41 protein-coding genes are annotated in these 40,751 nt (G+C 68.3%); all 41 read left to right on the plus strand.

Annotated features, from left to right (window positions below; genetic code table 11):
- Nucleotides 1-138: flagellin (locus tag AC5P8F_RS20045; RefSeq protein ID WP_279923195.1), on the plus strand; the 138-nt coding region annotated here is incomplete at its 5' end.
- A gap of 441 nt (nt 139-579) precedes the next feature.
- A complete protein-coding gene (gene fliD / locus AC5P8F_RS20050) occupies nt 580-1,995 on the plus strand; it encodes a flagellar filament capping protein FliD (RefSeq protein WP_495228882.1) in 1,416 nt (471 codons plus the stop codon).
- Nucleotides 1,996-2,123: 128 nt separating this feature from the next.
- Entirely contained in the window at nt 2,124-2,540 is a 417-nt protein-coding gene (gene fliS, locus AC5P8F_RS20055; protein WP_005416447.1) for a flagellar export chaperone FliS, read from the plus strand.
- Entirely contained in the window at nt 2,537-2,830 is a 294-nt protein-coding gene (locus AC5P8F_RS20060; protein WP_046430460.1) for a hypothetical protein, read from the plus strand. Before fliS ends, AC5P8F_RS20060 begins: the two co-directional genes overlap by 4 nt.
- On the plus strand, nt 2,827-3,405 hold the full coding sequence (locus AC5P8F_RS20065) for a PilZ domain-containing protein (protein ID WP_495228883.1): 579 nt from the start codon (nt 2,827-2,829) through the stop codon (nt 3,403-3,405). Before AC5P8F_RS20060 ends, AC5P8F_RS20065 begins: the two co-directional genes overlap by 4 nt.
- A 92-nt stretch (nt 3,406-3,497) precedes the next feature.
- Complete coding sequence (locus tag AC5P8F_RS20070; RefSeq protein ID WP_032959406.1) at nt 3,498-4,130, plus strand: response regulator; 633 nt, start codon at nt 3,498-3,500, stop codon at nt 4,128-4,130.
- Nucleotides 4,131-4,451: 321 nt separating this feature from the next.
- A complete protein-coding gene (rpoN, locus tag AC5P8F_RS20075) occupies nt 4,452-5,861 on the plus strand; it encodes an RNA polymerase factor sigma-54 (protein WP_346601576.1) in 1,410 nt (469 codons plus the stop codon).
- A gap of 14 nt (nt 5,862-5,875) precedes the next feature.
- A complete protein-coding gene (locus AC5P8F_RS20080) occupies nt 5,876-6,253 on the plus strand; it encodes a response regulator (RefSeq protein ID WP_010485922.1) in 378 nt (125 codons plus the stop codon).
- A complete protein-coding gene (locus AC5P8F_RS20085) occupies nt 6,250-7,755 on the plus strand; it encodes a sigma-54 dependent transcriptional regulator (RefSeq protein WP_014647049.1) in 1,506 nt (501 codons plus the stop codon). The genes AC5P8F_RS20080 and AC5P8F_RS20085 overlap by 4 nt, the downstream gene beginning before the upstream one ends.
- A 174-nt stretch (nt 7,756-7,929) precedes the next feature.
- On the plus strand, nt 7,930-8,346 hold the full coding sequence (locus AC5P8F_RS20090) for a hypothetical protein (protein WP_495228887.1): 417 nt from the start codon (nt 7,930-7,932) through the stop codon (nt 8,344-8,346).
- A gap of 447 nt (nt 8,347-8,793) precedes the next feature.
- Nucleotides 8,794-9,159: a flagellar hook-basal body complex protein FliE gene (gene fliE, locus AC5P8F_RS20095; RefSeq protein WP_014037113.1), complete on the plus strand. Its 366-nt coding sequence runs from the start codon at nt 8,794-8,796 to the stop codon at nt 9,157-9,159.
- 13 nt (nt 9,160-9,172) lie between these two features.
- Nucleotides 9,173-10,819, plus strand: coding sequence for a flagellar basal-body MS-ring/collar protein FliF (gene fliF / locus AC5P8F_RS20100; RefSeq protein WP_495228889.1), 1,647 nt, complete (start codon nt 9,173-9,175; stop codon nt 10,817-10,819).
- A 7-nt stretch (nt 10,820-10,826) separates the two neighbouring features.
- Nucleotides 10,827-11,813 (plus strand): flagellar motor switch protein FliG, encoded by a 987-nt coding sequence (fliG, locus tag AC5P8F_RS20105; protein ID WP_024958226.1) that lies wholly within the window; start codon nt 10,827-10,829, stop codon nt 11,811-11,813.
- The gene (locus AC5P8F_RS20110; RefSeq protein WP_014647045.1) at nt 11,810-12,451 is read left to right on the plus strand and encodes a FliH/SctL family protein; all 642 of its coding nucleotides are present in this window, start codon (nt 11,810-11,812) and stop codon (nt 12,449-12,451) included. Before fliG ends, AC5P8F_RS20110 begins: the two co-directional genes overlap by 4 nt.
- Complete coding sequence (locus AC5P8F_RS20115; protein ID WP_014647044.1) at nt 12,448-13,833, plus strand: FliI/YscN family ATPase; 1,386 nt, start codon at nt 12,448-12,450, stop codon at nt 13,831-13,833. Before AC5P8F_RS20110 ends, AC5P8F_RS20115 begins: the two co-directional genes overlap by 4 nt.
- A 3-nt stretch (nt 13,834-13,836) precedes the next feature.
- Nucleotides 13,837-14,304 (plus strand): flagellar export protein FliJ, encoded by a 468-nt coding sequence (gene fliJ, locus AC5P8F_RS20120; RefSeq protein WP_014647043.1) that lies wholly within the window; start codon nt 13,837-13,839, stop codon nt 14,302-14,304.
- On the plus strand, nt 14,304-15,470 hold the full coding sequence (locus AC5P8F_RS20125; RefSeq protein WP_495228892.1) for a flagellar hook-length control protein FliK: 1,167 nt from the start codon (nt 14,304-14,306) through the stop codon (nt 15,468-15,470). The genes fliJ and AC5P8F_RS20125 overlap by 1 nt, the downstream gene beginning before the upstream one ends.
- Nucleotides 15,471-15,662: 192 nt before the next feature.
- On the plus strand, nt 15,663-16,178 hold the full coding sequence (locus AC5P8F_RS20130; RefSeq protein ID WP_049441913.1) for a flagellar basal body-associated FliL family protein: 516 nt from the start codon (nt 15,663-15,665) through the stop codon (nt 16,176-16,178).
- A 10-nt stretch (nt 16,179-16,188) separates the two neighbouring features.
- Entirely contained in the window at nt 16,189-17,193 is a 1,005-nt protein-coding gene (gene fliM / locus AC5P8F_RS20135) for a flagellar motor switch protein FliM (RefSeq protein WP_014647040.1), read from the plus strand.
- On the plus strand, nt 17,190-17,525 hold the full coding sequence (gene fliN, locus AC5P8F_RS20140; RefSeq protein WP_005409543.1) for a flagellar motor switch protein FliN: 336 nt from the start codon (nt 17,190-17,192) through the stop codon (nt 17,523-17,525). Before fliM ends, fliN begins: the two co-directional genes overlap by 4 nt.
- Nucleotides 17,522-17,941 (plus strand): flagellar biosynthetic protein FliO, encoded by a 420-nt coding sequence (gene fliO, locus AC5P8F_RS20145; RefSeq protein ID WP_014037105.1) that lies wholly within the window; start codon nt 17,522-17,524, stop codon nt 17,939-17,941. The genes fliN and fliO overlap by 4 nt, the downstream gene beginning before the upstream one ends.
- A 1-nt stretch (nt 17,942) precedes the next feature.
- Nucleotides 17,943-18,722: a flagellar type III secretion system pore protein FliP gene (gene fliP, locus AC5P8F_RS20150; RefSeq protein WP_014647039.1), complete on the plus strand. Its 780-nt coding sequence runs from the start codon at nt 17,943-17,945 to the stop codon at nt 18,720-18,722.
- Between the two features lie 66 nt (nt 18,723-18,788).
- On the plus strand, nt 18,789-19,058 hold the full coding sequence (locus tag AC5P8F_RS20155; protein WP_005413254.1) for a flagellar biosynthetic protein FliQ: 270 nt from the start codon (nt 18,789-18,791) through the stop codon (nt 19,056-19,058).
- Between the two features lie 13 nt (nt 19,059-19,071).
- Nucleotides 19,072-19,863: a flagellar biosynthetic protein FliR gene (gene fliR, locus AC5P8F_RS20160; protein ID WP_014037103.1), complete on the plus strand. Its 792-nt coding sequence runs from the start codon at nt 19,072-19,074 to the stop codon at nt 19,861-19,863.
- A gap of 275 nt (nt 19,864-20,138) precedes the next feature.
- Complete coding sequence (locus AC5P8F_RS20165) at nt 20,139-22,271, plus strand: putative bifunctional diguanylate cyclase/phosphodiesterase (protein WP_075076495.1); 2,133 nt, start codon at nt 20,139-20,141, stop codon at nt 22,269-22,271.
- Nucleotides 22,272-22,477: 206 nt separating this feature from the next.
- Nucleotides 22,478-23,608 (plus strand): flagellar biosynthesis protein FlhB, encoded by a 1,131-nt coding sequence (gene flhB, locus AC5P8F_RS20170; protein WP_014037101.1) that lies wholly within the window; start codon nt 22,478-22,480, stop codon nt 23,606-23,608.
- A gap of 44 nt (nt 23,609-23,652) precedes the next feature.
- Nucleotides 23,653-25,713: a flagellar biosynthesis protein FlhA gene (flhA, locus tag AC5P8F_RS20175; RefSeq protein ID WP_153643679.1), complete on the plus strand. Its 2,061-nt coding sequence runs from the start codon at nt 23,653-23,655 to the stop codon at nt 25,711-25,713.
- A 145-nt stretch (nt 25,714-25,858) separates the two neighbouring features.
- Complete coding sequence (gene flhF / locus AC5P8F_RS20180) at nt 25,859-27,475, plus strand: flagellar biosynthesis GTPase FlhF (RefSeq protein WP_495228894.1); 1,617 nt, start codon at nt 25,859-25,861, stop codon at nt 27,473-27,475.
- Nucleotides 27,462-28,349 (plus strand): MinD/ParA family ATP-binding protein, encoded by an 888-nt coding sequence (locus AC5P8F_RS20185; RefSeq protein WP_032959426.1) that lies wholly within the window; start codon nt 27,462-27,464, stop codon nt 28,347-28,349. The genes flhF and AC5P8F_RS20185 overlap by 14 nt, the downstream gene beginning before the upstream one ends.
- Nucleotides 28,346-29,092 carry an RNA polymerase sigma factor FliA gene (locus tag AC5P8F_RS20190; RefSeq protein WP_014647032.1) on the plus strand — a complete coding sequence of 249 codons (747 nt, stop codon included), beginning with the start codon at nt 28,346-28,348 and terminating at the stop codon, nt 29,090-29,092. Before AC5P8F_RS20185 ends, AC5P8F_RS20190 begins: the two co-directional genes overlap by 4 nt.
- A 57-nt stretch (nt 29,093-29,149) precedes the next feature.
- Nucleotides 29,150-29,542, plus strand: coding sequence for a chemotaxis response regulator CheY (cheY, locus tag AC5P8F_RS20195; RefSeq protein ID WP_005413247.1), 393 nt, complete (start codon nt 29,150-29,152; stop codon nt 29,540-29,542).
- Nucleotides 29,542-30,147 carry a protein phosphatase CheZ gene (locus AC5P8F_RS20200; protein ID WP_006442968.1) on the plus strand — a complete coding sequence of 202 codons (606 nt, stop codon included), beginning with the start codon at nt 29,542-29,544 and terminating at the stop codon, nt 30,145-30,147. Before cheY ends, AC5P8F_RS20200 begins: the two co-directional genes overlap by 1 nt.
- A 2-nt stretch (nt 30,148-30,149) precedes the next feature.
- On the plus strand, nt 30,150-31,994 hold the full coding sequence (locus AC5P8F_RS20205) for a chemotaxis protein CheA (RefSeq protein WP_069116912.1): 1,845 nt from the start codon (nt 30,150-30,152) through the stop codon (nt 31,992-31,994).
- Nucleotides 31,995-32,084: 90 nt separating this feature from the next.
- Complete coding sequence (locus AC5P8F_RS20210; RefSeq protein ID WP_169410994.1) at nt 32,085-32,825, plus strand: flagellar motor protein; 741 nt, start codon at nt 32,085-32,087, stop codon at nt 32,823-32,825.
- 1 nt (nt 32,826) lies between these two features.
- Nucleotides 32,827-33,843, plus strand: coding sequence for a flagellar motor protein MotD (motD, locus tag AC5P8F_RS20215; RefSeq protein ID WP_014647029.1), 1,017 nt, complete (start codon nt 32,827-32,829; stop codon nt 33,841-33,843).
- A gap of 4 nt (nt 33,844-33,847) precedes the next feature.
- A complete protein-coding gene (locus tag AC5P8F_RS20220; RefSeq protein ID WP_014647028.1) occupies nt 33,848-34,630 on the plus strand; it encodes a ParA family protein in 783 nt (260 codons plus the stop codon).
- A complete protein-coding gene (locus AC5P8F_RS20225; protein WP_142234676.1) occupies nt 34,627-35,892 on the plus strand; it encodes a chemotaxis protein CheW in 1,266 nt (421 codons plus the stop codon). Before AC5P8F_RS20220 ends, AC5P8F_RS20225 begins: the two co-directional genes overlap by 4 nt.
- Before the next feature lie 285 nt (nt 35,893-36,177).
- Nucleotides 36,178-36,486 carry an STAS domain-containing protein gene (locus AC5P8F_RS20230; RefSeq protein WP_014647026.1) on the plus strand — a complete coding sequence of 103 codons (309 nt, stop codon included), beginning with the start codon at nt 36,178-36,180 and terminating at the stop codon, nt 36,484-36,486.
- Nucleotides 36,483-36,848, plus strand: a complete 366-nt coding sequence (locus AC5P8F_RS20235) for a response regulator (protein WP_005409521.1) — start codon at nt 36,483-36,485, stop codon at nt 36,846-36,848. The genes AC5P8F_RS20230 and AC5P8F_RS20235 overlap by 4 nt, the downstream gene beginning before the upstream one ends.
- Before the next feature lie 45 nt (nt 36,849-36,893).
- Nucleotides 36,894-38,882, plus strand: coding sequence for a chemotaxis protein CheA (locus AC5P8F_RS20240; RefSeq protein WP_495228897.1), 1,989 nt, complete (start codon nt 36,894-36,896; stop codon nt 38,880-38,882).
- A 372-nt stretch (nt 38,883-39,254) separates the two neighbouring features.
- On the plus strand, nt 39,255-40,751 hold a 1,497-nt coding region (locus AC5P8F_RS20245; protein WP_495220570.1), incomplete at its 3' end, for a HAMP domain-containing methyl-accepting chemotaxis protein.

Here is a 40,751-nt window from a genome sequence, read left to right on the forward strand (position 1 = left end):
CGCAGCCGCATCAAGGACACCGACTTCGCCAAGGAAACCGCCGAACTGACCCGCACCCAGATCCTGCAGCAGGCCGGTACGGCCATGCTGGCCCAGGCCAACCAGGTGCCGCAGGGCGTGCTCAGCCTGCTGCGCTGATCCACGGCAAGAAGGCGCCGCTACCGTCGGATCGAACCGACGGTAGCGGCAACCGGGAAGCCACGATGCACGAAGGCGCGGGCCATGCCCGGCCCGGGATCACTCCCGAACCGGCTTGGCATCGCCCGCTCCTGCGGACCTCTCTTTCAGCGCTGTACCTTTGACTGTACGTACCGGGCGGCTTCGTCTCCCCCCGATTGTCAGTAGCCTGATCCCTCCCCTGCATTGGGGGAGGGCTTTTTGCAGACTCCCGGCAGCCCGCGGTGAACCTACCCGCACCCTGCCCCAGCCCTCCTGCAACCCGCGTGCCAGAACCCGCGCCAGGCGATTGGCACGGCACGTGCATCGACGAAGTCCTCAAGACCCAGCGGCGCAGGCCGCTATTTTCGTTGACGACGGGCCACCGCACGACGGCCGGGCCCGGATACCAGGAGAAACGACGTGGCAGACTTTGGATACGGTGGCATTGGCTCGGGACTGGATATTTCCAGCATCGTCAACCAGCTGGTCGCAGCTGACCGCAAGCCCGCCGACAATGCGCTGAACCTGCAGCAGTCCAAGGCCAAGATGCAGTTGTCGTCGATCGGCACCATCACCTCTGCCTTCGACAAGCTGAAGACGGCGCTGACCGCACTGAAGGCCACCACGGCGTTCGACACGCGCACGGTGACCGCCAGCAAGGGCGGCGACAAGGGCACCGACGAGATCCTGACGGCGTCGGTCGCGCTGTATGACGTTGGCACCACCAAGGCTGCGGCCTCCAACGGCACGCACGTGGTCAATGTCACCTCGCTGGCGACCGCGCACAAACTGATCGCCGATACCTCGGTACCCAAGACCGACACGTTTGCTGCCGGAACCTTGACGCTGACCGTTGGCGTGGGCGACAAGGCCAAGACCATGAACGTGGAGGTGGAGGACGGCGACACGCTGACCACCATCCGCAACAAGATCGATGCGGCCGGCCGCAAGGAAGGCGTGCAGGCCACCCTGATCAGCTCCGGCGACAACCAGTACCTGTCGATCGCCCAGGAGAAGACCGGTGCCGCCAACGCGATCAAGCTCGAATACGCCGGCAGCGACGCCAAACTGGGCGGCCTGGTCAACAGCCTCAAGCAGAACACCGCCGCCGCCGACGCCGAGCTGACCATCGATGGTGTGAAGGTCGTCAGCGCCAGCAACACCGTGGCCGATGCGGTTCCGGGCCTGACCCTGAACCTGAAGATGCCGGGCACCAGCACGGTGACCATCAGCACGGACACTGCGGCAGCCACCAAGGTGATGCAGGAGTTCGTCACCGCCTACAACGCTGCACTGGCGGCGATCAACACCGAAACCAAGTACGACGCCAAGACCAAGGAAGCCTCCACGCTGACCGGCGATGCGCAGATGCGCGGCGCCACCAGCCAGCTGCGCTCGGTGATGTCGAGCGTGCTCAAGGACCTGGCCGGTGACAAGCTCGATGCCAAGGCGATCGGCCTGGATACCCGTGGCTATCCCAATGCCGACGGCACGCTGATCCTGGACACCACCAAGTTCGCCGCCGCACTGGCCAGCCAGCCGGAGAAGATGCGCCAGGCGATCACCGGTGATACCGGCGGTGCCGGCAAGCTGTACACGCTGGTCGACGGCTATGTCAGCACCACGGTCGGCAAGGAAGGCGCCTTCGTTGCCCGCACCAAGGGCCTGAACACCACGCTGGACAACATCGACAAGCGCCGCAAGGACCTCGACACGCGCATGAAGAGCGTGGAAGAACGCTACAAGAAGCAGTTCCTGGCGCTGGACAACCTGATGGGCAAGCTGCAGCAGAGCAACACCGCGCTGCAGCAGCAGCTGGCCCAGTTGAACCGCTGACGGAACATGCACGGCACTCAAGTTTGCCGCGCAATGCACCGATAACGGACGCAACAGCAATCATCGCCGCGCCGTCGGCACCGGTCCCCGCGATCACCCGACGGCACCCCGCGCAAGGAGAATCACGAATGTACGGTTCCAGCCGTCAATATGCCGAGCAGTACCGCCAGGTGGGGGTGACCAGTGCGGTCGCCGATGCCGATCCACACAAGCTGGTGGCGATGCTGCTGGCCGGCGCGCTGGAGCGCGTGCGCCGCGCCCTGGCCAGCCTTGAACGCGGTGACCAGGCCGGCAAGGGCAAGGCGATCGGCGAAGTCTGCGCGATCGTCGGCCACCTCAACGGCTCGCTGGACCATGAGGCCGGTGGCGAGATCGCTGGAAATCTGTCTGCGCTGTACGACTACGTGCTGCAGCGCCTGACCGAGGCCAACCTGCACAACGACCGTGCCGCGCTGGATGAATCGCTGCAGCTGCTGGGCGAGATCGACAGCGCCTGGAACGCGATCCCGCACGAACAGCGCCGCCCGGCCGCGGTGGCGCCATGAGCCTGCAGGAACTGCATGCGCAGCTGGATGCCTTCGAGAGAGCCTTGGGCGAAGACTCCCTCGACCAAGCCGACAGCCTGCTCGACGGCCACGACAGCACCCTGCACGCCCTGCTCAGCCAGCCGCTGACCGCTGCGGACCACGCGCCGCTGAGCGCCCTGTTCGAGCGCCATCAGAGTCTGCTCGGCCTGCTGCGCCAGCGCCGTGATGCCGTGGCCGCACTGATGAACGACGGCCAGCGCTCCCTTCGCGCGGCGCATGCCTATCTGCAGGCAGAATCGCTGGCATGACCTCGCTGCCGACCACCTCGCTGCATCACCCGGCCGAAAGCGAGCTGTTCGACGAGACGCTCAGCTGCGAACTGGCCCTGCCGGCCGAGTTCCAGGCGGGCAGCGCGGCCGGCCGCACCAGCAGCGCCGAAGGCCTGCTGCGCAGCCTGGCACTGGTCGAGGACAGCCGCGGCGACGAGCACGACGAACGCAACGAAGCCAGCCTGCAGCTGCAGCGCCTGGAAGCCAAGCTGGACCTGGCGATGGTGCTGCTCGGCCGGCTGGTGCGCCAGCAGGGCCAGGAGCTGACCCTGCGTCCGATGCGCTGGTCGCGCCGTGGCATCCGCCTGCAGCTGGGCCCGCGCAGTGGCGCAAGCCCCGGCCAGGCCGGCGTGGTGCGCCTGCAGCCCAGCGACTGGCTGCCCGACCACATCGACCTGCCGGTGGAGGTCGTCGCAGAAGCCGCCGACGGTAGCGGCGGGCACTTCCTGTGGCTGCGCTTCCAGCGTTTGGGTGATGGCCTGGAGATGGCGATGGAGCGGCACCTGTTCCGCCTGCACCGCCGCCAGGTGGCCGAGGCACGCCGCGCACGCTGAAACCCGCCCCCTTGGCGCTGTACGGCCGACCCTTGGCGCGCCCGTTCAGCTAAGTTAAGGTGGATGCCCCTACACGGATCTGCTGCGTGCCTGTGCGAGTTCTCATCGTCGACGATCACACCCTTGTCCGCGCCGGCCTGGCGCGGCTGCTGCAGGGGTTTGCCGACGTGCAGCTCGTGGCCGAGGCCAGCAACGCCGAACAGGCACTGCAACTGTCCCTGCAGCACGCACCGGATGTGGTGCTGATGGACCTCTCGCTGCCGGGCCGCACCGGCCTGGAAGCGCTCAGCGACATCCGCCTGCGTGCCCCCGGTACCCGGGTGGTGATGATGACCATGCACGACGATGCCGCCCACGTGCGCGATGCACTGGATCGTGGCGCGGTCGGGTTCGTGGTGAAGGACGCCGCACCGCAGGAACTGGAACTGGCACTGCGGGCCGCGCACGCCGGCCAGGTGTTCCTGAGCCCGCAGATCTCGGCCAAGATGCTGGCGCCGATGCTGGGCCGCGAGAAACCCACCGGCATCGCCGCACTCTCACCACGGCAGCGTGAGATCCTGCGCCGCATCGGCAAGGGCGAGAGCAACAAGGAAATCGCCGCCGATCTCGGCATCAGCGTCAAGACGGTGGAGACCCACCGCGCGCGGATGATGGAATCGCTGGGCTGCCGCCGCGCCAATGACCTGCTGCTGCTGGCCGCACGCCATCAGCACGAGCTCGAGTAGGCGCCGGTATCGGGGTCAGATCCCTTTCCCGCGGAAAAGGATCTGACCCCGCGACACCCTGCGTTGGCGACGACATCCCGTCACCCCGACATTCCCTGACAGGAATCCGTGCCCCGACCGCCGCGCGCCCAGCGGCTTCTCCACCACAAATCAATGACTTGGCGGCGCATTTCGTCAATTTCCCGCGTCGGTGTAGGGAATTCCCCTACACCCTGTCGGGAGTTCCACGAAATGCATCAGGAACCCCCCGATTCCGCCCCCGCCGGATCAAAAGCAAGATGCGTTCCACAAGGCGCCGGGGAGCGGTGCCGGGGAACCACGATGAAGGCTGCACTCTCGACCCAGCTGGGCCAGCAACTCCACCTCACCCCGCAACTGCTGCAGTCGATCCGACTGTTGCAGCTCGATGGCCTGCACCTGGAGCAGGAAATCCAGCGCCTGCTGGACTCCAACCCGCTGCTGGAGATCGAGGAGGCCGAAGCGCCCGCTGCCGACGCCACCGAAGCGAGTGCCACCACCCTCGATACCGCCGCCTTTGACGAACTGCCCGAGCCGTCGATGTGGGACGTGGCCGGCGCCAGTTGGCAGGACGGCGACGACGATCGCATGGCGCGCATCGCCGCTGGCGAGTCGACCGACCCGCAGCTGCGCGTGCTGCAGCGCCTGGCGCTGGACATGGACGACCATCAGCTGGCGGTGGCCGCGTTCTGGCTGGACCACTGCGATGAGGCAGGCTACCTGCAGGCGCCGCTGGCCCAGCTGCAGCTGCTGGCCAGTGCCCAGTTCGACATCACCGTCGACGGCGTGGAAGCCATCCGCCAGCAGCTGCTGCATGGCGAGCCCGCCGGCATGGCCGCGCAGGACCTGCGCGAAGGCCTGCAGGCGCAGCTGCGCAGCCTGCATGGCGTGGTGCCGGCCCGCCACCTGGCGGCACGCATTCTCGATGGCGCGCTCGACGCGCTCGCGGCCCACGACTACCCCGCCCTCGCCCGCCAGCACGACGCCGAGATCGACGACGTGCGCGAGGCGGTGCGCCTGATCCTATCGCTGCAGCCGCGCCCCGGCGACAGCCTGCTGCCCGAACGCAACGCCGTGGTGGTGCCGGACGTGGTCGCCTGGCACGCTGATGGGCAGTGGAAGGTCGCACTGAACCCGGCCACCAGCCGCCGCGTGTCGATCAACAGCCAGTACGAACAGGCCCTGGCCGAGATCAGCGACGCCGCCCCGGCACTGCGCGAAATGCTGCAGGAGGCGCGCTGGTTCAGCCGCGGCCTGTCGATGCGCTACGACACCCTGCTGCGCACCGCGCGGGTGATCGTCGAGCGCCAGGCCGCCTTCCTGGTCCGTGGCGAAGAGGCCATGGCGCCGTTGACCCTGAAGGAAGTGGCCGAGGAGATCGGCATGCACGAGTCCACCGTCTCGCGCATCACCACCGGCAAGTTCCTGCAGACCCCGCGCGGCACCTTCGAACTGAAGCACTTCTTCGCCGTGCGCCTGGAAGGCGCCAGCGTCTCCGGCCAGGCGGTGAAGGCGATGGTCCGCCGCCTGATCGACGCCGAACCGGCCGGCCGCCCGCTGGCCGATGAGGCCATTGCCGGCCTGCTGTCACGCCAGGGGGTGAACATTGCCCGCCGAACCGTCGCAAAATACCGAGAACAACTGGATATCGCCCCGGCCCGCGAACGGCGCCGGCTCAGCGCCAGGCAACCCCAGCTGGCCCGGGTGGGCTGAAAAGGATGTTGGACATGAACAAGCTCACGGTCCTGCTGGTCGATGACCACGAGGGCTTCATCAACGCGGCGATGCGCCATTTCCGCAAGATCGACTGGCTGCAGATCGTCGGCAGTGCCGGCAACGGCCTGGAAGCGATCGAGCGCTCGGAAACGCTGCGCCCGCAGGTGGTGCTGATGGACCTGGCGATGCCGGAAATGGGCGGCCTGCAGGCCACCCGCCTGATCAAGTCGCAGGACGATGCACCGTACATCGTGATCGCCAGCCACTTCGACGACGCCGAGCACCGCGAACACGCGCTGCGCGCCGGCGCCGACAACTTTGTCAGCAAGCTGTCCTACATCCAGGAAGTCATGCCGATCCTGGAAGGCCTCAGGGAGGATCGATCGTGAGCGAATCGCGCATCCTGGTGCTGGACAACGACGCCGTGCGCGCAGAGCGCACCGTTGCCCTGCTGGAATTCATGGACTTCAACCCGCGCTGGGTCTCCGACGCAGCCGACTTCGACCTGGGCCGCCAGCGCCAGAACGACTGGATGGCGGTGATCGTCGGCAGCCTGGACGACAGCGCTGCCAGTACCGCGCTGTACCACTGGCTGGGAGGCAGCAGCCTGCCGCCGCCGGTGCTGCTGGCCGACGGTGATGCCGCTGCGTTTGCCCAGCAGCACGGCCTGCACGAAGCCAACATCTGGCCGCTGGAAACGCCGCTGCGCCATGCGCAGATGGAAGCCCTGCTGCGCCGCGCCAGCCTCAAGCGCCTGGATGCCGAGCACCAGGCCGGCGCCGCGCAGGACCAGGGGCCGACCGGCAACGGCCCGGCGGTCACCGCGCTGCGCACCATGATCGAGCAGGTGGCCGCGTTCGACACCACCGTGCTGGTGCTGGGCGAATCCGGCACCGGCAAGGAAGTGGTATCGCGCGCCATCCACCAGCGCTCGCCGCGCCGTGATGGCCCGTTCGTGGCGATCAACTGTGGCGCCATTCCGGCCGACCTGCTGGAAAGCGAACTGTTCGGCCACGAGAAGGGCGCCTTCACCGGCGCACTGACCGCGCGCAAGGGCCGGTTTGAAATGGCCGAGGGCGGCACCCTGCTGCTCGACGAAATCGGCGACATGAGCCTGCCGATGCAGGTGAAGCTGCTGCGCGTGCTGCAGGAACGCAGTTTCGAGCGCGTTGGCGGCAACCAGACCATCCGCTGCAACGTGCGCGTGGTGGCCGCGACCCACCGCGATCTGGAAACGCGCATTGCTGAAGGCAAGTTCCGTGAGGACCTGTTCTACCGCCTCAACGTGTTCCCGATCGACGTGCCCGCGCTGCGCGAGCGTCGCGAAGACCTGCCGGCACTGGTGGAAACCATCGCCGCGCAGCTGGCGCGAACCGGCCGTGGCGAAGTGCGCTTCACCCCGGAAGCCCTGCAGGCCCTGGCCGGCTACGAATGGCCGGGCAACGTGCGCGAGCTGACCAACCTGGTCGAACGACTGGCCGTGCTGCATCCGGGTGGTTCGGTGCGCGTGCAGGACCTGCCGGCCCGCTATCGTGGCGATGCCGCGCTGGCAGCGGTGGCCGCAGCGGTACCTGCAGCGCCGGTTGCCAGCGAAGAACGCCTGGACCTGCGCAGCTTCTCGTTCCACACGCCCGGCAGCGGCAACCAGCCGGCGCTGGAGCACGGCATCGCCGTCAATCGCCCGGCGGCACCGGCGGCACTGCCCGACGATGGCCTGGACCTGCGCAACCACATGGCCAACATCGAACTGGGGCTGATCAACGAAGCACTGGAACGCACCCAGGGCGTGGTCGCCCACGCCGCCCAGCTGCTTGGCCTGCGCCGCACCACCCTGGTGGAAAAGCTGCGCAAGTACGGCATCGAGCGCGAGCAGGCCGAACTGGCCGGCTGAAGCGCGCGACCCGCATGAAGGGGGCACGAACGCCTGGGCTTGCCCGGGCGTTGGTGTTTGTGGTGCCCGGGGTCAGATCCCTTTCCTGCGGAAAGGGATCTGACCCCATTGCATTTGAAGACAGCAGCGCCGAACTGCGGTGCATTGGCAAGGACACCCCAAGGAGGTCCCACCATGCATCACCTGATCCTGCTCGCCGTCCTGCTCTGCCCGGCCCTGGCCACCGCGGCCAACTGCACCCTGCCCGCCACGCTCGACCAACGCCGGTTCACCAACCTCAGCGACCCGTTGTACGCGCCGGACAACCCCAACGCCGGACGCATGGTGCAGCTCAGCTTTGCTGGCAGCCAGTACGTGCTGGACATCCTCGGCACCGACCTCTGCATCGGCAGCAGCTACCGCTACCAGCGCCTGGCCCCGCATATCGCGGAAATCCAGATGACCGAGGCCCATCCGGCCGGCCCCGCCCACCACACCCTGCTGCTGACCTGCCGGAGCGACCGCCAGGGCCGTTTCATCTACACCCAGCATGACGGCCCCATCGCCCCGCGCCAGCGCCAGAATTCCGGCCGATGGACCCTGCAGCCATAGGCCAGAAAACCGACGCCGGTTAAATGGCGCCGCCAATGGGGTCAGGCCCCGTGCCGACCAACGGTCGGCACCCACCATCAACAGCAGGTTCCAACAGATCGCGGCCACCTGTCGAAGGCGGGGTGGGTCCGGTTGCGGGGGCGTGAGCGCCATGGATGGCGCGACCGAGCCTCCATGGACGGATTTATGGCGTCCCCCGTAACCGGACCCACCCCGCCATCCCTCAGTAGACCCGCTTCTGCTGTTGCTCCGGCTCCGGCTCCGGCTTCGGCTTCGGCCGTTGCCGTTGAGGTTGCCGGCCAGCGGCCGGCACTACCGCGGGGCGCGGGGTGCAACCCCGCACGCACACCCAACCTCCTCACTTCACTGAATCGAAAACCGGTTTCGGCACGGCACTTGCACTGGCTCCAGCAGACAACCCCATCCCTGTTTCTGGAACCGTTGCAGATGTCCCACTCCGTCACTTCGATCCTTTCGCAGATCCGCTCCTATCAGACCCAGATGGGACAGCCGGCGCTCAACCCGCTGGGCGAAACGCCGCGCAGCAATGCCCTGCCGGGCACGGTGCTGGATGCGCCGCAGGTGCAGCCGGCCAGCTTCACCGAAACCCTGCGTGGTGCGATTGCCGGCGTCAACGATGCGCAACAGAAATCCGGCGCCCTCGCCAAGGCCTTCGAGATGGGCGACCCCAGCGCCGACCTGGCCAAGGTGATGGTCGCCTCGCAGCAGTCCCAGATCGCCTTCCGCGCCACCGTGGAAGTCCGCAACCGTCTCGTCCAGGCCTACCAGGACGTGATGAACATGCCGCTGTAAGGAACGTTGACGCATGGCACTGACGCTCTCCAAGGACAGCCTGAACGCCGAGAAGGCCGGGCAATGGTTCGACCGCCTGCAGAGTCTGCAGATCACCCGTCGGCTGGGCCTGATGGCGATGATCGCGGTGGCGGTGGCGGCAGGCCTGTCCGTGTTCTTCTGGTCACAGAAGCCGGGCATGGTCCCGCTGTACACCGGCCTGGACCAGAAGGCGACCGCTGAAGCGACCGACCTGCTGCGCACCGCGCAGATTCCGTTCGCGCTCGACCCGGCCACCGGTGGCATCACCGTGCCGGAAAAGAACCTGCATGATGCCCGCCTGAAGCTCGCCGGCTCCGGCCTGACCGACAGCGGCAAGCTGGGCTTCGAGCTGATGGAACGCGACCCGGGCTTTGGTGTCAGCCAGTTCGTGGAAAGCGCGCGCTACCAGCACGCGCTGGAAACCGAGCTGTCGCGCACCATCAACACGCTGCGCCCGGTGCGCGATTCGCGCGTGCACCTGGCCATTCCCAAGCCCAGCGCGTTCACCCGCCAGCGTGACGTGGCCAGCGCCTCGGTCACCCTGGAACTGCGTGGCGGCCAGCAGCTGGAACGCAGCCAGGTCGATGCCATCGTGCACATGGTCGCCGCCAGCATTCCGGACCTCGCGCCGGAACGGGTGACCGTGGTCGACCAGAGCGGGCGCATGCTCAGCATTACCGACCCGAACAGCGAGGCGGCGGTCAACGCGGCCCAGTTCGAGCAGGTGCGCCGCCAGGAAACTTCGTTCAACCAGCGCATCCGCGAACTGCTGGAACCGATGACCGGCCCCGGCCGCGTCAACCCGGAAGTGAGCGTGGACATGGATTTCTCGGTGACCGAGGAAGCCCGCGAGCTCTACAACGGCGAGCCGCAGAAGCTGCGCAGCGAGCAGATGAGCGAGAACACCACCAGCACGCCGGGCCCGCAGGGCGTGCCGGGTGCGACCAGCAACAGCCCGCCGGGCCAGCAGGCCGCACCGGCCACCGCGCAGGCCCCGACCGAAAGCAGCAAGAACGCGACCCGCAACTACGAGCTGGACCGCACCCTGCAGCACACCCGCCAGCCGGCCGGCCGCATCAAGCGCGTCTCGGTGGCGGTGCTGGTGGACAACGTGCCGCGCGCCGGCGCCAACGGCAAGATGAGCCCGCAGCCGCTGTCGGCTGCCGAACTGACCCGCGTCGAAGCGCTGGTCAAGCAGGCCGTCGGCTTCAACGCCGAGCGTGGCGACACCGTGTCGGTGATGAATGCCCCGTTCGTGCGTGACACCACGCCGGTCGAAGGCCCGTCGTGGTGGGAGCTGCCGTGGGTGCACGATGCCGGCCGCATGCTGCTTGGCGCGGTGGTCGTGCTGGCGCTGCTGTTCGGCGTGCTGCGCCCGGCGCTGCGCGCGATCACCGGCCAGAGCAGGAAGAACGACGAACAGGCACTCGAGCCGCATACCGCGGACGTGCAGCTGGTCGATGACGATGGCATGCCGCTGCCGGCGCTGGGCGCTGACCGGGCCAGCCTGGGCGGGCCGGAAGCACTGGCCCTGCCGGTGGATTCATATGAGGAACGATTGCGGATGGCGCGTGAAGCCGTGAAGACCGACTCCAAGCGCGTGGCCCAGGTGGTCAAGGGTTGGGTGGCAAATGACTGAGGCCGCACTGACTGGCGTGCAGCGCGCCGCCGTACTGCTGCTTTCGCTGGGTGAGCTGGACGCGGCCGAAGTGCTGCGCCACATGGAACCCAAGGAGGTGCAGAAAATCGGCATCGCCATGGCCACCATGACCGACATCACCCGCGAGCAGGTTGAGCGGGTGATGGACCAGTTCGGCCAGGAGCTGGGCTCGAAGACCTCACTCGGCGTTGGCTCGGACGACTACATCCGCAACATGCTGGTGCAGGCGCTGGGCAGCGAGAAGGCCGGCAACCTGATCGACCGCATCCTGCTCGGCCGCAACACCACCGGCCTGGACGCGCTGAAGTGGATGGACCCGCGTGCGGTGGCCGACCTGGTGCGCAACGAGCACCCGCAGATCATCGCCATCGTGATGGCGCACCTGGAAACCGACCAGGCCGCCGACGCGCTGAAACTGCTGCCGGACCGTACCCGCGTGGACGTGCTGCTGCGCATCGCTACCCTCGACGGCATTCCGCCGAACGCACTCAATGAACTCAACGAGATCATGGAGCGCCAGTTCGCCGGCAACCAGAACCTGAAGTCGTCCAACATCGGTGGCGTGCAGTGCGCGGCCAACATCCTGAACTTCATGGACAGCGGCCAGGACCAGGCGATCCTGGGCGAGATCGCCCGCATCGATGCGCCGTTGAGCAACCGCATCCAGGACCTGATGTTCGTGTTCGACGATCTGGTCGACCTGGACGACCGCGAGATGCAGCTGGTGCTGCGCGAGGTGAGCGGCGAGCGCCTGGGCCTGGCCCTGCGCGGCGCCGACATCAAGGTGCGCGACAAGATCACCCGCAACATGTCGCAGCGCGCGGCCGAGATCCTGCTGGAAGACATGGAAGCCCGCGGGCCGGTGCGCCTGTCCGACGTGGAAGGCGCGCAGCGCGAGATCCTGGCCATCGTCAAGCGCATGGCCGATGAAGGCACCGTCACCATCGGCGGCAGCGCGGAGGCCATGCTGTGAGCAACGTCGTGCGCTGGCTTGCCCCGGACCTGCTGGCCCAGCCCGAACCGGCGCTGGAGCAGGAGGACGCGTTCGAACTCACCGAGCCGGACCCGGAACACGAACCGGAGCCGCCGCTGCAGCTGCCGACCCTGGAGGAAATCCAGGCGATCCAGGACAGCGCGGAGAAGGAAGGATTCGATCAGGGCCATGCCGAAGGGTACGGCCAGGGCCAGGCGGAGGTGCGTCGCCTCGCCGCGCAGATCGAAGGCATCCTCGACAACTTCAGCCGGCCGCTGGTGCGGCTGGAGAACGAAGTGGTCGGCGCCCTTGGTGAACTGGCGGTGCGCATCGCCGGCGCGCTGGTCGGCCGCGCCTACGAGGCCGAGCCGGCACTGCTGGCGCAGCTGGTCGGCGAAGCGATTGACGCCGTGGGCGGCAGCACCCGCGAGGTGGAAGTGCGGCTGCACCCGGATGACATCGCCGCGCTTGCCCCGCTGCTGAACCTGTCGCCGGCGCAGCGCCTGGTACCGGATACCAGCCTCAGCCGTGGCGACCTGCGCGTGCACGCCGAAGCCGTACGCATCGACGGCACCCTGGAGGCCCGCCTGCGCGGCGCGCTGGATGCGGTGATCCGCCAGACCGGGGCGACGGCATGAGCGCCGCACCGCAAACGACGCCGCCGCCGGCCGACTGGGCCGTGGCCCGCAACCTGCGCCTGGCCCGGCGCCTGGACGGCCTGCGCGTGGATACCGCGCATGGCCGTGGGCTGATCCGCGAGGGCGTGCTGCGCCGCGCGGTCGGGCTCACCCTGGAAGCGGTCGGCTGCGAGGCGCCGCTGGGCGCCAGCTGCAAGGTGGAAGTGGTCGATGGTGGCTGGGTCGATGCCGAAGTGGTCGGCTTTGCCGGTGAGCGCACCTACCTGATGCCCAGCGCCGAACTGCACGGCCTGCTGCCCAACGCCCGCGTGGTACCGTCGGCGCGGCGTGGCGGCGTGGAAGTGGGTGAAGGCCTGCTCGGCCGCGTCATCGACAGCGACGGCGTGCCGCTGGATGGCAAGGGCCCGATCCGCGCAGAAGGGCATGTCGGCATGGCCGGCGTGTCGATCAATCCGTTGGCGCGTGAACCGATCACCCAGCCGCTGGACGTGGGCGTGCGCGCGATCAACGCGCTGTTGCCGATCGGCCGCGGCCAGCGTGTCGGCCTGTTCGCCGGTTCCGGCGTCGGCAAGTCGACGCTGCTGGGCATGATGACCCGCTACACCGCTGCCGACGTGATCGTGGTCGGCCTGATTGGTGAACGAGGCCGCGAAGTACGCGATTTCGTCGAGACCACGCTGGGCGAGGAAGGCCTGCGCCGCGCCGTGGTGGTGGCCAGCCCCGCCGACCGGCCACCCTTGGCGCGCCTGCACGGTGCCTACCGTGCCACCGCCATCGCCGAGTGGTTCCGCGACCAGGGCCTGAACGTGCTGCTGCTGATGGACTCGCTGACCCGCTTCGCCCAGGCGCAGCGCGAGATCGGCTTGTCGGTCGGTGAACCACCGACCACCCGCGGTTACCCGCCCTCGGTGTTCGCCAAGCTGCCGGCGCTGGTCGAACGCGCTGGCAACGGCGCAAAGGGCCGCGGCTCGATCACCGCGTTCTACACCGTACTGACCGAAGGCGATGATCCACAGGATCCGATCGCCGACGCCGCACGCGCGATCCTCGACGGCCACATCCTGCTCTCGCGCCGGGTGGCCGACAGCGGCCTGTACCCGGCCATCGACGTCGAATCGTCGGTCAGCCGCGTGGTCACGGAAATCGCCGACGAGCCGTGGCGCCTGCGCATCCGCAAGTTGAAGCGACTGGTCTCGGCGTACTCGGCCAACCGTGACCTGATCGCGATCGGTGCCTACCAGCGTGGTAACGACGCGGCCACCGACGAAGCCCTGGAACGCTGGCCGGAAATCATGGAGTTCCTCGGCCAGGACGTTGCCAAGGCCGCAGATCTCCCGCACAGCCAGGCGGCGCTGCAGCGCCTGGTGGAACAAGAGAGTTAAGCCATGAACCAGTCCAAGCGCATCGATCCCCTGCTCAAGCGGGCCCAGGAACACGAGGACGCGGTCGCCCGCGACCTGGCCGAACGCCAGCGCGTGCTCGACACCCATCTGTCGCGCCTGGACGAACTGCGCCGCTATGCCGAGGAGTACGCCAACGCCCAGATGGCAGCGACCAGCCCGGCACAGCTGCTGAACCGCCGCGCCTTCCTTGATCGCCTGGACAGTGCGGTCGAGCAGCAGCAGGCCACGGTCAACGGCAACCGCGAAAAAGTGGAGGCCGAGCGCGCGCGGCTGATCCTGGCCAGCCGTGACAAGGCGGTGCTGGAGCAGCTGGCCGCCAGCTACCGCGCGCAGGAAAAGGTGGTGACCGACCGCCGCGACCAGCGCGAGATGGACGACATTGGCGCGCGGCGCGCGCGCCTGGTGCAGGCCGAAGACCAGGACGGCGCCGAGCAGGGAGGCCGCCCGTGATGCCCGCCCCGCTCGCCAGCAGCGCCAACCCGGCCACGCCCGCCACCAGCAACAGTGCCGCACGCGCCGCGCGCAGCGAAGGCGCAAAGGACTTCAGCCAGCTGCTGCAGGGCGGTGCGCCCTCCGCGCCCGCGCCTGCCGGCAGCGCTACCGCACCGACGCCGTCCCCGCCCAGCCAGCCATCGACCGCCGACAGCAATGGCCAGGCACCGGGCGAACGCAGCGCGGACGCGGAAGCGGCAACTGCCGAAACGCCGCCGCTACCGCCCGTTGCCCTGCCCCCGGCTGGACCCGGCACCGACAAGGACAAGCCCGCCGCGACCGAGGACGCCCCGTGGCCACCGATCGGCCTGGCCGGCCTGGTGCTGGCGATGCCGACGCCTGCCGATCCGGCCGTCGCTCTGGCGGGCAGCGCTGCACCGTCACTGGCCAGCGGTACGGCGCTACCCACCACTGCCCCCGCCGCGACCCCGACACTGCCTGCAGCCGCGCCGGCAGCGGCAACCGCAGCCCCCGTGGCGGCCGACGGCAAACCGGCGGCGACCAGCGCGGAGGATGCCACCGCGCTGCCATTGCCGGCGATGATCCTGCCCGGCAAGCGCAGCGAGCGCGGCGAAGGCAGTGACGTGGCCGCCGTTGGCGACCGCGCAAATACACCGTTGCTGCACGCACCGGCAGCGGCCGCCGTGCAGGACCTGAAGGCGGCGCTCGCCACCGGCAACGCGATCTTCAATGGCGAACCCACGCCTAAGCCCGTTCTGGGTGACGATGGCTTCGACCAGGCCATCGGCGCACGCCTGGGCTGGCTGGCCGACCAGAAGATCGGCCATGCCCACATCCGCCTGAGCCCGGACGACATGGGGCCGGTCGACGTGCGCCTGCAGTTGAACGGCGACAAGGTGCATGCCAGCTTCAGCAGCCCGCACGTGGACGTGCGCCAGGCACTGGAAAGCAGCCTGCCGCGCCTGCGCGAGCTGCTGGGCGAACAGGGCTTCCAGCTGGCTCACGCCGATGTCGGCCACCACGCGTCTGGTGGTGACGGCAATGCGTCGGGACAACCCGGTGGCGGCGGCATGACCGGCGACGGAGAACCGACGCCGGGCGATGCCAGCGTGTCGTCCGCGCAGTTGATCCGCCAGCGCGGCTTGCTGGACGCCTACGCCTGACAGGTGTGCCAACCAAGGTTGGCACCCACCAGGGCAGGCGGTTGGCACCTCCCCGTATTGCGTTGGTGGGTGCTGAGCTTGCTCCGCACGGCCCTACCTGCACCCCGACGGAATTCCGTCGCACCCTGCGGGCCCAGCCTTCGGCACACCCCTTGCATATCCCGGTGAAGCAACCCTCAGGAGCTTCACCCCGTGGCCGCAGCCGCTGACAAAACCAAGAAGACCGCCGAGAAGGACAAGGCCGCCAAGCCGCGTAGTCCGATCCTGATCACCGCACTGGTGGCCGTACTGGCCGCCGCTGCCGCTGGTGGCGGCGTGTGGTTCTTCACCCAGTCCAAGCACGAAGAGAAGACCGCGCAGGCGCCGAAGAAGAGCGCGACGCCGGCCCCGGCACAGTACTTCGCGCTGGACCCGGCGTTCGTGGTCAACCTCAATGGCCCGGTCGACGGCCCGCGCTACCTGCAGCTGGAGGTCCAGCTGATGACCCGCGACCCGGCCGCGCTGGAAGCGATCAAGACCCATGCCCCGGCCATCCGCGCGCGCCTGCTGATGCTGTTCTCGCAGGTCAGCCCGGACCAGATCGCCGATGTCGCCGGCAAGCAGAAGCTGCAGGCCAGTTCGCTGGCCGAGGTGCAGAAGGTGCTCAAGGCCGAGACCGGCAGCAACGGCGCAGACGATCTGCTGTTCACCAGCTTCGTGACCCAGTAAGGGCCCCCCGATGAATGATCTGCTGTCCCAGGACGAGATCGATGCCCTGCTCCACGGCGTGGACAGCGGCGCGGTCGAGACCGATGCGGAACCCCCGTCAGGCGAAGCGCGCTCGTACGACTTCGCCAGCCAGGACCGCATCATCCGTGGTCGCATGCCGACCCTGGAAATGGTCCACGAGCGCTTCGCGCGCCTGTGGCGGATCGGCCTGTTCAACCTGATCCGGCGCTCGGCCGAGCTGTCGGTGCGCGGCATCGAACTGATCAAGTTCAACGACTACATGCACTCGCTGTATGTGCCGACCAACCTGAACCTGATCCGCTTCAAGCCGCTGCGCGGTACCGGCCTGATCGTGTTCGAGCCGACCCTGGTGTTCGCCATCGTCGACAACTTCTTCGGCGGCGACGGGCGCTACCCGACCCGCATCGAGGGCCGCGAATTCACGGCCACCGAAATGCGGGTGATCCACCTGCTGCTGAAGCAGACCTTCGCCGACCTGCGCGAAGCGTGGGCACCGGTGATGGACGTCGACTTCGAGTACATCAACTCGGAGATCAACCCGCATTTCGCCAACATCGTGACCCCGCGCGAGTACGTGGTGGTGTGCCGCCTGCACGTCGAGCTCGACGGCGGCGGCGGTGACATCCACGTCACCCTGCCCTACTCGATGCTGGAACCGATCCGCGAACTGCTCGACGCCGGCATCCAGAGCGACCGCAACGACCGCGACGAGAGCTGGGGCAAGACCCTGCGCGAGCAGCTCAACATCGCCGAAGTCACCCTGTCCAGCGTACTGGCCAGCAAGCGCATGACCCTGCGCGACCTGACCCAGCTGAAGGTCGGCGACATCCTGCCGATCGAGCTGAGCCCGCAGGTGCCGCTGTGCGTGGAGAACATCCCTGTGTTCACCGGCGAGTTCGGCATCGCCAACGGCATGAACGCCGTGAAGATCACCGCTACCCATCCGCCGGGCACCCGCCCGCGCGTACCCGTCATCCAGGAAGACCCGCAATGAACGATATCGACGCCCTCGAACCGACCCCGGCCCAGTTCAGCAGCCTGCAGGCCGACGAGGCCAACGGTCCGGACCTGAACCTGGACGTGATCCTCGATGTGCCGGTGACCCTGTCGCTGGAAGTCGGTCGTGCCCGCCTGCCGATCCGCAACCTGCTGCAGCTCAACCAGGGTTCAGTGGTGGAACTGGAGCGCGGTGCCGGCGAATCGCTGGACGTGTTCGTCAACGGCACCCTGATCGCCCACGGCGAAGTGGTGGTGATCAATGACCGCTTCGGCGTGCGCCTGACCGACGTGGTCAGCCCGAGCGAGCGGATCCGGAGACTGCGTTGAGCCTGCTGGCCTCCACCTTGCTGGCGGTCGGCAAGACCGCAGCGCCGATCGGCCCGCAGGTCGGCCAGCACGCGGCCGCCGCACCCAGCCTGTTCGGTGCGGTGCTGGCGCTGCTGGCGGTGCTGGCGCTGGTGATCGGCCTGGGCTGGCTGCTCAAGCGCATGCCCGGCAGCGGCTTCCGCCCGGCCGAAGGCATGAAGCTGGTGGCCAGCCTCAGCGTCGGCGCCAAGGAGCGCGTGGTGGTGGTGGAGGTCAACGGCCAGCAATTGCTGCTGGGCGTCACTGCCGGCGGCATCAACACCCTGCATACCCTGCCCGAACCGTTGCCGCCACCGGCGCCGGTGCGCGTGCCGGATTTCAAGAACCTGCCGAATTTCGCCCAGCTGCTGCAGCAGCGGCTGCGCAAGGACCCCTGACATGCGTGTCACCCGTACCCGTGTTGCCACCCTGATGCCGTGGCTGCTGTTGCTTGCCCTGTGCCTGTTGCCGGTGCTGGCGTTCGCCGCGCCCGGCGCCCCGGCCACCCCGCTGCCGGACGTCAACGTCGGCAAGATCGGCGGCCAGCCGGTCAGCCTGCCGCTGCAGACCCTGCTGCTGATGACCGCGATCACCCTGATCCCGTCGATGCTGCTGGTGCTGACCTCGTTCACCCGCATCATCATCGTGCTGGGCCTGCTGCGCCAGGCACTGGGTACCGGCCAGACGCCGTCCAACCAGGTACTGCTGGGCCTGGCCCTGTTCCTCACCGCGATGGTGATGATGCCGACCTGGGACAAGGCGTGGAGCACGGGCATGGCGCCCTATCTCAACGGCGACATCGACTTCCAGACCGCCTGGACATTGACCACGCAGCCGCTGCGCGGGTTCATGCTGGCGCAGATCCGCGAGACCGACCTGATGACCTTCGCCGGCATCGCCGGGCACGGCACCTACGCCAGCCCCGATGCGATCCCGTTCCCGGTGCTGGTCGCTTCGTTCGTCACCAGCGAACTGAAGACCGCTTTCGAGATCGGCTTCCTGATCTTCATTCCGTTCGTGATCATCGATCTGGTCGTCGCCAGCGTGCTGATGTCCATGGGCATGATGATGCTGTCGCCGATGCTGGTGTCGGCACCGTTCAAGATCCTGCTGTTCGTGCTGGTGGATGGCTGGGTGCTGACCGTGGGCACGCTGGCGGCCAGCTTCAATCCTGCGTGACGCGATCCGGCGCGATTGAAAGACAGTCGAGCATGGCTCGACTCTATATAAGAAGGTGGAACCCGAATGTCTCCCGAACTTGCCTTGACCGAACTGCGTGGCGGCCTGATCACCGTGCTGTGGGTGGCCGGCCCGCTGCTGCTCACCGTACTGGTGGTGGGCGTGGTGGTCGGTGTCGTGCAGGCTGCAACCCAGCTCAATGAACCGACCATCGCCTTCGTCGCCAAGGCGGCGGCGCTGACCGCGGTGCTGTTCGCGCTGGGCAGCCTGCTGATCGGCCACCTGGTTGAATTCACCACGCTGCTGTTCCAGCGCATCCCACACCTGATCGGCTAGGGCACGCGCTTCGATGGACGCCGCGACACAGATGGCGGCCGACGGCCTGCAGGCCTTCGGCATGATCGGCACCGTGCTGTGGACCATGCTGCGCATCGGCGCGGTGGCCATGGCCATGCCCATGGTCGGCACGCGTGCGGTGCCGTCGCGGGTGCGCGTGGTACTGGCCGGCACCCTGGCCATTGCACTGGCGCCGCTGCTGCCACCGGTACCGGACTGGACCGGCTTCGACGCGGCTACGGTGCTGACCATCGCGCGCGAACTGGCCATCGGCGTTTCCATCGGTTTCATGCTGCGGCTGGTATTCGAAGCCGGTGCGATGGCCGGCGAACTGATCGCGCAGGGCACCGGCCTGGCCTTCGCGCAGATGAGCGACCCGCTGCGCGGTGGCACTTCGGGTGTGATCGGCCAGTGGTTCTACCTGCTGTTCGGCCTGCTGTTCTTCACCGCCAACGGCCACCTGGCGTTGATTTCGCTGCTGGTCGACAGCTACCGCGCACTGCCGATCGGCGCCCCGCTGCCGGACCCGCACGCCTTCTTCAGCATCGCCCCGACCTTCCTGCTGACCGTGCTGCGCGGCGCGCTGACGCTGGCCATTCCGCTCACCGTGGCGATGCTGGCGGTGAACCTGGCCTTCGGCGTACTGGCGCGTGCCGCCCCTGCGCTGAATCCGATCCAGCTGGGCCTGCCGGTCTCGCTGCTGCTGGGCCTGTTCCTGCTGGCCCTGCTGGCCGGGGAAATGGGGCCGCCGGTACAGCGCCTGTTCGACGCCGCCTTCCAGGCTGCGGACGCGGTCACACACTGACCCGATCATCACGTTCTACTGCTTGCCATGCAATTGTTTCTGTAGAGCCGAGCCCATGCTCGGCTGCCGCTCCTGCCGAAGGCAGCCGAGCATGGGCTCGGCTCTACAGAGGCGCAATTTCACGTATTGCCGCTTGAAGTCCCCCCCGGTCTGCGCGTTAGAGTGAATGCGCGGCAACCGGGGGGATGCCGCACATGGCCGGCGTCGTGCGTCGGCCTGCCTCATGCATGCCCCACCGTGGTTTCCGTCGACAGGCAGGTCCGGGAGACTGACGAATGCTGGTAGGCACGTACAACCCGTGGCTGGTGGCGATCTCGCTGCTGGTCGCCGTGATGGCTTCATACACCGCGCTGGCGATGGCCGGGCGCACGGTGACCGCCCCGGGCAGGGGCGCGGCCTGGTGGTGGCGGCTGGGCGGCGGCTTCGCCATGGGCCTGGGCATCTGGTCGATGCATTTCATCGGCATGCTGGCTTTCGACCTGCCCATTCCATTGGGCTACGACCTTCCCATCACCCTGCTCTCGCTTGCGCTTGCCATCGCCTCATCGGTGTTCGCGCTGTGGCTGGTCTCGCTGCGCACCCTGCCCCACCCGCGATTGGCGGTCGGCGCCCTGCTGATGGGCACCGGCATCGCCGGCATGCATTACGTTGGCATGGCTGCAATGCGCATGCAGCCGGGCATCGACTACGACCCGGGTTGGCTGCTGTTCTCGCTGATGGTGGCGGTGGCTGCCTCCTGGACCGCGCTGTACGTGGCGTTCCGGCTGCGCGCCCAGCGCACCCGCATCGGTGATCGACTGGCGGCGGCGGGCCTGCTCGGCCTGGCCATCGTCGGCATGCATTACACCGGCATGGCCGCTGCGCGCTTCCCGGAAGGCAGCGTCTGCGGCGCGGCGGTCGGCGATGGCCTGCAGAACGAGTGGCTGGCGATGCTGGTGGTAGTGCTGACCGTGGCGATCCTGGCCGTGGTGCTGGTGGTCTCATGGCTGGACCAGCGCGTGGAAGCGCAACTGCTGCGGCTGCGCAATTCGATGCTGAGCACCTCGTTGACCGACGCGCAGCAGGAACTGACCCAGGCCGCGCTGCACGATCCTCTCACCCGCCTGCCCAACCGCCTGCTGCTGCAGCGGCGCATCGTGCAGGCACTGGCCGAGGCCGAACAGGGCGGCAACCGCTTCGCGGTGATGTTCATGGACCTGGACGGCTTCAAGCAGGTCAATGATGCCTATGGCCATCAGGCCGGTGATGCGCTGCTGGTGGCGGTGGCCGAACGCACCCGCCAGCTGCTGCGCCCGCACGATATGCTGGCACGGCTGGGCGGCGACGAGTTCGTGCTGGTGGTGCGCATCGAGCACGACGAGGACCTGCCGACCCTGGCCCGGCGCATCCTGCAGGCGGTGGGCAGCGGCCCGTTGCTGCCGGACAACGAACTGCAGGTGACCGCCAGCATCGGCGTGGCGATCTGCCCGGACCACGCCGCCAGCGAGCGCCAGTTGATGGCCTTCGCCGACGCGGCGATGTACCAGGCCAAGGAGTCCGGTCGCAACGCCTTCGTGCTGTTCGCCGACTGGATGAACGACAGTGCCGAGCAGCAGTTCCGGCTGCTGGCCGACCTGCGCCGCGCCATCGGCAGCGAGCAGCTGTTCCTGCACTATCAGCCGAAGATCCGCGTGGCCACGCAGAAGGTGGCCGGCGCCGAAGCGCTGATCCGCTGGCGCCATCCGGAACACGGCCTGATTCCCCCCGACCGCTTCATCCGCCTGGCCGAGCGCAGCGGTGCGATCAACGAGATCGGGCGCTGGGCGCTGGACCAGGCCTGCCAGCAGCTGCGGCGCTGGCACGACACCGGGCATGAAAGCTGGTCGATGTCGGTGAACCTGTCGCCGGTGCAGTTCAGTTCGCCGCACCTGCTGCAGGATGTGCGCGAGGTGATCGAGCGCCATGGCATTGCCCCGCGCCACCTGGTGCTGGAGATCACTGAAAGCACCGTCATGCGCGATACCGATACCAGTCTTCGCCTGCTGCAGGCGCTGTCGGCGCTGGGCGTGGGCATCTCCATCGATGATTTCGGAACCGGCTATTCCAGCCTGCTGTACCTGAAGCGGCTGCCGGCCACCGAGATCAAGATCGACCATGCGTTCGTGCGCGACCTGGAACACAGTGCCGAAGACGTGGTGATCGTCTCGGCGATCGTGGCGCTGGGCCATGCGCTGGACATGGACATCGTCGCCGAGGGCGTGGAGACCGCCGCGCAGCGCGCCTACCTGGAACGCCTGGGCTGCGACTTCCTGCAGGGATACCTGCTGGGCCGCCCGGTGGATGCGGCGCGCTTCATGCAGCTGCACGACCTGCCCCGGCCGCGGGTGGAACTGGCACAGAGCCCGCCGCCGCAATACCCGCCCGGCTGACACCGGGCCACGCGCGCCCGCCATCACGGAACGATTCCTGCGGCACTCTCCTGTAGAGCCGAGCTCATGCCCGGCTGTGCTTCGCGCCTGGCCCCAACCGTAGCCGAGCGTGGGCTCGGCTCTACAGAACGGGCCGTCGGTAGATCCACGCCAGGCGTGGAACGGTTCTTGCACGCACCCCGGCACCCCCTGCCGCAGTGCCCGTGATGTCCGAGAACGAATCCGCCGGCGAAAAGACCGAACAACCCACCGAAAAACGCCTGCGCGACGCCCGTGAACAGGGCAACCTGCCGCGCTCGCGCGAACTTGGCACCGCCGCCGTGTTCGGCGCCGGCGTGCTGGCGGTGATGGCCATGAGCGGCTCGATCGGCCGTGGCGCCACGGCCTGGATGAAGCACGCGCTCAGCCCCGAACAGAGCCTGCGGCAGAACCCGAAGGAACTGTTCGGCCACTTCGGCGACCTGCTGCTGCAGTTCATGCTGGTGATCGCACCGCTGGTGCTGGTCTGCCTGCTGGCCAGCTTCGTCGCCCCGCTGGTGATGGGCGGCCTGCGCTGGTCGCAGAAGGCGTTGCTGCCCGACATCAACCGCATGAACCCGATGAGCGGGCTCAAGCGCCTGTATGGCCCGGAGGCGATTGCCGAATTCACCAAATCGCTGCTGCGCGTGGCCTTCGTCGGCGTCGCCGCCGGGCTGGTGGTCTGGACCGGCTTCGACACCCTGCGCGGGCTGATCCACCACCCGCTGGAAACCGCCATCACCGATGGCCTGGGCTTCACCCTGCGCCTGCTGCTGGCCACCGCCGGCGCGATGCTGGTGCTGGCCGCCATCGATGCGCCGTACCAGCGCTGGAACTGGATGCGCAAGCTGAAGATGACCCGCGAGGAACTGCGCCGGGAAATGAAGGAAAGCGAGGGCAGCCCCGAGGTGAAGGGCCGCATCCGCCAGCTGCAGCAGCAGATGGCCAACCGCCGGATGATGGAGGCGGTGCCCACTGCCGACGTGGTGGTGGTCAACCCCACCCACTACGCGGTGGCCCTGAAGTACGAGGGCGGCGCCATGAATGCCCCCACCGTGGTCGCGCTGGGCGTGGACGAAACCGCCCTGCGCATCCGTGAAGTGGCCGACGGCAACAAGGTGGCGATCGTCTCCGCCCCGCCTTTGGCACGCGCCTTGTATCGGGAAGGCCAACTCGGAAAGGAAATCCCCGTGAGACTGTATTCGGCCGTCGCCCAGGTCCTGTCCTACGTCTACCAGCTGCGCGCCTGGCGCACTGGCCCGATGCCGGACGCCCCGCACATCCAGGTGGATGAATTCGGCAAGGGAGGCCGCCCGTGAGCGCCCAGCCCTCCGCCGGTTTCAACACCCGCCGCGCCCTGGAAATGATCCGCCAGGGCCTTGGCGCGCCGCTGATCGTGCTGGCCCTGCTGGCCATGGTCGTGGTGCCGCTGGCCGCGCCGGTGCTCGATGCGCTGTTCACCTTCAACATCGCCATCTCGCTGATGGTGCTGCTGGCGGTGGTCTACGTGAAGCGCCCGCTGGACTTCACCATCTTCCCGATCGTGCTGCTGATCACCACCATGCTGCGGCTGGCGCTGAACGTGGCCTCCACCCGCGTGATCCTGCTGAACGGCCAGAACGGCCATGATGCCGCGGGCAAGGTCATCGCCGCCTTCGGCGAATTCGTGATCGGCGGCAACTATGCGGTCGGCATCGTGGTGTTCGCGATCCTGACCATCATCAATTTCGTGGTCATTACCAAGGGTGCGGGCCGCGTTTCGGAAGTGACCGCGCGCTTCATCCTGGACGCGATGCCCGGCAAGCAGATGGCGATCGACGCCGACCTCAACGCCGGTTTGCTGACGCGTGAAGAAGCCAAGCTGCGCCGCGAGGAAGTGCGTGAGGAAGCCGACTTCTACGGTGCGATGGACGGCGCCAGCAAGTTCATCCGCGGCGATGCCATTGCCGGCATCCTGATCCTGTTCATCAACATGCTCGGCGGCCTGGCCGTGGGCGTGCTGCAGCATGGCATGCCGTTCGGCGAAGCCGCCGCCACCTACACCCTGCTGTCGATCGGTGACGGCCTGGTAGCGCAGCTGCCGGCCCTGCTGGTCTCCAGCGCCGTGGCCATGCTGGTTACCCGCGCCTCGCGCTCGCAGGACATGGCCCAGGCCATGACCGGCCAGGTGTTCGGCCAGTACCGTGCGCTGGCGATCACCGCCGGCATCATCGGCGTGGTCGGCCTGGTGCCGGGCATGCCCAACGTCGCTTTCCTGACGCTGGCCGCGATCCTCGGCTTCATCGCCTGGAAGCTGTACCGCAAGGGCAAGGCGCCGGCTGCCGATGCGGCAGGCGGTGGCACCGATGCCGCCGCACTCAACGCACTCGGCCGCCCGGCCGCACCGGCACCGACTGCCGAACTGAGCTGGGACGAACTGCGCCCGGTCGATCCGCTGGGCCTGGAGGTCGGCTACCGGCTGATCCCGCTGGTGGACAGCAACCAGGGCGGCGAACTGATGGCGCGCATCAAGGGCGTGCGCCGCAAGCTGACCCAGGATGTCGGCTTCCTGATCCCGTCGGTGCACATCCGCGACAACCTGGAACTGCCGGCCAACGGCTACCGCGTGCTGGTGCACGGCGTGCCGGTGGCCACCGCCGAGATCCACCCCGACCGCGAGCTGGCGCTGGACCCGGGCAGCGCGCTCGGCGCGCTGGAAGGCATCGCCGGCAAGGACCCCGCATTCGGCCTGGACGCCACCTGGATCCAGCCGCACCAGCGCGCCCAGGCCGAAACGCTGGGCTACACCGTGGTCGATCCGGCCACCGTGGTCGCCACCCATCTGTCGCACCTGATCCGTGAGCACGCGCCGGAACTGCTCGGCCACGAAGAAGTGCAGCACCTGCTGGCCAACCTGGCCAAGAGCGCGCCCAAGCTCGTCGAAGATCTGACGCCGAAGGCGTTGCCGCTGTCGGCGGTGGTGCGCGTGCTGCAGAACCTGCTGGTCGAGCGCATTCCGATCCGCCAGCTGCGCAAGATCGCGGAGGCACTGGTCGAACATGCGCCCAGCAGCCAGGACCCGGCCGTGCTGACCGCCGCTGTTCGCACCGCACTGGGCCGCTTCATCGTGCAGGAGATCGCCGGAATGTCGGCGGAGCTGCCGGTATTCACCCTCAACCCGCAATTGGAACGTGTCTTGCAGGAGTCCACGCAGGGCAACGGCGCCGCGCTGGAACCCGGACTCGCTGAGCGACTGCACCAGAGCCTGGCCGAATGTGTCAGCAAGCAGGAAGCCCGCAACGAGCCCGCGGTCGTGCTGGTACCTGGCCCGGTGCGCGCCGCGCTGGCCCGCCTGGTCCGCCACAGCGTTCCGTCGCTGTCGGTCCTGGCCTACAGCGAGGTGCCGGAGGACAAGCGCCTGAAGCTGGTCGGAACGATCAGCTGACGCCGCCCTGCGATGCGCCAGAAAACAGACACCACTTTCGAACCAACGCAACAGACAGATACCAAGGGGAACCCGCACCGTGCAGACCACCGACCACCCGAGTTCTCCGACCGCCACCCCGCCGTCTTCGCCCCGTGACCACAGCATGAAAATCAAACGATTCGTCGCCGCCGACATGCGCTCGGCCATGAACCTGGTGCGCAAGGAACATGGTCCTGACGCCGTGATCCTGTCCAACCGCCGGATCGAGGAAGGCATCGAGATCGTCGCCGCCGCCAACTACGACGAGAGCGCCGTGCAGCGTGCACTGGAAGCCTCGCGCCGTGACGTCGCACCGCCGCCGGCACCCAAGCCGCGCACCGCCGCCGACGCGGTGATCGCCGCCGTCACCCGCCGCCGCAGCAGCACCTCGGCGCCGGAACCGGTCGCGGCCACCACCTCGGCAGTGGCCGCCCTCGCCCGCGCCGCCGTCGGTGCCACCGGCCGCACCCTGGACAGCGCCGACGAGATCGTGCCGACCCGGGGCAGCACCGGCTTCGCCGCCACCCTGGCCCGCGCCGCCGTCAACGAACCGGCACCGCCGGACCAGATCTTCGCCCCGTTCGCCGAGGCCATCGTTGCACCGGCCGCCACCGTGCCGGCCAACCGCGCGCGCTTCCAGATCGACCCGCCGCACGAGGCGCATCACGAAAGCGTGGCCCCGGCCGTGCTGCCGCCGCCGCTGCCGACCGCTGCCGTGATCGACGCGCAGCCCGGGATCGCCGCCAGCGAACCGGCAGCGGTCGAAGCCGCTATCGAGGCCAGCCCGGCCCCCATGCTGGCCCCGGCACCGACGCTGACCGTGGTTGCCCAGGACGACGCCGAGATCCGCCAGCTGCGCCAGGAAGTGGCCGGCATGCGCCAGGTGATCGAGCGCGAGATGAACCGCTTCACCGATGAGCGCCTGCGTGGCAGCCCGGTGCGCGCCACCGCGCTGGACCTGATGGACGAGTACGGTTTCGACGCCGGGCTGGCCCGCGACGTGGCCATGCAGATCCCGCTGGAAACCGAAGCCCATCGTGGCCGCGGCCTGATGCTGGGGCTGATCTCGCGCAAGCTGCCGATCGCCCCGGTCGACCCGCTGGAAGAAGGCGGCGTGATCGCGCTGGTCGGCCCGACCGGCGCCGGCAAGACCACCACCATCGCCAAGCTGGCCTCGCGCTTCGCCGAGAAGCACGCCCCGCGTGACGTCGCCCTGGTCACCACCGACACCACCCGCATCGGCGCCCGTGAACAGCTGTATGGCTACGGCCGCCAGCTCGGCATCGCCGTGCACGAGGCCAACAGCGGCACCGACCTGGACCAGCTGCTGGAACGCCTGAAGGACTACAAGCTGGTGCTGATCGATACCGCCGGCCTGGGCCCGCGCGACCGTGCCCTGGCCGCCCAGCTGCAGTGGCTGCGCGCCGCGCGCCAGGTGCGCACCCTGCTGGTGCTGCCGGCCAACACCAGCTTCGGCGACATGGACGAGGTGGTGCGCCGCTTCGGTGCGGCCAACCTGCAGGGCCTGGTGCTGAGCAAGCTGGACGAGACCGGCCGCTTCGGCAACGCCCTGTCGGTGGCCGTGGACCACGCCCTGCCGATCACCTGGGTGACCGATGGCCAGGACGTCCCGGAGGACCTGCACCGGGCCAGTGCAGCCAATCTTGTACTTCGCCTTGAAGATTTGCGCCGAGCGGCCGATATGCCCTGCAACCCGGAGTTGAACCATGCCGTCGCGTGAGTACGCCAAGCTGACCAAGACCTTCCCGCTGTCGGCCACCCGCAGCGAGCCGCTCGGCCCTGTGCGCACCATCGCGGTGACCGGCGGCAAGGGCGGCGTGGGCAAGACGAATGTGTCCGCCAACCTGGCGGTGGCGCTGGCCGGCATGGGCAAGCGCACGCTGCTGCTGGACGCCGACCTGGGCCTGGCCAACATCGACGTGATCCTGGGCTTGAACCCCACCTTTACGCTGGCCGACCTGGTGGCCGGCCGCTGCTCGCTGGACGACGTCATCGTCGAAGGCCCGAACGGCGTGCTGGTGGTCCCGGCCGCTTCCGGCCGCCGGCACATGGCCGAGCTGGCCCCGGCCGAGCATGTCGGCCTGGTCAACGTGTTCTCCGAACTGGAACGCGAGCTGGACATCATGGTGGTCGATACCGCCGCCGGCATCACCGACGGCGTGCTGACCTTCTGCCAGGCCGCGCAGGACACCGTGGTGGTGGTCTGTGACGAACCGGCCTCGATCACCGACGCCTACGCACTGATCAAGGTGCTGTCGCGCGAGCGCGGCGTGGACCGCGTCCAGGTGGTGGCCAACATGGTGCGCGACCCGAACGAGGGCCGCGTGCTGTACGAGAAGCTGACCCGCGTCTGCGAGAAGTTCCTCGCCGATGTCTCGCTGAACTACCTGGGCTGCGTGCCGCAGGATGACTGGCTGCGCCTGTCGGTGCAGCGCCAGCAGCCGGTGGTGAAGGCCTATCCGTCCAGCCCGTCGGCGCTGGCGATCACCGAGATCGCACGCCGCACCGCGCGCTGGCAGGCACCGACCGAACCGCGCGGTGGCGTCGAGTTCTTCCTCGAACGCATCCTCAAGCAGCGTGGGGTGGCCGCATGAAAGGCGCAGCCCACCAGTACAGGGAAGTCCAGCGCTCGGCGGCCAACGAGGTCATCGCCCAGCATTCGGACCTGGTGCGACGCATCGCCCACCACCTGGCCGCGCGCCTGCCGGCCAGCGTCGAAGTCGATGATCTGATCCAGGCCGGCATGATGGGCCTGATCGAAGCCTCGCGCAGCTACGACGCCGACCAGGGCGCCTCGTTCGAGACCTATGCCTCGATCCGCATCCGCGGCTCGATGATCGACGAGATCCGCCGTGGCGACTGGGTGCCGCGCTCGGTGCACCGCCGTGCACGCGACGCCGCCGCCACCATCCGCCGCCTGGAACAGAGCACGGGCCGTGCCGCCAGCGCCACCGAAGTGGCCGCCGCGATGGAGATGCCGCTGCCGGAATACCTGCGCCTGATGGAAGACGCCGCACGTGGCCAGGTGCTGAGCCTGGAGTCGCGCATCGAAGACCAGGGCGAACTGGATACCGTCGCCCAGGGCGGCCCGACTCCACAACAGGTGCTGGAGCGCGGCGAGTTCGGCCGTGAGCTGGGCAAGGCCATCGGCCACCTGCCCGAGCGCGAACAGCTGGTGCTCTCGCTGTACTACGAGCAGGAGCTGAACCTGAAGGAGATCGGCGCGGTGCTCGGCGTGAGCGAGTCGCGGGTCTGCCAGATCCATGGCCAGGCCGTGCTGCGCCTGCGCGGCCGCCTGAAGATTTTCGAGGCCGTCGACGCCGGCCTGGAAGAATGAACATCCCCGAGGCGACTGCCCCCGGCCGCCCGGAATGAACAACAAAGGAACTCTGCTTTGAACAAGAACATGCGCATCCTCATCGTCGACGACTTCTCGACCATGCGTCGAATCGTCAAGAACCTGCTGGGCGATCTGGGCTTCACCAACACCGCCGAAGCCGAGGACGGGCATGCCGCGCTGTCGCTGCTGCAGAGCCAGCCCTTCGATTTCGTCGTCACCGACTGGAACATGCCGGTGATGACCGGCATCGAACTGCTCAAGGCGATCCGTGCCGACGCCAAGCTGAAGACCCTGCCCGTGCTGATGGTCACCGCCGAAGCCAAGCGCGAGCAGATCATCGAAGCGGCCCAGAACGGCGTGAACGGCTACATCATCAAGCCGTTCACCGCGCAGACGCTGGAAGAGAAGCTGGGCAAGATCTTCGAACGCCTGGCGGCCAGCGCCTGATGGATACCACGGTCGACAAGAACGCCCTCGCCCTGCGCCTGCAGGAAGCCCTGGATGCCCTGGAGTCCGGTGACGAAGCCGCCTGGCGGCAACGCATCGACGGACTGGTCGCGCTGCGCACGCAGCCGATGATGAGCGGCCTCTCGCGGCTGGCCCGCGAGCTGGGGCAGGCCCTGGGCGAACTGCCGACCGTGCCCAGCGAGGCCGGCGAACTGGACGATGCGTGCGCACGCCTGGACCACGTGGTGGCGATGACCGAACAGGCCACCCACCGCACCCTGGACCTGGCCGAGGAATGCCGCAGCCTGACCGAGCAGCTGCGCGCCGAAGGCCTGCAGCCAGGCCAGGACGCGCAGCTGGAGCGCATCCGCCACAACCTGACCGAGATCGCCCTGACCCAGAGCTACCAGGACCTGACCGGGCAGATCATCCGTCGCGTGGTCGGCATCGTCCGCCGCGTGCATGAAGGCTTCGGCGCGCTCGGCCTGCCGCCGGAACAGCATCGCACCGACCCGGAACTGGCCGGGCCGGCACTGAAGGGACTGGACCGCCACGCGGTCTCGCAGAACGACGCCGACGACCTGTTGTCGGATCTGGGGCTGTAAGCATGAGCGCGGTATCCGACGACATCACTGCCGATTTCATCATCGAGGCACAGGAAATCCTGGATCGCCTCGGCGAACAGCTGGTGTCGCTGGAGCAGGCACCGCAGGACACCGAACAGCTCAACGCGGTGTTCCGGGGCTACCACACGCTCAAGGGCGGCGCGGGTTTCCTCGGTGTCACCGCCATGGTCGAGCTGTGCCACGCCGCTGAAGAGGCGCTGGGCGCTGCACGTGCCGGCCAGGCCGTGCTGCAGGCCCATCACTTCGACGCCGCCCAGCAATCGCTGGACTACCTGCAGTCGATGCTCGATGCCGTGTCTTCCGGCACCGAGCCGGGCTATGCACCGCCGGACCTGATCGCCCAGTTCGACGTGCATGGCGGTGCAGCAGCGCCTGCCGCCGCTGCCGCCGCACCGGCGGCCGGTGCCGGCGACCTGATCACCGACGACGAGTTCGAGGCGCTGCTCGACCAGCTGCACGGTGGCAACGCACCGACTGCGGTGGCGCCGGCAAAGAAGGCCGACGACGGCCTGATCAGCGAAGATGAGTTCGAAGCCCTGCTCGACCAGCTGCACGGTGGCGCCGCACCCGGCGCCAGGCCCGCGGCTGCGGTGGCGCCGGCACCGATCGCCGCCCCGCGCCCGGCCGCCGCACCGGCACCGGTGGCCAAGCCGGCCGCCAAGCCGCTGGCCGAAGCCGAACACACCGTGCGCGTGGACACCAAGCGCCTGGATGCGATCGTCAACCTGATCGGCGAACTGGTGCTGTCGCGCAACCGGCTCAAGACCCTGCGTGCGCGCCTGCGCGACGAGGAGCTGGACCGCGCCGTGTCCACCCTGGACATCGCCACCGCGCGCCTGCAGTCGGCGGTGATGCGCACCCGCATGCAGCCGGTGGGCAAGGTATTCTCGCGCTTCCCCAAGGTCGCCCGCGACGTCGCCCGCTCGCTGAAGAAGGAAGTGGACCTGGAGCTGATCGGCGCCGAGACCGAGCTCGACCGCAACCTGGTCGAAGCGCTGGCCGACCCTCTGGTGCACCTGGTCCGCAACGCCATCGACCATGGCGTGGAAATGCCCGACCTGCGCGAAGCGCAGGGCAAGCCGCGGATGGGCCATGTGCGGTTGTCGGCGCAGCAGGAAGGTGACTACGTCAGCATCGAGGTGCAGGACGATGGCGCCGGCATCGATCCGGAAAAGCTGCGCGCGAAGGCACGCGAGAAGGGCCTGATCGATCCGGAAGCCGCCGCCCGCCTGAGCAGCGAGGAGTGCCTGCACCTGGTGTTCCTGCCCGGCTTCTCGACCAAGCAGCAGGTCACGGATATTTCCGGACGCGGCGTCGGCATGGACGTGGTGCAGTCGCGCATCCGCGAACTCAGCGGGCAGATCCAGATCCAGTCGGAGCTGGGCCGCGGCAGCCGCTTCCTGATCCGCGTGCCGCTGACCCTGGCGATCCTGCCGACCCTGCTGGTGCAGGCCGGCGAGGACGTCTATGCGCTGCCGCTGGCGCGCGTGATGGAGGTACTGCACGCGCCGCGCACCTCGCTGGGCTGGTTCGATGGCCGTGCCGTGCTCGACCGCCGTTCGCACACGCTGCCGCTGGTCGATCTGCGGCAGTGGCTGGATGTGACGCCGGCCGCATCGACCCTGCTGACCATCGTGGTGCTGCAGGCCGGCGAAGCGCGCTTCGGCCTGGTCGTGGACCAGGTCCGTGGGCGCGAGGAAGTGGTCATCAAGCCACTGCCGAAGGCCCTGCGCGGCCTGCGCGGTTACGCCGGTGCAACCTTGATCGGCGATGGTCGCATGGCGCTGATCCTGGATGTGGATGGCCTGCGCAGCCCGCACGACTGACCCGCTTGCTGAACCCGTAAAACCGTGAAGTCGCACCAGTAGCCCGTACCGGTGTCTCAAGTCCCATTCATACAAGCCGATACCGGATCCATGGATAGACTCAGCCTCATTGGACTCTTTCTCGCCCTGGCCTCGCTGGTCGGTGGCAGCATCCTCAAGGGCGCCGGCCTGGCGTCGTTGTGGTCGCCTGCGGCGTTCGTGATCGTCATCGTCGGCACCGTTGCCGCGATCCTGCTGCACACCTCGCCGGCGGTGTTCAAGCATGCGTTCAAGATCGTGCGCTGGGTCGTGCGCCCGCCGCACAGCGATCGCCGCGAACTGATCCAGCAGATCGTCGAGTGGAGCAACATCGCCCGCCGCCAGGGCCTGCTCGGCCTGGAATCGCAGGTGGAATCGCAGCAGGACCCGTTCCTGCGCAAGGGCCTGCAGCTGCTGGTGGACGGTGTCGAGCCCGAATCGATGCGGCACATGCTGGAAATCGAACTGGGCAGCCAGGAACACCAGGACCAGGCCGGCGCCAAGGTGTTCGAAGCGATGGGCATCTACGCACCGACGCTCGGCATCATCGGCGCCGTGCTGGGCCTGATCGCGGTGATGAAGAACCTGGCCGACCCGAGCAAGCTCGGCCACGGCATCGCTGCGGCGTTCACCGCCACGATCTACGGCATCGCCTCGGCCAACCTGCTGTTCCTGCCGATCGCCGCCAAGCTCAAGAGCGTGATCTCGCACAACACGCGCGACCGCGAAATGGTCATCGAAGGCCTGATCTCGATCGCCCAGGGCGAGAACCCGCGCAACATCGAAACCAACCTCTCCGGCTTCCTGCACTGACATGGCCCGCCGCAAGCACCACGAAGAGCACGCCAACCACGAAGCATGGGCGATCCCCTATGCCGACCTGATGACGCTGCTGCTCGCCTTCTTCGTGGTCATGTACGCGATCTCGTCGGTGAACGAGGGCAAGTACCGGATCATGGCCGACGCGCTCACCGATGCCTTCGGTGGCGCGCCGCGCACGATCAATCCGGTGCAGGTGGGCAACAAGCAGGTGCAGGGTGGCGGCTGGGACAGCCCGTCGGTGATCAAGTCCGGCACCAAGATCGGACCGTCCGCGCCGGCGCCCTCGCACGACCCGACGCTGCTGCCGTCGATGGCCTCGCAGATGCGCATGCCGGTGTCGGTGCACAACCAGGAGCAGATCGCCCGTGCCGAGCGCCAGCTCAACACGATTGCCGACCGCCTCACCGCCGCCCTGGCGCCGCTGATCGACCGCGGCATGATCAGCGTGCGCCGCACGGAACTGTGGATCGAGGTCGAGATCAACAGCGACATCCTGTTCCCCACCGGCTCGGCCGCACTGGACGTACATGCGCGGCAGACCCTGGCCAGCCTGGCCGAGGTGCTGCGCGACGTGCCCAACAGCGTGCGCGTGGAAGGCCACACCGACAACGTGCCGATCGCTACCGCCACCTTCCCGTCGAACTGGGAGCTGTCGGCCGGACGCGCCGCCAGCGTGGTGCATCTGTTCGCCGACCAGGGCGTGCAGCCGTCGCGGCTGGCGATGGTCGGCTATGGCCAGTTCCGCCCGCGCGAAGAGAACGACAGCGCACAGGGCCGCAACCGCAACCGCCGGGTGATGGTCATCATCCTGGCCGACACCTCGCATTCGGTGGACCCGCTCGGCCAGCGCCTGAACGCAGCCACCGGCGCCACCGGCAGCACCGTCACCGAACAGGCCGCCGCAACGCCGGCCAGCGCCCCCACCTCCCCCATCGCACCGGTGACGTTGCCACCGGTGCCGGCTGGCAGCCGCGTCGGCGCCGCCGTTCCCCCGGCAATGAAGGAGTAATCCGATGCGCATCTGGGCAGTCGCCAACCAGAAGGGCGGAGTCGGCAAGACCACCACCACCCTCGCCCTCGGCCGCGGCCTGGCCGCGCTCGGCCATCGCGTGCTGCTGATCGACCTCGATCCGCATGCTTCGCTCAGCCGCGCCTTCGGCGTGCCGGTGGACCCGCCGCCGGCCGGCGTGCTGGAGCTGTTCGGCGCACCGCCGGCGGACCTGTCCGGCCTGTGCCATGCCAGCAACATCCAGGGCCTGGACTACGTCTGCGCGCAGTCCGCGCTGGCCACGCTTGAACGCCGTAGCGCCAACCAACCCGGCCTCGGCCTGGCCCTGCAGAACGCGCTGGCGCGCCACCAGGGCCAGCACGATTACATCCTGCTGGACTGCGCACCGACGCTCGGCCTGCTGATGATCAACGCACTGGCTGCCGCCGATCGCCTGATCATTCCGACCCAGGCCGAGCCGCTGGCGCTGCACGGCCTGGATGGCATGGTCCGCACCGGCGAGATGGTCGAGCGTTCGCGCCGCCGGCCGCTGCCGATCTCGATCCTGCCAACCCTGTTCGACCGCCGCACCCGCGCCGGCAACGAGTCGCTGCGCACCATGCAGGACCGCCATGGCAGCCGCGTCTGGGAAGACGCGATTCCGATCGACACCCGCATCAGCAACGCCGCCGGGCTGACCCTGCCGAGCGTCGGCGAAGACTACCCGGGGCGTGGCCTGGCTGCCTACCGGCGCGCCTTGAACTGGATCCTCGGCGAGGATGCCCGCGCCCTGGAGCAGGCCGCATGAACAGCACCGGCATCCTCGACGACTACCTGGACGAACTGCTGGGCGAGGCGATCGCCCCGGCCGCCGCTCCCCTCCCCGCGCCGATCAGCACCGCCCCGGCCACGGCCACCGAAGCCGCCGCCGAACGCGAACCCACCTGGGATGACCTGCCGGCCGAGGTGATCTACGAAACCGAAACCGAGAGCGTTGCCGCTGCCCCTGCCGTGGACAATGCCGCACTGGAAGCCGCTTTCGATGCTGCGTCCGCGCCCGTCAGCGTGATCGATGCCGAACGCGAACCCACGTGGGACGACCTGCCCGCTGAAGTGGTCAACGAAACGGATGCCGTCGTCGCGGCCCCGGCCGAGGATGAGGCTGCACTGGAGGCCGCCTTCGAGGCCGCCGCCGCGCCGGCCAGCGCCGGGTCCACCGAACGCGAGCCGACCTGGGATGACCTGCCCGACGAGGTCATCCACGAAACCGCGCCGGCACCCGCTGCGGCCGCTGCGAACACCGGCCCGGAACCGACCTGGGACGATCTGCCGGACGAAGTGATCTACGAGACCGACCCGGCGGACAGCCATCGTCTCGCCCACACCGACAGCCCCGGCCTGCAGGCCGCCTTCGAGGCAGCCGCTGGTGGCGAAGACGTGCCTGCACCCCCGCCCGCCGTGGTCGCAGCGCCGGTGCCCCCCCCGGCGACACGCCCTGCACCGGCCCCGGCCGCACGCGCCGGCACGCCGCCGCCGCGCGTCGCCGTCGATGCACCCGCAGGCAACCGCCCCGGCACCTGGCAGGAGCTGCAGGCGCAGGCCCACCAACCGGCCCGCAGCCCGCATCCGCAGAACCGTCGTGCCGGTGAACGCACCTCGCGCTGGCTGCGCCTGCGCTGTGGCACCCAGGCCTATGCGCTGGAACTACTGAAGGTCCAGGAGGTCGTGCTGCCGGTGCCGCTGCTGCCGTTGCGCGGCACCGCTGCCGCCATGCTCGGCATCATGAACCTGCGCGGCCAGGTGGTTCCGGTGATGGATCTGGGCCTGCACCTGGGCGCGGCTGCCGCCGAGGACGACGCCCAGACCCGCATCGTGGTGCTGGAAGAAGACGGCGAGACCATCGGCCTGCGCGTGTCGGCGGTGGAAGATGTCGCCAACCTCACCGATTCGCAGATCGAACCTCCCGATACCGCACGCATCTGCCAGATTTCCAACGACCTGTTCCGCGGCGTGGCCCGCGTCAGCCAGCGCCCGATGATCCTGCTGGACGCCACACGGCTGTTGAGCTGACCCCCAAAAAGGGGACGGAGGGGATTAAGTCGCAAGTGGCTCGGCGCTTGGCGCCGAAGCGGTGCCTGTCGGGGACGCAAGGAGTTGATCCGTTGGATCAACACCTTGCGTCCCCACTGCGCGGTCGCCGTTGCCGAGGGGCCCGCGGCAGAGCCAAGTCGCTTGCGACTTAATCCCCTCCGTCCCCTTTTCAACAGCGACCGCATCGACGCACCGCGTCGATTCTTCTAAAGAACCCCACCGGGATGCCGTTATGGATCACGGAACCGTTTGTCCGGAGCAACGATGAGCACTGTCGAACTGGGTGGGGATCTCGGCATCGAGAGCACTACCGAGCTCAAGAACCGCCTTGCCCCCCTGGTGGAGCAGGCAGGCGAGCTGACCCTGGATGCCAGCCAGGTCGCCCGCATCCACACGGCCGCCGTGCAGGTGCTGTGTGCGTTCGTGCAGGCCCGCCGCGAGGCAGGCCTGGGCACCGGCTTCCACGGTTGCACTGCAACCTTCCGTGACGCCGCGCGCCTGCTGGGCGTCACCCAGGCCCTCGGCCTGGACGTAACCCATGACAACCTGAAATCTGTGGAGAACGCTGCATGAGCGCACGTATCTTGGTGGTGGACGATTCGGCGTCGATGCGCCAGATGGTGTCCTTCGCCCTCACCTCGGCCGGTTTTGCCGTCGAAGAAGCTGAAGACGGCGCGGTCGCGCTCGGTCGCGCCAAGGGCCAGCGCTTCAATGCGGTGGTTACCGACGTCAACATGCCGAACATGGATGGCATCGCGCTGATCCGCGAACTGCGCCAGCTGCCGGACTACAAGTTCACCCCGCTGCTGATGCTGACCACCGAATCTGCCGCCGACAAGAAGTCCGAAGGCAAGGCCGCTGGCGCTACGGGTTGGCTGGTCAAGCCGTTCAATCCCGAACAGCTGGTCGCCACCGTGCAGAAAGTGCTGGGCTGATCGCCCGGCACCGCTCCCCCTCTTCGCTTCCGGACCACCACTGCCATGAGCATGGACCTGCAACGCTTCCACGCCACCTTCTTCGAGGAGAGCCGCGAAGGCCTCGACGCGATGGAGGCTGGCCTGCTGGCCCTGGAATCGGGGCAGCAGGACGCGGAGATCATCAATTCGGTGTTCCGCGCTGCCCATTCGATCAAGGGCGGCGCCGGCACCTTCGGCTTCGACGCGATCGCCGGCCTGACCCACGTGCTGGAAACGCTGCTCGATGAGCTGCGCGCCGGCAAGCGGGCACTGGAAGGCCACGCCGTCGACGCCATGCTGTCTTCGGTGGACGTGCTGCGCGCCCTGCTGCGCGAAGCCGAACATGGCCAGGCTGCCGATCCGGCTGCCGTCGCTGCGGTGAAGGCACGCCTGGAAGCGGTTCTGTCCGGCCAGGCCGCAGCGAGCGCCCCGGCGGCCGCCGCAGCCAAGGTGGACGATACGCCGGAAGCCTGGCAGATCGGCTTCACCCCGGCGCCGTCGCTGTTCATGAGCGGCAACGACCCGCTGCGCATCATCCGCGAACTGGAACACCTCGGTTCGCTGCAGGTCGCCGCGCGCATGGACCGCCTGCCGGGCTTCGCGCAGCTCGATCCGCTCGAAGCCCACCTGGCGTGGGACCTGGGTCTGGTCGGCAAGGTGCCGCGCAGCAAGATCGAAGACACCTTCGCGTGGGTACTGGACGACTGCGAGCTGGACATCCGTCCGGCCGCACCGCCGAGCCTGGCCCCCCAGGCGCCGGCCGCGGCTGCTCCCGCTCCGGCGGCAGCGTCGCCGTCGGCACCCGCCGCGCCTGCCGCCAGCGGTGGCGCCAGCCAGGAAGCGGAAACCTCCATCCGCGTCAGCGTCGACAAGGTCGACGCGCTGATCAACCTGGTCGGCGAACTGGTCATCACCCAGGCCATGCTCAAGCAGGTCTCGCATGCGCTGGACCCGGTCCACGCCGAGAGCCTGTTCGCTGGCCTGGACCAGCTTGAACGCAACACCCGCGACCTGCAGGAAGCGGTGATCGGCGTGCGCATGCTGCCGGTCGATGCGGTGTTCCGTCGCTTCCCGCGCCTGGTCCGCGACCTGTCCAGCCGCCTCGGCAAGCAGGTGCGGCTGCGCACCGTCGGCGAAGGTACCGAGCTGGACAAGGGCCTGATCGAGAAGATCGCCGATCCGCTGGTGCACCTGGTGCGCAACTCGATCGACCACGGCCTGGAAATGCCCGACGTGCGCCGCGGTGCAGGCAAGGACGAAACCGGCACGATCACCCTGGCGGCCTCGCACCAGGGCGGCCACATTGTCATCGAAGTCAGCGACGACGGTCGCGGCCTGGACCGCGCCAAGATCCTGGCCAAGGCCACCGAGCGCGGCCTGGCGGTGCCGGACAACCCGACCGATTCGCAGGTCTGGGACCTGATCTTCCAGCCCGGCTTCTCCACGGCCGATGCAGTCACTGACCTGTCCGGTCGTGGCGTCGGCATGGACGTGGTCCGCCGCAACATCCAGGCGTTGGGGGGCGAGGTGCAGATTGAAAGCAGCCTCGGCGCTGGCACCCGCACGCTGATCCGCCTGCCGCTCACCCTGGCCATCCTCGATGGCATGACCGTGGCGGTAGCCGGTGAGACCCTGATCCTGCCGTTGGCCTATGTGCTTGAGGCGTTGCAGCCGCAAGCCGAGGACATCCGCAGCATGGCCGGCGAAGGCCGCGTGCTGCGCGTGCGCGGTGAATACCTGCCGATCCTGTCGCTGAGCGAGTACTACGGCTACGGCAACCGTGCACCCGGCAGCGAATCGCTGGTGGTGGTGGTCGAAGGCGATGGCCAGAAGATCGCCCTGGAAGTGGACGAACTGGTCGGCCAGCAGCAGGTGGTGGTGAAGAACATCGAGAACAACTACCGCCGCATCGGCGGGGTGTCCGGTGCGACCATTCTCGGCGACGGCCGCGTCGCATTGATCGTCGACATCGGCGGGCTGGTGCGTTCACTGCGGATGCCGCAGGCCGCCTGATCCACACTGCATGCGTGTACTGGACCGCCGCCCTTCGGGGCGGCGGTTTTTGTTTGCGCGCTCCATTCCGGCCGGGGCCGGATGCCCTTTCGGGGAAAAGGGATCTGACCCCATCCGTTCTGTGAACTCCGTCGACGCGATGGTTTCGCGCGCAACTACGCCATGCAAGGGAAAGCCCCGCCGCTGCGCCACTTCCGCGCCGTCATCCCTACGCCACCGAATGTGACATGCGTCCATAAAGTCCATCCGGACTGCGCCGCTATTTCGCTTTGACGGCCGTCACCGAACCCCACCGGGCACCACCGTTCGCTCTGCAACCACCCCCAAACCGGCGCACAGACGCCGGCACTCTGCCCACCTGGAGCACCCTGCATGAAGTGGTTCCAAGATCTGCCCATCGCCCGCAAGCTGGCCGTGGGGTTCACCCTTACCACCCTGATGACCCTGGTCCTCGGCGCGTTCGCCCTGCTGCGACTGAGCGAAGCCAACGCGCAGCTGCGCGAGATGGCCGGCAACGATATCCCCTCGGTCCAGCACCTGGGCGAGGCGCGCTCGCAGCTCGGTGAGTTCCGCACCTACGAACTGGCCCAGCTGAGCATGCTCGACCAGCCGGAGAAGGTCGCCGACTACAACAAGCGCATGGACGACACCGCCAAGGCCGTACATGACGAACTGGCGGCGTACGCGGCGCTGCCGGCGCTGGACAAGGAGCGCGAACTGTATCGCGCCGCCAGCACCCAGCTGGATCGCTACTTCGCCGCCAACAAGGCGATGCGCGACGCCGTGGCCGCCGGTGATGGCGCGCAGGCCCAGCAGATCTCCGATGAGCAGTCACGCCCGGCGCGCCGCGACCTGTTCGCTGCGATGAAGGCACTGGGCACCCACATCGCCGGGCAGATGGACGGCAAGATCGCCGACGCCAACGCCACCCATCGCACCAGCATGATCGCCATCATCGGCTGCATCGTGCTGCTGTCGCTGGTGGCCGCCGCGCTGGCCATCGTCATCTCGCGTGCAGTGACCGGCCCGCTGGGCAAGGCCGTGCATGCCATCCAGGCGGTTGCCCGCGGCGACCTCAGCGTCAGCACCCAGGCCACCAGCAAGGACGAAGCCGGCAGGATGCTGGCCGCCACGACCGAGATGACCGCAATGCTCCGCCGCTTCAGCGAGCAGACCCAGCTGATGGCACAGATGCACGCGGGACCGGACATCAGCCATCGCATTCCGGAAGATTTCCCGGGTGTCTATGGCCAGCTGGCCGGCGGCATCAATACGGTGATCTTCGAGCACCTGGATGCGATCCGCGATGCCATCGACGTGCTCAACCAGTACGCCATCGGCAATCTCACCCCGGATGCACGCCGCCTGCCCGGCAGCCGCGCGATCCTGCACGAATCGATGGACGCGGCCAAGGCCAGCCTGCTGGCGATCAATTCGCAGATCCAGCAGCTGGCCGCGGCGGCCGCTGCCGGTGACTTCAGCCAGCGCGGCGACGCACAGCGTTTCCAGCATGACTTCAAGCTGATGATCGAGCATCTCAACACCATGATGCAGGTGGCCGACGGCAACCTCGGCCAGCTCTCGCAGCTGCTGCAGTCGATCGCCGCCGGCGACCTGACCGCGCGCATGGAAGGCCAGTTCAATGGCGTGTTCGCGCGCATGCGGGATGATGCCAACACCACCGTTGCACAGCTGACCCAGATCGTCGGCCAGATCCAGGCCAGCGCCTCCAGCATCACCCTGGCCGCCGGCGAGATCGCCTCCGGCAACAGCGACCTGTCGCGCCGCACCGAGCAGCAGGCCGCCAACCTGGAAGAAACCGCCGCCTCGATGGAGGAACTGACCTCCACCGTGCGCCAGAACGCCGAG

It is taken from the genome of Stenotrophomonas sp. YJH_SMC_69 (assembly GCF_059370495.1).

Bases quoted from the DNA above. Each gene is read 5' to 3' on its own strand.
- rpoN (WP_346601576.1), top strand. From the start codon at position 4,452: ATGAAGGCTGCACTCTCGACCCAGCTGGGCCAGCAACTCCACCTCACC.
- flhA (WP_153643679.1), top strand. From the start codon at position 23,653: ATGATCCGCCAGGGCCTTGGCGCGCCGCTGATCGTGCTGGCCCTGCTG.
- motD (WP_014647029.1), top strand. From the start codon at position 32,827: ATGGCCCGCCGCAAGCACCACGAAGAGCACGCCAACCACGAAGCATGG.
- AC5P8F_RS20200 (WP_006442968.1), top strand. From the start codon at position 29,542: ATGGATACCACGGTCGACAAGAACGCCCTCGCCCTGCGCCTGCAGGAA.
- AC5P8F_RS20115 (WP_014647044.1), top strand. From the start codon at position 12,448: ATGAGCGCCGCACCGCAAACGACGCCGCCGCCGGCCGACTGGGCCGTG.
- AC5P8F_RS20155 (WP_005413254.1), top strand. From the start codon at position 18,789: ATGTCTCCCGAACTTGCCTTGACCGAACTGCGTGGCGGCCTGATCACC.
- fliS (WP_005416447.1), top strand. From the start codon at position 2,124: ATGTACGGTTCCAGCCGTCAATATGCCGAGCAGTACCGCCAGGTGGGG.
- AC5P8F_RS20205 (WP_069116912.1), top strand. From the start codon at position 30,150: ATGAGCGCGGTATCCGACGACATCACTGCCGATTTCATCATCGAGGCA.
- AC5P8F_RS20190 (WP_014647032.1), top strand. From the start codon at position 28,346: ATGAAAGGCGCAGCCCACCAGTACAGGGAAGTCCAGCGCTCGGCGGCC.
- AC5P8F_RS20165 (WP_075076495.1), top strand. From the start codon at position 20,139: ATGCTGGTAGGCACGTACAACCCGTGGCTGGTGGCGATCTCGCTGCTG.
- AC5P8F_RS20060 (WP_046430460.1), top strand. From the start codon at position 2,537: ATGAGCCTGCAGGAACTGCATGCGCAGCTGGATGCCTTCGAGAGAGCC.
- fliM (WP_014647040.1), top strand. From the start codon at position 16,189: ATGAATGATCTGCTGTCCCAGGACGAGATCGATGCCCTGCTCCACGGC.
- fliR (WP_014037103.1), top strand. From the start codon at position 19,072: ATGGACGCCGCGACACAGATGGCGGCCGACGGCCTGCAGGCCTTCGGC.
- AC5P8F_RS20235 (WP_005409521.1), top strand. From the start codon at position 36,483: ATGAGCGCACGTATCTTGGTGGTGGACGATTCGGCGTCGATGCGCCAG.
- fliE (WP_014037113.1), top strand. From the start codon at position 8,794: ATGTCCCACTCCGTCACTTCGATCCTTTCGCAGATCCGCTCCTATCAG.
- AC5P8F_RS20230 (WP_014647026.1), top strand. From the start codon at position 36,178: ATGAGCACTGTCGAACTGGGTGGGGATCTCGGCATCGAGAGCACTACC.
- fliJ (WP_014647043.1), top strand. From the start codon at position 13,837: ATGAACCAGTCCAAGCGCATCGATCCCCTGCTCAAGCGGGCCCAGGAA.
- flhF (WP_495228894.1), top strand. From the start codon at position 25,859: ATGAAAATCAAACGATTCGTCGCCGCCGACATGCGCTCGGCCATGAAC.
- AC5P8F_RS20225 (WP_142234676.1), top strand. From the start codon at position 34,627: ATGAACAGCACCGGCATCCTCGACGACTACCTGGACGAACTGCTGGGC.
- flhB (WP_014037101.1), top strand. From the start codon at position 22,478: ATGTCCGAGAACGAATCCGCCGGCGAAAAGACCGAACAACCCACCGAA.
- AC5P8F_RS20220 (WP_014647028.1), top strand. From the start codon at position 33,848: ATGCGCATCTGGGCAGTCGCCAACCAGAAGGGCGGAGTCGGCAAGACC.
- AC5P8F_RS20125 (WP_495228892.1), top strand. From the start codon at position 14,304: ATGCCCGCCCCGCTCGCCAGCAGCGCCAACCCGGCCACGCCCGCCACC.
- fliP (WP_014647039.1), top strand. From the start codon at position 17,943: ATGCGTGTCACCCGTACCCGTGTTGCCACCCTGATGCCGTGGCTGCTG.
- fliN (WP_005409543.1), top strand. From the start codon at position 17,190: ATGAACGATATCGACGCCCTCGAACCGACCCCGGCCCAGTTCAGCAGC.
- AC5P8F_RS20210 (WP_169410994.1), top strand. From the start codon at position 32,085: ATGGATAGACTCAGCCTCATTGGACTCTTTCTCGCCCTGGCCTCGCTG.
- fliF (WP_495228889.1), top strand. From the start codon at position 9,173: ATGGCACTGACGCTCTCCAAGGACAGCCTGAACGCCGAGAAGGCCGGG.
- AC5P8F_RS20080 (WP_010485922.1), top strand. From the start codon at position 5,876: ATGAACAAGCTCACGGTCCTGCTGGTCGATGACCACGAGGGCTTCATC.
- AC5P8F_RS20065 (WP_495228883.1), top strand. From the start codon at position 2,827: ATGACCTCGCTGCCGACCACCTCGCTGCATCACCCGGCCGAAAGCGAG.
- AC5P8F_RS20090 (WP_495228887.1), top strand. From the start codon at position 7,930: ATGCATCACCTGATCCTGCTCGCCGTCCTGCTCTGCCCGGCCCTGGCC.
- AC5P8F_RS20185 (WP_032959426.1), top strand. From the start codon at position 27,462: ATGCCGTCGCGTGAGTACGCCAAGCTGACCAAGACCTTCCCGCTGTCG.
- AC5P8F_RS20240 (WP_495228897.1), top strand. From the start codon at position 36,894: ATGAGCATGGACCTGCAACGCTTCCACGCCACCTTCTTCGAGGAGAGC.